At 69.5% G+C, this 57,671-nt stretch carries 52 protein-coding genes and 1 pseudogene (1 of these 53 running past the window's edge); 15 read left to right on the forward strand and 38 right to left on the reverse strand.

Going from position 1 to position 57,671, the window contains the following annotated elements:
• Nucleotides 1–120 precede the first annotated feature (120 nt).
• The 6 genes and pseudogenes from sufU to ACQR3U_RS00030 all read right to left on the reverse strand — a co-directional run.
• A pseudogene (sufU, locus tag ACQR3U_RS00005) lies at nucleotides 121–579 on the reverse strand (Fe-S cluster assembly sulfur transfer protein SufU); the annotation flags it as partial.
• Between the two features lie 4 nt (nucleotides 580–583).
• On the reverse strand, nucleotides 584–1,837 hold the full coding sequence (locus ACQR3U_RS00010) for a cysteine desulfurase (protein ID WP_016691728.1): 1,254 nt from the start codon (nucleotides 1,835–1,837) through the stop codon (nucleotides 584–586).
• A 4-nt stretch (nucleotides 1,838–1,841) separates the two neighbouring features.
• Nucleotides 1,842–2,630, reverse strand: a complete 789-nt coding sequence (gene sufC, locus ACQR3U_RS00015; protein WP_064060313.1) for a Fe-S cluster assembly ATPase SufC — start codon at nucleotides 2,628–2,630, stop codon at nucleotides 1,842–1,844.
• 51 nt (nucleotides 2,631–2,681) lie between these two features.
• Nucleotides 2,682–3,893 carry a Fe-S cluster assembly protein SufD gene (gene sufD, locus ACQR3U_RS00020; RefSeq protein ID WP_230809428.1) on the reverse strand — a complete coding sequence of 404 codons (1,212 nt, stop codon included), beginning with the start codon at nucleotides 3,891–3,893 and terminating at the stop codon, nucleotides 2,682–2,684.
• A complete protein-coding gene (gene sufB, locus ACQR3U_RS00025) occupies nucleotides 3,894–5,339 on the reverse strand; it encodes a Fe-S cluster assembly protein SufB (RefSeq protein WP_024100815.1) in 1,446 nt (481 codons plus the stop codon). It abuts the gene before it with no gap.
• A gap of 115 nt (nucleotides 5,340–5,454) precedes the next feature.
• Nucleotides 5,455–6,273, reverse strand: a complete 819-nt coding sequence (locus ACQR3U_RS00030) for a helix-turn-helix transcriptional regulator (protein ID WP_230809429.1) — start codon at nucleotides 6,271–6,273, stop codon at nucleotides 5,455–5,457.
• 73 nt (nucleotides 6,274–6,346) lie between these two features.
• Here ACQR3U_RS00030 and mptB point away from each other — a divergent pair, with 73 nt between their 5' ends.
• From mptB to ACQR3U_RS00050, 4 genes are all read left to right on the forward strand, one after another.
• Nucleotides 6,347–8,074, forward strand: coding sequence for a polyprenol phosphomannose-dependent alpha 1,6 mannosyltransferase MptB (gene mptB / locus ACQR3U_RS00035; protein ID WP_371850703.1), 1,728 nt, complete (start codon nucleotides 6,347–6,349; stop codon nucleotides 8,072–8,074).
• A gap of 11 nt (nucleotides 8,075–8,085) precedes the next feature.
• Nucleotides 8,086–9,030 (forward strand): ABC transporter ATP-binding protein, encoded by a 945-nt coding sequence (locus ACQR3U_RS00040; protein WP_064060309.1) that lies wholly within the window; start codon nucleotides 8,086–8,088, stop codon nucleotides 9,028–9,030.
• Nucleotides 9,027–9,824, forward strand: coding sequence for an ABC transporter permease (locus tag ACQR3U_RS00045; protein ID WP_006551497.1), 798 nt, complete (start codon nucleotides 9,027–9,029; stop codon nucleotides 9,822–9,824). Before ACQR3U_RS00040 ends, ACQR3U_RS00045 begins: the two co-directional genes overlap by 4 nt.
• Before the next feature lie 68 nt (nucleotides 9,825–9,892).
• Entirely contained in the window at nucleotides 9,893–10,858 is a 966-nt protein-coding gene (locus ACQR3U_RS00050) for a COX15/CtaA family protein (RefSeq protein WP_230809430.1), read from the forward strand.
• Between the two features lie 71 nt (nucleotides 10,859–10,929).
• Here ACQR3U_RS00050 and ACQR3U_RS00055 read toward each other — a convergent pair whose 3' ends face one another.
• Nucleotides 10,930–11,271 (reverse strand): hypothetical protein, encoded by a 342-nt coding sequence (locus tag ACQR3U_RS00055; protein WP_006551494.1) that lies wholly within the window; start codon nucleotides 11,269–11,271, stop codon nucleotides 10,930–10,932.
• A gap of 23 nt (nucleotides 11,272–11,294) precedes the next feature.
• Between ACQR3U_RS00055 and ACQR3U_RS00060 the strand changes: the two genes are divergently transcribed.
• On the forward strand, nucleotides 11,295–12,260 hold the full coding sequence (locus ACQR3U_RS00060) for a quinone oxidoreductase family protein (RefSeq protein WP_219130325.1): 966 nt from the start codon (nucleotides 11,295–11,297) through the stop codon (nucleotides 12,258–12,260).
• A 64-nt stretch (nucleotides 12,261–12,324) separates the two neighbouring features.
• On the opposite strand, the gene ACQR3U_RS00065 is transcribed toward ACQR3U_RS00060, so the two are convergent.
• Nucleotides 12,325–13,302: a heme o synthase gene (locus tag ACQR3U_RS00065; RefSeq protein ID WP_230809431.1), complete on the reverse strand. Its 978-nt coding sequence runs from the start codon at nucleotides 13,300–13,302 to the stop codon at nucleotides 12,325–12,327.
• Nucleotides 13,303–13,514: 212 nt separating this feature from the next.
• Between ACQR3U_RS00065 and tkt the strand changes: the two genes are divergently transcribed.
• From tkt to pgl, 5 genes are read left to right on the forward strand one after another with little or no spacing between them, the layout of a single operon-like run.
• Nucleotides 13,515–15,617: a transketolase gene (gene tkt / locus ACQR3U_RS00070; protein WP_230809432.1), complete on the forward strand. Its 2,103-nt coding sequence runs from the start codon at nucleotides 13,515–13,517 to the stop codon at nucleotides 15,615–15,617.
• 4 nt (nucleotides 15,618–15,621) lie between these two features.
• Complete coding sequence (gene tal / locus ACQR3U_RS00075) at nucleotides 15,622–16,767, forward strand: transaldolase (protein ID WP_230809433.1); 1,146 nt, start codon at nucleotides 15,622–15,624, stop codon at nucleotides 16,765–16,767.
• A gap of 2 nt (nucleotides 16,768–16,769) precedes the next feature.
• Nucleotides 16,770–18,311, forward strand: coding sequence for a glucose-6-phosphate dehydrogenase (zwf, locus tag ACQR3U_RS00080; RefSeq protein ID WP_006551489.1), 1,542 nt, complete (start codon nucleotides 16,770–16,772; stop codon nucleotides 18,309–18,311).
• On the forward strand, nucleotides 18,296–19,216 hold the full coding sequence (opcA, locus tag ACQR3U_RS00085) for a glucose-6-phosphate dehydrogenase assembly protein OpcA (protein ID WP_006551488.1): 921 nt from the start codon (nucleotides 18,296–18,298) through the stop codon (nucleotides 19,214–19,216). The genes zwf and opcA overlap by 16 nt, the downstream gene beginning before the upstream one ends.
• Nucleotides 19,209–19,970 carry a 6-phosphogluconolactonase gene (gene pgl / locus ACQR3U_RS00090; protein ID WP_019289290.1) on the forward strand — a complete coding sequence of 254 codons (762 nt, stop codon included), beginning with the start codon at nucleotides 19,209–19,211 and terminating at the stop codon, nucleotides 19,968–19,970. The genes opcA and pgl overlap by 8 nt, the downstream gene beginning before the upstream one ends.
• A gap of 370 nt (nucleotides 19,971–20,340) precedes the next feature.
• Here the strand turns inward: pgl and ACQR3U_RS00095 are convergent, their stop codons facing one another.
• Both ACQR3U_RS00095 and ACQR3U_RS00100 read right to left on the reverse strand, forming a co-directional pair.
• A complete protein-coding gene (locus tag ACQR3U_RS00095) occupies nucleotides 20,341–22,110 on the reverse strand; it encodes a GMC family oxidoreductase N-terminal domain-containing protein (RefSeq protein WP_230809434.1) in 1,770 nt (589 codons plus the stop codon).
• Complete coding sequence (locus ACQR3U_RS00100; protein ID WP_231780697.1) at nucleotides 22,111–22,899, reverse strand: hypothetical protein; 789 nt, start codon at nucleotides 22,897–22,899, stop codon at nucleotides 22,111–22,113.
• 88 nt (nucleotides 22,900–22,987) lie between these two features.
• Between ACQR3U_RS00100 and ACQR3U_RS00105 the strand changes: the two genes are divergently transcribed.
• The 3 genes from ACQR3U_RS00105 (at nucleotide 22,988) to ACQR3U_RS00115 (ending at nucleotide 24,371) form a co-directional block, all read left to right on the forward strand.
• Nucleotides 22,988–23,269 (forward strand): hypothetical protein, encoded by a 282-nt coding sequence (locus tag ACQR3U_RS00105; RefSeq protein ID WP_139192958.1) that lies wholly within the window; start codon nucleotides 22,988–22,990, stop codon nucleotides 23,267–23,269.
• 411 nt (nucleotides 23,270–23,680) lie between these two features.
• The gene (locus tag ACQR3U_RS00110; RefSeq protein ID WP_019289288.1) at nucleotides 23,681–24,169 is read left to right on the forward strand and encodes an SRPBCC domain-containing protein; all 489 of its coding nucleotides are present in this window, start codon (nucleotides 23,681–23,683) and stop codon (nucleotides 24,167–24,169) included.
• A gap of 52 nt (nucleotides 24,170–24,221) precedes the next feature.
• A complete protein-coding gene (locus ACQR3U_RS00115; RefSeq protein WP_080678450.1) occupies nucleotides 24,222–24,371 on the forward strand; it encodes a phospholipase effector Tle1 domain-containing protein in 150 nt (49 codons plus the stop codon).
• 250 nt (nucleotides 24,372–24,621) lie between these two features.
• Here the strand turns inward: ACQR3U_RS00115 and ACQR3U_RS00120 are convergent, their stop codons facing one another.
• The 17 genes from ACQR3U_RS00120 to rpe all read right to left on the reverse strand — a co-directional run bounded on the left by ACQR3U_RS00120 (nucleotide 24,622) and on the right by rpe (nucleotide 42,648).
• Entirely contained in the window at nucleotides 24,622–25,872 is a 1,251-nt protein-coding gene (locus ACQR3U_RS00120) for an RNA polymerase sigma factor (protein ID WP_230809436.1), read from the reverse strand.
• A 3-nt stretch (nucleotides 25,873–25,875) separates the two neighbouring features.
• On the reverse strand, nucleotides 25,876–26,214 hold the full coding sequence (locus ACQR3U_RS00125; RefSeq protein ID WP_019289286.1) for a YciI family protein: 339 nt from the start codon (nucleotides 26,212–26,214) through the stop codon (nucleotides 25,876–25,878).
• Between the two features lie 88 nt (nucleotides 26,215–26,302).
• Nucleotides 26,303–29,065, reverse strand: coding sequence for a phosphoenolpyruvate carboxylase (gene ppc, locus ACQR3U_RS00130; RefSeq protein WP_230809437.1), 2,763 nt, complete (start codon nucleotides 29,063–29,065; stop codon nucleotides 26,303–26,305).
• Nucleotides 29,066–29,129: 64 nt separating this feature from the next.
• Entirely contained in the window at nucleotides 29,130–29,363 is a 234-nt protein-coding gene (secG, locus tag ACQR3U_RS00135) for a preprotein translocase subunit SecG (RefSeq protein WP_006551479.1), read from the reverse strand.
• 161 nt (nucleotides 29,364–29,524) lie between these two features.
• The gene (gene tpiA / locus ACQR3U_RS00140; protein ID WP_230809438.1) at nucleotides 29,525–30,310 is read right to left on the reverse strand and encodes a triose-phosphate isomerase; all 786 of its coding nucleotides are present in this window, start codon (nucleotides 30,308–30,310) and stop codon (nucleotides 29,525–29,527) included.
• Nucleotides 30,311–30,315: 5 nt separating this feature from the next.
• Nucleotides 30,316–31,527 (reverse strand): phosphoglycerate kinase, encoded by a 1,212-nt coding sequence (locus tag ACQR3U_RS00145; protein ID WP_230809439.1) that lies wholly within the window; start codon nucleotides 31,525–31,527, stop codon nucleotides 30,316–30,318.
• 26 nt (nucleotides 31,528–31,553) lie between these two features.
• Nucleotides 31,554–32,570, reverse strand: coding sequence for a type I glyceraldehyde-3-phosphate dehydrogenase (gene gap, locus ACQR3U_RS00150; protein ID WP_230809440.1), 1,017 nt, complete (start codon nucleotides 32,568–32,570; stop codon nucleotides 31,554–31,556).
• 123 nt (nucleotides 32,571–32,693) lie between these two features.
• Nucleotides 32,694–33,677, reverse strand: a complete 984-nt coding sequence (gene whiA / locus ACQR3U_RS00155; RefSeq protein ID WP_006551475.1) for a DNA-binding protein WhiA — start codon at nucleotides 33,675–33,677, stop codon at nucleotides 32,694–32,696.
• Complete coding sequence (locus ACQR3U_RS00160) at nucleotides 33,668–34,735, reverse strand: gluconeogenesis factor YvcK family protein (RefSeq protein WP_033096618.1); 1,068 nt, start codon at nucleotides 34,733–34,735, stop codon at nucleotides 33,668–33,670. The genes whiA and ACQR3U_RS00160 overlap by 10 nt, the downstream gene beginning before the upstream one ends.
• The gene (gene rapZ / locus ACQR3U_RS00165) at nucleotides 34,732–35,646 is read right to left on the reverse strand and encodes an RNase adapter RapZ (protein WP_006551473.1); all 915 of its coding nucleotides are present in this window, start codon (nucleotides 35,644–35,646) and stop codon (nucleotides 34,732–34,734) included. The genes ACQR3U_RS00160 and rapZ overlap by 4 nt, the downstream gene beginning before the upstream one ends.
• 23 nt (nucleotides 35,647–35,669) lie before the next feature.
• Nucleotides 35,670–37,883: an excinuclease ABC subunit UvrC gene (gene uvrC, locus ACQR3U_RS00170; RefSeq protein WP_094980522.1), complete on the reverse strand. Its 2,214-nt coding sequence runs from the start codon at nucleotides 37,881–37,883 to the stop codon at nucleotides 35,670–35,672.
• A gap of 9 nt (nucleotides 37,884–37,892) precedes the next feature.
• Nucleotides 37,893–38,474 (reverse strand): PH domain-containing protein, encoded by a 582-nt coding sequence (locus ACQR3U_RS00175; RefSeq protein ID WP_428692112.1) that lies wholly within the window; start codon nucleotides 38,472–38,474, stop codon nucleotides 37,893–37,895.
• Complete coding sequence (gene ribH, locus ACQR3U_RS00180; RefSeq protein ID WP_230809442.1) at nucleotides 38,471–38,953, reverse strand: 6,7-dimethyl-8-ribityllumazine synthase; 483 nt, start codon at nucleotides 38,951–38,953, stop codon at nucleotides 38,471–38,473. Before ribH ends, ACQR3U_RS00175 begins: the two co-directional genes overlap by 4 nt.
• Nucleotides 38,953–40,203, reverse strand: a complete 1,251-nt coding sequence (locus tag ACQR3U_RS00185) for a bifunctional 3,4-dihydroxy-2-butanone-4-phosphate synthase/GTP cyclohydrolase II (RefSeq protein ID WP_006551469.1) — start codon at nucleotides 40,201–40,203, stop codon at nucleotides 38,953–38,955. The genes ribH and ACQR3U_RS00185 overlap by 1 nt, the downstream gene beginning before the upstream one ends.
• Nucleotides 40,204–40,277: 74 nt before the next feature.
• The gene (locus tag ACQR3U_RS00190; protein ID WP_024100797.1) at nucleotides 40,278–40,883 is read right to left on the reverse strand and encodes a riboflavin synthase; all 606 of its coding nucleotides are present in this window, start codon (nucleotides 40,881–40,883) and stop codon (nucleotides 40,278–40,280) included.
• Complete coding sequence (gene ribD / locus ACQR3U_RS00195) at nucleotides 40,868–41,968, reverse strand: bifunctional diaminohydroxyphosphoribosylaminopyrimidine deaminase/5-amino-6-(5-phosphoribosylamino)uracil reductase RibD (RefSeq protein ID WP_230809443.1); 1,101 nt, start codon at nucleotides 41,966–41,968, stop codon at nucleotides 40,868–40,870. Before ribD ends, ACQR3U_RS00190 begins: the two co-directional genes overlap by 16 nt.
• Nucleotides 41,965–42,648, reverse strand: coding sequence for a ribulose-phosphate 3-epimerase (gene rpe / locus ACQR3U_RS00200; protein WP_006551466.1), 684 nt, complete (start codon nucleotides 42,646–42,648; stop codon nucleotides 41,965–41,967). Before rpe ends, ribD begins: the two co-directional genes overlap by 4 nt.
• A 162-nt stretch (nucleotides 42,649–42,810) precedes the next feature.
• Between rpe and ACQR3U_RS00205 the strand changes: the two genes are divergently transcribed.
• Complete coding sequence (locus ACQR3U_RS00205) at nucleotides 42,811–43,368, forward strand: VOC family protein (RefSeq protein ID WP_006551465.1); 558 nt, start codon at nucleotides 42,811–42,813, stop codon at nucleotides 43,366–43,368.
• 31 nt (nucleotides 43,369–43,399) lie between these two features.
• On the opposite strand, the gene ACQR3U_RS00210 is transcribed toward ACQR3U_RS00205, so the two are convergent.
• The 9 genes from ACQR3U_RS00210 to ACQR3U_RS00250 form a co-directional block, all read right to left on the reverse strand.
• Complete coding sequence (locus tag ACQR3U_RS00210; protein WP_006551464.1) at nucleotides 43,400–44,329, reverse strand: 1-phosphofructokinase family hexose kinase; 930 nt, start codon at nucleotides 44,327–44,329, stop codon at nucleotides 43,400–43,402.
• A 45-nt stretch (nucleotides 44,330–44,374) separates the two neighbouring features.
• Entirely contained in the window at nucleotides 44,375–45,610 is a 1,236-nt protein-coding gene (locus tag ACQR3U_RS00215) for a glycerate kinase family protein (protein WP_230809444.1), read from the reverse strand.
• Nucleotides 45,611–45,672: 62 nt separating this feature from the next.
• Complete coding sequence (locus ACQR3U_RS00220; protein WP_230809445.1) at nucleotides 45,673–47,175, reverse strand: SLC13 family permease; 1,503 nt, start codon at nucleotides 47,173–47,175, stop codon at nucleotides 45,673–45,675.
• Nucleotides 47,172–47,834 (reverse strand): response regulator transcription factor, encoded by a 663-nt coding sequence (locus ACQR3U_RS00225; RefSeq protein ID WP_006551461.1) that lies wholly within the window; start codon nucleotides 47,832–47,834, stop codon nucleotides 47,172–47,174. Before ACQR3U_RS00225 ends, ACQR3U_RS00220 begins: the two co-directional genes overlap by 4 nt.
• Nucleotides 47,831–49,474: a sensor histidine kinase gene (locus ACQR3U_RS00230; RefSeq protein WP_230809446.1), complete on the reverse strand. Its 1,644-nt coding sequence runs from the start codon at nucleotides 49,472–49,474 to the stop codon at nucleotides 47,831–47,833. The genes ACQR3U_RS00225 and ACQR3U_RS00230 overlap by 4 nt, the downstream gene beginning before the upstream one ends.
• Nucleotides 49,464–49,868 (reverse strand): hypothetical protein, encoded by a 405-nt coding sequence (locus tag ACQR3U_RS00235; RefSeq protein WP_230809447.1) that lies wholly within the window; start codon nucleotides 49,866–49,868, stop codon nucleotides 49,464–49,466. Before ACQR3U_RS00235 ends, ACQR3U_RS00230 begins: the two co-directional genes overlap by 11 nt.
• Nucleotides 49,869–49,973: 105 nt before the next feature.
• The gene (locus ACQR3U_RS00240) at nucleotides 49,974–51,455 is read right to left on the reverse strand and encodes an RsmB/NOP family class I SAM-dependent RNA methyltransferase (RefSeq protein ID WP_006551458.1); all 1,482 of its coding nucleotides are present in this window, start codon (nucleotides 51,453–51,455) and stop codon (nucleotides 49,974–49,976) included.
• On the reverse strand, nucleotides 51,452–52,372 hold the full coding sequence (fmt, locus tag ACQR3U_RS00245) for a methionyl-tRNA formyltransferase (RefSeq protein WP_024100791.1): 921 nt from the start codon (nucleotides 52,370–52,372) through the stop codon (nucleotides 51,452–51,454). The genes ACQR3U_RS00240 and fmt overlap by 4 nt, the downstream gene beginning before the upstream one ends.
• A 210-nt stretch (nucleotides 52,373–52,582) precedes the next feature.
• Nucleotides 52,583–53,614, reverse strand: coding sequence for an esterase/lipase family protein (locus ACQR3U_RS00250; protein ID WP_006551456.1), 1,032 nt, complete (start codon nucleotides 53,612–53,614; stop codon nucleotides 52,583–52,585).
• Between the two features lie 384 nt (nucleotides 53,615–53,998).
• Between ACQR3U_RS00250 and ACQR3U_RS00255 the strand changes: the two genes are divergently transcribed.
• Nucleotides 53,999–54,505 (forward strand): hemerythrin domain-containing protein, encoded by a 507-nt coding sequence (locus ACQR3U_RS00255; RefSeq protein WP_230809448.1) that lies wholly within the window; start codon nucleotides 53,999–54,001, stop codon nucleotides 54,503–54,505.
• Nucleotides 54,506–54,542: 37 nt separating this feature from the next.
• On the opposite strand, the gene ACQR3U_RS00260 is transcribed toward ACQR3U_RS00255, so the two are convergent.
• Both ACQR3U_RS00260 and metK read right to left on the reverse strand, forming a co-directional pair.
• Nucleotides 54,543–56,561 carry a primosomal protein N' gene (locus ACQR3U_RS00260; protein WP_230809449.1) on the reverse strand — a complete coding sequence of 673 codons (2,019 nt, stop codon included), beginning with the start codon at nucleotides 56,559–56,561 and terminating at the stop codon, nucleotides 54,543–54,545.
• Nucleotides 56,562–56,578: 17 nt separating this feature from the next.
• Nucleotides 56,579–57,671: the 3' portion of a methionine adenosyltransferase gene (gene metK, locus ACQR3U_RS00265; protein WP_193903676.1), read on the reverse strand. It continues 122 nt past the right edge of the window; the window shows 1,093 of its 1,215 coding nt (coding positions 123–1,215); its start codon lies beyond the right edge, outside the window; the stop codon is at nucleotides 56,579–56,581.

Raw genomic sequence — 57,671 nt, forward strand, 5'->3', positions numbered from 1 at the left:
GTCGATGTTCTGTGGGCGTTGTTGCGTGACGGCCGAGAATTCAGCATCGACAACCCGGCTCCGGCCGCTGCTGTTGCTTGACACAGTCATTGAGAGTCCTCCGCTCGAAAGGGTGTGCGCGCCACTCGCCAGGTCGGCGGGGGCTGCGTCCACGGTCTGCGCGACCGCGTCCTTGAAGGCCATCCAGCCCAGCAACGCGCACTTCACGCGCGCCGGGTACTTCGCGACGCCGGCGAACGCGATGCCGTCGCCGATCAGGTCCTCGTCGCCTTCGACAGTGCCGCGACTGCCGACCATCTCGACGAACCCCTCGACGATCTTCAGTGCATCGCCGAGCGGAACGCCGATCACCTGGTCGGTGAGCACGGACGTCGACGCCTGGCTGATCGAGCAGCCCTGCCCGTCGTAGGAGACGTCGGCGACGGTGTCGCCGTCGATGTGCACGCGCAGGGTCACCTCGTCGCCGCAGGTCGGGTTGACGTGGTGCACTTCGGCGCCGAACGGTTCGCGCAGTCCGCGATTGTGCGGGTGCTTGTAGTGGTCCAGGATCACTTCCTGGTACATCTGCTCCATCCGCATCGGATCACGCCTCCCCGAAGAACTTCTGGGCGCGCCGGATCGCCGCGCCGAGTGCCTGCACCTCGTCCGGCGTGTTGTACACGGCGAACGATGCGCGGGCGGTCGCGGCCACCCCGAAGCGGCGGTGCAGCGGCCAGGCGCAGTGGTGTCCGACCCGGATCTCCACGCCCTCGTCGTCGAGGATCTGGCCGAGATCGTGCGCATGGATTCCGTCCACGACGAACGACACCGCCCCGCCCCGCTGTTCGGCGGTCGTGGGTCCGATGATGCGCACGCCGTCGATGCCGCCCAGCTCGGCGAGCGCAGCAGCGGTCAGCTCGTGTTCGTGTGCAGCGACGGCGTCCATCCCGATGTCCTGCAGGTAGCGCACGGCGGCACCGAGGCCGACGGCCTGCGAGACCATGGGCGAACCGGCCTCGAATCGCTGCGGCGGTGCGGCGAAGGTCGTGGCCTCCATCGTCACCGTCTCGATCATCGAGCCACCGGTGATGAACGGCGGCACGTCGGCGAGCAGGTCGCGGCGACCGTAGAGAACGCCGACGCCGGACGGACCGAACATCTTGTGTCCGGAGAACGCCGCGAAATCCACACCGAGAGCACGGAAGTCGACGGCCATGTGCGGCACCGACTGGCACGCGTCGAGCACGACGATCGCGCCGACCTCCTTCGCGCGCCGCACGATCTCCTCGACGGGAGCGACCGCACCGGTCACGTTCGACTGGTGCGTGAACGCCACGACCTTCACGGCGTCGGTCAGCGTCAGCGAATCGAGATCGATGCGACCGTCGTCGGTGACCCCGTACCAGCGCAGGGTGGCACCCGTGCGCCGCGCGAGTTCCTGCCACGGAACGAGATTCGCGTGGTGCTCGAGTTCGGTGACGACGATCTCGTCACCGGGTCCGAGCCGGTGCGGGAACCGGTCGTCGGCGAAGGCGTACGCGACGAGGTTGAGCGACTCGGTGGCGTTCTTGGTGAACACCACCTCGTCGACGTCGACCCCGACGAACGACGCGATGACAGCGCGGGCGTCCTCGTACGAGTCGGTCGCCTCCTCCGACAACGCATGCGCACCGCGGTGCACGGCCGCGTTCCGCGTCGCCAGGAACTCACGCTCGGCGTCGAGCACCTGTACCGGGCGCTGGGAGGTGGCCCCCGAGTCGAGGTAGACCAGGGGTTTGCCGTCGCGCACCGTGCGCGCGAGGATCGGGAAATCCGCCCTGATCCGGGCGATGTCCAAGGTCCGCACCGGCACCGTCATCCGATCACGCTCCTTGCGTTGCTGCCTGGGTGAAACGAACGTAGCCGTTGGTCTCGAGCTCGTCGGCGAGCTCGGGGCCGCCGGACTCGACGACGCGGCCACCCACGAAGACGTGCACGAACTGCGGCTTGATGTAGCGCAGGATGCGAGTGTAGTGGGTGATGAGCAGGACGCCGCCGTTCTCGTTCTCCTGGTAGCGGTTCACGCCCTCGGAGACGACGCGCAGCGCGTCCACGTCGAGGCCCGAGTCGGTCTCGTCGAGGATAGCGATCTTCGGCTTGAGCAGACCCAGCTGCAGGATCTCGTGGCGCTTCTTCTCGCCACCGGAGAAGCCCTCGTTGACACTGCGCTCGCCGAAGGCCTGATCGATGTCCAGCTCGGACATCGCCTGCTTGACCTCCTTGACCCAGTGGCGCAGCTTGGGAGCCTCGCCGCGCACGGCGGTCGCGGCGGTGCGGAGGAAGTTCGACATCGACACGCCGGGCACCTCGACCGGGTACTGCATCGCGAGGAACAGGCCGGCGCGGGCGCGCTCGTCGACGCTCATCTCGAGCACGTCCTCACCGTTGAGGGTGATGCTGCCCGAGGTGATCTCGTACTTGGGGTGGCCGGCGATCGCGTACGACAGGGTGGACTTGCCGGAGCCGTTGGGGCCCATGATGGCGTGCGTCTCACCCGAGCGGACCGTGAGATCGACGCCCTTGAGAATGTCGATGGGTTCAGCGTTCTCGTCGTTCTGAGCGACGCGGACGTGCAGGTCCTTGATCTCGAGGACGTTCGAAGGTGTGGACATCGAAATGCGTTTCCTTAGTGGAGAGGTATCGGGAGTACGGGGAGACGGCCGTCAGGCGCCGACGGCGGCGAGTTCCGCCTCGATGGCGGCCTCGAGCCGTTCGCGGACCTCGGCGACCGTGATGCGCTCGAGCAGCTCGTGGAAGAAGCCGCGGACGACGAGGCGACGCGCTTCCTCCTCGGAGATACCGCGAGCACGCAGGTAGAACAGCTGCTCGTCGTCGAAGCGGCCGGTCGCCGACGCGTGTCCGGCACCGACGATCTCACCGGTCTCGATCTCGAGGTTCGGCACGGAGTCGGCGCGCGCACCGTCGGTGAGCACCAGGTTGCGGTTGAGCTCGAAGGTGTCGGTGCCCTCGGCCTCGGCGCGGATGAGCACGTCGCCGATCCACACGGTGTGCGCGTCGGGCTTGCCGGAGGCCGGATCGCCCTGCAGCGCACCCTTGTACACGACGTTCGACTTGCAGTTCGGCTGCGAGTGGTCGACGAGCAGGCGCTGCTCGAAGTGCTGGCCGGCGTCGGCGAAGTACAGGCCGAGCAGTTCGGCGTCGCCGCCGGGGCCGTCGTACTTGGTGGTCGCCGACACGCGCACGAGATCGCCGCCGAGCGCCACGGTGAAGTGGCGAAGCACGGCATCGCGGCCGACGCGAGCGTGGTGCGCGGCGACGTGTACGGCGTCGTCGGCCCAGTCCTGCACCGCGACGACCTTCAGCTGTGCGCTGTCGTCGAGCACGAACTCGATGTTCTCGGCGTAGGTGCCGCTGCCGCGCTGGTCGATGACGAGCGTGAGGTTGGCGAACGCCTCGAGCCGGATCTGCACGTGACCGTAGGCGACGGCGCCCTCACCCGGTCCCGTGATCGTCACGGTGACGGGCTCGGCGACCTCGACCTCGCGGCCGACGGTGAGGACGGTCGCGGTCTCGAACGACGAGTACGCCTGTGCTGCGATCCGGTCGAACGGCACACCGGCCTGTCCGAGTCGCGCGTCGTCGCGCGCCACGGTCTCGACCTGCACGCCGTCGACCGGGGTGACCTCGATGGTCGCGGTGCCGGTCGCGGGAGCGGTGCCGTCGTGCAGACCGCGCAGGCGGCGCAGCGGGGTGAACCGCCACACCTCGTCGCGACCCGACGGAATCTCGAAGGCGTTCACATCGAAGGACGTGAAGACCTCACCCTTGTTGATTGCCGGCACCCGGTTCTCGGCACGCACGGCATCCTGCACGCCCGTCGCTGTAGCCGGCGTGTTCTTCGCTTCCGCAGTCATTTAGCCGACTGCCCCTTCCATCTGCAGTTCGATCAAGCGGTTGAGTTCGAGGGCGTACTCCATCGGTAGTTCCTTGGCGATGGGCTCGACGAATCCGCGCACCACCATGGCCATGGCCTCGTCCTCGTCGAGTCCGCGGCTCATCAGGTAGAACAGCTGGTCGTCGCTCACCTTCGAGACGGTCGCCTCGTGACCCATCGTGACGTCGTCCTCACGGATGTCGACGTACGGGTAGGTGTCGGAACGGCTGATCTGGTCGACGAGCAGCGCGTCGCACTTGACGGTCGACTTCGAGCCGTGGGCGCCCTTGTTGACCTGCACGAGGCCGCGGTAGGAAGCACGTCCACCGCCGCGCGCCACCGACTTCGACACGATGGTCGAGGAGGTGTGCGGAGCCAGGTGCAGCATCTTCGCGCCGGTGTCCTGGTGCTGCCCCTCGCCGGCGAAGGCCACGGAGAGCACTTCACCGCGAGCGTGCTCGCCCATCATCCACACTGCCGGGTACTTCATCGTCACCTTGGAACCGATGTTGCCGTCGATCCATTCCATCGAGCCGCCGGCCTCGACCTTGGTGCGCTTGGTCACCAGGTTGTAGACGTTGTTCGACCAGTTCTGGATGGTCGTGTAGCGGCAGTGGCCGCCCTTCTTGACGATGATCTCGACGACCGCGGAGTGCAGCGAGTCGGACTTGTAGATCGGGGCGGTGCAGCCCTCGACGTAGTGCACCGAGGCGCCCTCGTCGACGATGATCAGGGTCCGCTCGAACTGGCCCATGTTCTCCGTGTTGATGCGGAAGTAGGCCTGCAGCGGAATGTCGACGTGCACACCCGGCGGGACGTAGATGAACGAGCCACCCGACCACACCGCGGTGTTCAGGGCGGAGAACTTGTTGTCGCCGGCCGGGATGACCGTGCCGAAGTACTCCTTGAACAGCTCGGGGTGCTCGCGCAGGCCCGAGTCGGTGTCGAGGAAGATCACGCCCTGGCTCTCGAGGTCCTCGCGGATCTGGTGGTAGACCACCTCGGACTCGTACTGGGCGGCGACACCGGCGATGAGGCGCTGCTTCTCCGCCTCCGGGATGCCCAGCCTGTCGTAGGTGTTCTTGATGTCCTCGGGGAGCTCGTCCCAGCTCGCGGCCTGCTTCTCCGTCGAGCGCACGAAGTACTTGATGTTGTCGAAGTCGATTCCGTCGAGGTTCGAGCCCCACACCGGCATCGGCTTCTTGTCGAAGGTGCGCAGCGCCTTGAGGCGGATATCGAGCATCCACTCGGGCTCGTTCTTCTTGGCGGAGATGTCCCGCACGACCTCTTCGGACAGGCCGCGCTGCGCCGTGGCGCCCGCGGTGTCGGGGTCCGCCCAGCCGTATTCGTAGTGGCCGAGAGAATCGATCGTCTCTTCCTGCGTCAGCGGCGCGGTTCCGGACGTCTGATCCGATGCGACGGTCATGCGAGCTCCTTCCGGAGTCTGGTGGGCGTCGGCGCGGGCTGTGCGTCGACGGTCGACGGGTGGGTGGATGTCTTCCTGATGTGCCCTGGTTCGCGGAGCACTCGCGGTGGGATCGTCACGTAGGCGGCTCCGGACGGGGCGCGTCCGCTTTGGAGAGAACGGGCACGTGTGTCGTGCAGAAGGCGTCGCCGTTCGCGATCGTCGCCAGGCGTTGCACGTGGGTTCCGAGGATCCGCACGAAGGCCTCCTGCTCCGCCTCGCACAGTTCGGGGAACTGCTCCGCGACGTGCGAGACCGGGCAGTGGTGCTGGCAGATCTGCACGCCGGTGCCGACGCGGCGGGTCGAGGCGGCGAAACCGGAGGCGGTGAACGCTCCGGCGATCTCCTCGGCGACGCTCTCGACGTCGTCGAGGTTCTCGTCGGCGGGCGCGATGGTGCCGAGGATCGAGTCCACACGGCGGCGTGCGAAGTCCTCCACGGCAGCGTCGCCGCCGAGTTCGCGGAGGTGCCGCATGGCGGCGGTGGCGAGATCGTCGTAGGAGTGCCCGAGGCGGGCGCGTCCGACGGCGGTGAGCTGGAAGCGGCGGGCGGGGCGGCCACGACCGCGTCCTTGCCTGCGCGGCGGCGCGGCGGCCTGCGCCTCACCGGACTCGATGAGCGCGTCGAGATGGCGTCGCACGCCCGCGGCGCTGAGCCCCAGACGCTCGCCGATCTCCGGCGCGGTGATGGGACCTTCTTCGAGCAGCAGCTGCACGACGGCGGCGCGGGTCTGACCCTCCGGGATCTCGCGGCCCGTCGAAGCAGGATTCTTGCGGGTGTCCTCGACGCGCGACGCCTTCGCGGCAGGTGCGTGACCTGCGCGTTCTGCGGTGTCGGTGGTGTCGGACGGGTATTTCACAACACCAGTGTGACGGAATTCGGAAGCGCGGTCCACCAAGGGTGCCCTTTGTTACACCTCGTGACGGAGCCGTCGGAGAGCACCCTCGCCGTCCCGTTACGCTTCTGACGTGCCGTCGACTCCTCCCCTGTCCGCCCCGCACACGACGTCTCCGTCGCCGGGCCGATCCGGGGTCCGCGAACGGCTGCACGTATGGATCCGACGCGCTCTGGGCCTCGACGCCCCGGGACCACACGCCGATGTCTCGGTCGTCCTGCACGGCGACGAGATCGAAGGTCGCGGACTCGACGCGATCGAGAACGTCTACCTCCACCGCATCCGGCTGCTCGGCGCCACCGGTGCCGTCCTCATGGCAGTCGGGGCACTCGGCGCCGGCGCCCAGCCGGTCCTGCAGAACCCCGTGCAAGGCGTCCGCGCCCTCGGACTGGCGGCACGCATGCCGAGCGCCGCCCTCACGACGACCATGATCGGCACGGCGCTGGTGATCCTCGCCTGGTTGCTGCTCGGCCGGTTCGCGATCGGCCGGGGCGCACCGGACGGTCCCGTGCGCCGACTGTCCCGCTCGCAGCTCGACCGCACCTTGCTGCTGTGGATCCTTCCGCTGGTCGTCGCTCCGCCGATGTTCAGCAAGGACGTCTACTCGTATCTCGCGCAGAGCGAGATTGCCGCGCGCGGGCTCGATCCCTACGCGATCGGTCCGGCCGGCGCGCTGGGGGTCGACCACGTCCTGACCCGGACGGTGCCGAACATCTGGCGCGACACCTCGGCCCCCTACGGCCCGGCCTTCCTGTGGATCGGCGAGAAGATCACGTACCTCACGGGCGAGAACATCGTGGCCGGCATCTTCGTCCACCGGCTGCTCGCACTCGTGGGTGTGGCCCTGATCGTGTGGGCGCTGCCGCGGCTCGCCCGCCGGTGCGGCGTTGCGTCGGTGAGCGCGTTGTGGCTCGGTGCCGCGAACCCGCTGTTGCTCTTCCACCTGGTCGCGGGCATCCACAACGAGGCCCTGATGCTCGGGCTCATGCTCGCCGGTGTCGAGCTCGCGCTGCGGGCCGTCCACCCGGACGACGAGGCGGCCTCGCGCCTGCGTCTCGCGGGGTGGCTCGCGGCCGGCACCGCGCTGATCGCCCTGTCGTCGATGATCAAGGTGCCCTCGCTGCTCGCGCTCGGATTCGTCGGCATGGCCCTTGCCCGCAAGTGGGGTGGCGGCTTCCGCGCCGTGCTCGCCGCCGCCGCGATCCTCGGCATCGGGACCTGCGTCGTCATCGGCGCTGTGAGCTGGGGCAGCGGCCTGGGCTTCGGCTGGACGAAGACCCTGGGCACCGCCACGGAGGTCCGCAGCTGGATGTCGATCCCGACCCTGCTCGGCATGGGTACCGGCCTCGGCGGCGTGCTGCTCGGTCTCGGCGACCACACGACGGCCGTGCTGTCCATCACGCGCCCCATCGCAGCGCTGGTGGCCGCTTTCGTCACGATGCGCATGCTGCTCGCGGTGCTCATGGGACGGATCCATCCGGTCGGTGCGCTGGGGGTCTCGCTGGGCGCGATCGTGCTGCTCTTCCCGGTCGTGCAACCGTGGTACCTGCTGTGGGCGGTGATCCCGCTCGCGGCCTGGGCGACCCGTCCGGTCTTCCGGATCCCCACCATCGCGTTCTCGTCGGTTGTCGGCATGATCCTCATGCCCAACGGCAGCGAATACCAACCGTTCATCATCGTCCAGGCGTCGATCGCGACCATCGTCGTGGTCGGTCTGATCATCGTCGCCACACGCTCCCGGCTGCCGTGGCGGCTGCAGGAGCGCACACCACCGCGTCCGGCGGAAACCGCGGACGCCTAGGCTGGAACCCTGTGACCCCGAGTTCTCCCGCCGGTGCGGTACCGGCCGTGCGCCTGGACGGCGTCGTCAAGACCTACGGGGGCGTCACCGCCGTGAACGGTCTCGATCTGACCGTCGAACGCGCCCAGGTGCTCGCCCTCCTCGGCCCGAACGGCGCCGGTAAGACCACCACTGTGGAAATGTGCGAGGGGTTCGTCACTCCCGATGTGGGCACAGTCCGCGTCCTGGGGCTCGATCCCGTCGCCGATTCCGACGCCCTCCGACCCCGGATCGGCGTGATGCTGCAGGGTGGCGGCGCCTATCCCGGTTCGCGGGCCGGTGAGATGCTCGACCTGGTGGCGGCGTACTCGGCGGATCCCCTCGACCCCGACTGGCTGCTCCAGCGTCTCGGGCTCACCGACGCCCGCCGCACCCCCTACCGCCGATTGTCGGGCGGACAACAGCAACGCCTCGCGCTCGCATGCGCGCTGGTGGGGCGCCCCGAACTGGTGTTCCTCGACGAACCGACGGCGGGTCTCGACGCACAGGCCCGGCTGCTCGTCTGGGAACTGATCGACGCACTGCGCCGCGACGGTGTGAGCGTGCTGCTCACCACCCACCTCATGGACGAGGCGGAAGAGCTCGCCGACGAGATCGTCATCATCGATCACGGGCGGGTGGTCGCCGCAGGGACACCCGACGAAGTCACCCGCGACGGCGCCGAGGGCCAGCTGTGGCTGTCCGCGCCTTCGGGCCTCGACCTGAGTGCCCTGCAGTCCGCCCTGGCCGGCACCCACCGGATCCGGGAGGACAATCCCGGGCGGTATCTCGTCGAGGGCACGATCGAACCGTCCGTCGTCGCGGCGGTGGCGACCTGGTGCGCGAATCTGGGCGCACTGGCAACCGAGATCAGGGTGGATCAGCGCAGCCTCGAGGACGTCTTCCTCGAGTTGACCGGTCGGGAGTTGAGAGGGTGAGCGTGACCCACGATCGTCTGGCGAACAACCGGTTTGCGGAAGGGACCTTCACCCCGCGACCGCAGCCGAACTCGCCGTCGAAGATGCTCGCGGCGCAGACCGCCATGGAACTCAAGTTGCTGCTGCGCAACGGCGAGCAGCTCCTACTGACCATGTTCATTCCGATCACGCTGCTGATCGGCCTGTCGCTGCTACCGATCGGCGATCTCGGCGACTCGCGGGTCGACAGCGTGCTGCCAGCGGTGATGATGGTGGCCGTGATGTCGACGGCGTTCACCGGTCAGGCGATCGCCGTGGGCTTCGACCGCCGCTACGGCGCCCTCAAGCGGATCGGCGCGACCGCGCTGCCCAAGTGGGGAATCATCGCTGGCAAGAGCGCGGCGGTGGGCATCGTCGTCGTCCTGCAGGCCGTGTTGCTCGGTGCCATCGGGCTGGCCCTGGGCTGGCGCCCCTCCCCCGTCGACCTGCTCATCGGGGCGGTCGTCATCGCCTTGGGCACGGTGATGTTCGCGACACTGGGGCTGCTGCTCGGTGGAACCCTGCGCGCCGAGATCGTGCTCGCCCTCGCGAACATCGTGTGGTTCGTGCTGTTGGGCATCGGCAGCGTCGTGGTGCTCGGCGACGTGATCCCCGAAGCGGTGGTCCACCTGCTGCGGATCGTGCCGTCGGGGGCGTTGACGCTCGCGCTCGAGAACGCCACCTCGGGTGTGTTCGACTGGTTGTCGATCGTCTCGCTGCTCGTGTGGACGGTGATCGGCGGCACCGCCGCGGCGCGCTGGTTCCGCTTCACCTGAGTCGTGGGCGGCCCGATCGGGCACGACCCAACTACAGCGTGTAGTGGTTCACGCCGTACCATCGAACCGTGTTGTATCGCGGCTACCTGAGCCTTGTCGACCGTCTCCCCCTGCCGTCGCTGCGGACGCAGAAGATCCTCGCGTTCCTCACGATTCTCACCCAGGGCGGCATCGCAGTGACCGGCTCGGTCGTCCGCGTCACTGCCTCCGGACTGGGTTGCCCGACCTGGCCGCAGTGCTTCCCCGGGTCGCTGGTCCCGGTGGGTGTGTCGAGCGGGGTGAACACCCTGCACCAGGTGGTCGAGTTCGGCAACCGGCTGCTGACCTTCGTGGTCGTGGCCGTCGCAGCCGCGATCGTCCTGGCCGTCACCCGTGCGCGGCGCCGCAAGGAGGTCATCGCCTGGGCGTGGTTGATGCCGGCAGGCACCGTGCTGCAGGCGATCATCGGCGGCATCACCGTCCTGGCCGGTCTCGCCTGGTGGACGGTCGCGATCCACCTGCTCGCATCGATGCTCATGGTGTGGCTGGCGACAGTGCTCTACGCGAAGGTGAGCGAGCCGGACGACGGCACGGTGGTGCAGGTATTGCCCCAGCCGCTGCGCCGGCTCACCGCCTTGTCGGGTGTCGCGCTCGCCGTGGTCCTCGTGCTCGGCACGATGGTCACCGGCGCCGGCCCGCACGCCGGAGACAAGAGCGTCGACAGACCCGTCCCGCGCCTCGCGCTCGACATCACCAATCTCGTCCACCTGCACGCCGAAGCGCTCATCGGCTATCTCGCGCTGCTGATCGGCCTCACCTTCGCCGTCTACGCGGTCCATGCACCCCGAGCCGTCACGCTGCGTCTGAAGGTCGTCCTGGCCCTGGTGGTCGCACAGGCCGGCATCGGCCTCGTCCAGTTCTGGACGGACGTGCCTGCCGTGCTGGTCGTCTTCCACGTCGCCGGCGCCGGACTGTGCACGGCGGCGACCGCCGCGGTCTGGGCGGCCGGACGGACGCGCACGACCGCACCGGATCGCGAGCCCGTTCCGGCCTGACCGTTCGACGACGCGGCCCCTCCCCGGACTTCCGGGAAGGGGCCGCGTATCGTCGTACGGATGTCGGGCGGTCAGCGCTCGTTGCGGGCCTTGGGGAACTTCGTCTGACGTGCCACCCAACCGGCCATCTTCGCCCAGTGACCCTTCTGCGGGTTGGCGATGCTGGTGACCTCGCGGTCCCACTCGGAGACGGTGACGTCGGGGATCTCCTCGACGATGGCGCGCGCCGTCGGGAGGTCCTTCGCGACGCGGTCGCCGAGGGTGCCGTCGGCGGCGACCACGGTGATCCGGACGCCGGACAGACCGATCGGCTGCAGCACGGCCTTCCCGGAACCTCCGTGCTCGGCGACGAAGCTGCGGATGGACGAGACGATGTCGGCCGGTGCGGCCACGACCTGTGTTTCGACGCTCATGTCTGCAGAATACTGTGAGCGCTATGCACGCAATCGAAGTGGCACAGCACGGAGGCCCCGACGTCCTCGTCCCCGTCGAACGACCCGACCCCTCGCCCGGACCGGGTGAGCTGCTGGTTCGCACCGACGCGATCGGCGTCAACTTCATCGACACCTACTTCCGCACCGGCCTCTACGGCACGGAGCTGCCGTACATCCCGGGCTCGGAGGGCACGGGCACGGTCGTCGCCCTCGGCGAGGGTGTGCGGGACACGGCGGTAGGCGACCGAGTGTCGTGGTGCGAGGCACCCGGCTCGTACGCCGAACTGGTCCGCGTCCGCGAGCAGGTCGCCGTGCCGGTCCCGGACTCGGTGCCGGCCGAGCAGGCCGCCTCGGTCCTCCTGCAGGGCATGACCGCGCACTACCTGCTGAACTCCGTCCACCCGGCACAGCCCGGCGAGACGGTGCTCGTCCACGCAGGTGCCGGTGGTGTGGGGCTGATCCTGACGCAACTCGCCGTCGCGAAGGGCGTGCGGGTGATCACCACCGTGTCCTCCGACGAGAAGGAGGCCCTGTCGCGGGAGGCCGGCGCCGCGGACGTGCTGCGCTACGGCGACGACCTCGCCGAGAAGGTGCGCGAGCTCACCGACGGCGAGGGGGTGGCCGCAGCCTACGACGGTGTCGGTGCCGCGACCTTCGAGGCGTCGCTCGCGTCCGTCCGCGTGCGCGGCACGGTCGCGCTGTTCGGTGCCGCGAGCGGACCCGTCCCGCCCTTCGACCTGCAGCGGCTGAACCCGGCGGGTTCGCTGTTCGTCACGCGGCCGACCCTCGTGCACTACACCCGAGACCGCGAGGAGCTGCTGTGGCGGGCGGGCGACGTGCTCGCGGCGCTCGCCGACGGGTCGCTGAAGCTCCGCGTGGGAGCGAGCTATCCCCTCGCCGAGGCCGCCCGCGCCCACGCCGATCTCGAAGGACGCCGGACCACCGGATCGATCGTCCTGATCCCGTGATCTCCGGACCCGGCACGACGAACGCCCCGGCCGCTCGGCCGGGGCGTTCGTCGTGAAGCGTGGATCAGAAGTACGAGCCGATCGTCGGCAGTGCGAGCACGGAGTCGATCGCCAGGCCCAGGCACACCACCGCGAGGTAGTTGTTGGACTGGAGGAACAGCTTGAGCGGCTTGACCGACGCCCCGCCGCGCACACTGTTGAACAGCTGGTGCGCGACGATCAGGAACCAGGCGCCCGCGAGCAGCGCGACGGCCGCGTAGATCACACCGGCGGCCGGGACGATCACCAGCGTCGCGATCACGGTCGCCCAGGTGTAGAGCACGATCTGCTTCGTGACGTGCTGCTCGGTGGCGATGACCGGCAACATCGGCACGCCGGCTGCCTTGTAGTCCTCCTTGTAACGCATCGCGAGCGCCCAGGTGTGCGGCGGCGTCCAGAAGAAGATGACCAGGAACAACACGACGGGTTCCCAGCTCAGCGAACCCGTCACGGCGGCCCAGCCGACCATCACGGGCATACATCCGGCAGCCCCGCCCCAGACCACGTTCTGCCAGGTCCGGCGTTTGAGCACCATCGTGTACACGAGCACGTAGAACGCGATCGTCGCCACGACCAGCAGTCCGGCCAACAGGTTGGCGCGCCACCACAACCACGCGAAGGACGCGATGCCGAGCAGCATGCCGAAGACGAGGGCGTTGCGTGTCGGCACCGTCTGCCGGGCGAGCGGACGCAACGCCGTGCGTTTCATCACCTTGTCGATGTCGGCGTCGACGACGCAGTTGAGCGAGTTGGCGCTCGCCGCACCCATCCAGCCGCCGAACAGGGTGCTCAGGATGAGCACGATGTCGACGTTGCCGCGGTCGGCGAACAGCATCGCGGGAATGGTCGCGACCAGCAGGAGTTCGATCACCCGCGGCTTGGTCAACGCTATGTAGGCGAGGACGGTGCCGGAGATCCGGCCCCACGCGGTGTCGGGGCGCGGGGCGCTCGGCGCTTCGGGGGCGCCGAAGCCGTGTCCTCCCGGCCGTCGCCCTGCCCGCACACTGTCTCCTTGTCCCACGCGGATCCGCACCTTCGTTTCGCCCGTTCACGGCCGCCCGGTTCCGGACGCTCCTCTACTACGAACGATGGTAGACCGGACCGTTGCCCGGACCGAATCGACCCGTTCGGAGCAGCGCATTAGTCTGAAGTAGCGCGCGGGCCGACTTCCACCCGCCGGGACCCCGTACACCCATGTCAGGAGACTTCAAGCTCGTGTCGATCACAGACGAGATCCGCACCCTCACCCAGCCTGCGCATCCTGCCGACTGGACCGACCTGGACACCAAGGCCGTCGACACCGCGCGCGTGCTCGCCGCCGACGCCGTGCAGAAGGCCGGAAACGGGCATCCCGGTACCGCGATGAGCCTCGCTCCCCTCGCGTACACCCTTTTCCAGCGTGTGATGCGCCACGATCCGACCGACCCCGAGTGGGTCGGCCGCGACCGCTTCGTGCTCTCGTGCGGACATTCGAGCCTGACGCTGTACACCCAGCTGTACCTGTCCGGCTACGGACTCGAGCTCGCCGACCTCGAAGCGCTGCGCACGTGGGGTTCGCTCACCCCGGGCCACCCCGAGTACGGCCACACCGCCGGCGTCGAGATGACCACCGGCCCACTGGGTCAGGGTCTGGCCTCCGCCGTGGGCATGGCGATGGCCGCCCGCCGCGAGCGCGGTCTGTTCGATCCCGAGGCGCCCGCCGGCTCGAGCCCGTTCGACCACTACGTCTATGTGATCGCGTCCGACGGCGACATCGAGGAGGGCGTGACCTCCGAGGCGTCCTCGCTCGCCGGTGTCCAGCAGCTCGGCAACCTGATCGTCTTCTACGACGACAACAAGATCTCCATCGAGCACGACACCGCGATCGCTCTCGGTGAGGACGTCTCCAAGCGCTACGAGGCATACGGCTGGCACGTGCAGACCGTCGAGGGCGGCGAGAACGTCACCGCCCTGCTCGAGGCCGTCGAGACCGCGAAGGCGGTCACCGACCGTCCGTCCTTCATCTCCGTCCGCACGATCATCGGCTACCCGGCGCCGACGAAGATGAACAGCGGCGACGCGCACGGTGCCGCGCTCGGCGTCGACGAGGTCGCCGAGATCAAGAAGATCCTCGGCTTCGACCCCGAGAAGAACTTCGACGTCGACCCGGCCGTGATCGAGCACGCCCGGCAGGTCGTGACGCGCGGCACCGAGGCACGCGCCGCATGGCAGGCCGACTTCGACGCGTGGGCCGCCCGCGAGCCGCAGCGCAAGGAACTGTTCGACCGCCTGCACGCCGGTGAGTTCCCGGAGGGCTGGGTCGACGCACTGCCGACCTACGAGCCCACCGAGAGCGGTCCCGCGACCCGCTCGGCGTCCGGCAAGGCCCTCGCCGCGCTCGGACCGGTACTGCCCGAGCTGTGGGGCGGTTCCGCCGACCTCGCCGGCAGCAACAACACGACGATTCCCGGTTCCGACTCCTTCGGTCCCGAGTCGATCTCCACGAAGGACTGGAACGCGCAGCCCTACGGACGCACCCTGCACTTCGGCGTCCGCGAACACGCGATGGGATCGATCCTCAACGGCATCGCCCTGCACGGCCCGACCCGCCCCTACGGCGGCACCTTCCTCGTCTTCTCCGACTACATGCGGCCCGCGGTGCGTCTCGCGGCCCTCATGCAGACCCCGGCGATCTACGTGTGGACGCACGATTCGATCGGTCTCGGTGAGGACGGCCCGACGCACCAGCCGATCGAGCACCTCGCGGCGCTGCGCGCGATCCCGAATCTCGCCGTGATCCGCCCGGCCGACGCCAACGAGACGTCGTTCGCGTGGAAGGCCGCGCTGGAAAACCGCACCGGCCCGACCGCTCTGGCGCTGACCCGTCAGAACGTGCCGGTGCTCGAGGGCACGCGGGAGAAGGCCGCCGAGGGTGTCGCCCGCGGTGCCTACATCCTGGCCGAGGCCTCGTCGGGCACCCCGGAGGTCGTGATCCTCGCGACCGGTTCCGAGGTCCAGCTCGCCGTTGCCGCCCGCGAGACCCTCGAGGCCGACGGTGTGCCCACCCGCGTCGTCTCCGTGCCGGTGCTCGACCGGTTCCTCGAGCAGGACCAGGCCTACCGCGACGAGGTGCTGCCCCCGTCGGTGCGCGCCCGCGTGTCCGTCGAGGCCGGTCTCGCGATGCCGTGGTACCGCCTCATCGGCGACGCCGGTGAGCCGGTCTCGCTCGAGCACTACGGCGCCTCCGCCGATTACAAGACCCTGTACCGCGAGTTCGGCATCACTGCCGAGGCCGTCGTCGACGCCGCGCGTCGCTCGCTGACCCGAGTGAAGGGATGATCCGATGACCCAGCAGACCTCCACGCAGAACGCTGCGCTGGCCGAACTGTCCGCCCAGGGTGTCTCGGTGTGGCTGGACGACCTGTCCCGCGACCTCATCGACTCCGGCAAGCTCGCCGAGCTCGTCGCGACCCGCAGTGTCGTGGGTGTGACGACCAACCCGTCGATCTTCCAAGCCGCCCTGTCGAAGGGCCATGCCTACGACGCGCAGATCCGCGATCTCGCCGCCGCCGGTGCCGACGCCACCGAGGCGATCCGCACCGTCACCACCGACGACGTGCGCGCGGCCTGCGACGTCCTCGCGCCGGTGTTCGAGGCCACGGACGGCCTCGACGGACGGGTGTCGATCGAGGTCGACCCGCGTCTGGCGCACAAGACGGACGAGACCGTCCAGCAGGCCCTCGAGCTGTGGCGCGTCGTCGACCGCCCGAACCTGTTCATCAAGATCCCGGCGACGATGGCGGGTCTGCCGGCCATCGCCCGGGTGATCGGTGAGGGTGTCAGCGTCAACGTCACGCTGATCTTCTCGGTCGAGCGCTACGAGCGGGTCATCGAGGCCTACCTCGACGGCCTGACCGCGGCGAAGGCCTCCGGTCACGACCTGTCGAAGATCCGCTCGGTCGCGTCGTTCTTCGTCTCGCGTGTCGACACCGAGATCGACCCGCGCCTCGAGGAGATCGGCACCGACCGGGCGCTGGCTCTGCGTGGCAAGGCAGGTCTCGCCAACGCGCGGCTCGCGTACGGCGCGTACCAGCGCGCGTTCGAGGGCGGGACGCGGTTCGAGCAGCTCGCCGAGGCGGGTGCCGTTCCCCAGCGTGCGTTGTGGGCGTCGACGGGTGTGAAGAACCCCGATTACCCCGACACCCTCTACGTCACCGAGTTGGTCGCGCCGAACACCGTGAACACGATGCCGGAGAAGACCCTCGAGGCCGTCGCCGACCACGGTGAGGTCACGGGCGACACCGTCACCCGCAACATCGCCTCCTCCCAGCAGGTCTTCGACGCGCTGGCATCGGTCGGTGTGGATCTTCCCGACGTCTTCCGCAAGCTCGAGGATGAGGGTGTGGAGAAGTTCGTCGTGGCGTGGAAGGACCTGCTCGCGGCGACGGCGGAACAGCTCGCGGCTCACGCGCCGGGCGCGGAGGGCTGAACGTGCCCGAATCCGGTGCGGCGGAGTGGGTGAATCCGCTCCGGGACAACAGAGATCGCAGACTGCCCCGTATCGCCGGCCCGTGCGCGCTGGTGATCTTCGGCGTGACCGGCGATCTGGCCCGGCGCAAGTTGATGCCCGCCGTCTACGATCTCGCCAACCGCGGCCTTCTGCCGCCCGGATTCGCGCTCGTCGGTTTCGCCCGGAGGGATTGGGCCGACGAGGACTTCGGTCAGGTGGTCCACGACGCGGTGCGTGAGCATTCGCGTACCCCCTTTCGCGAGGAGGTCTGGCAGCGCCTCGCGGAGGGGATCCGCTTCGTGCAGGGCACCTTCGACGACGATGCGGCGTTCGCGGAGCTCGCGACGACCCTCGAGAAGCTCGACCGCGAACGCGGTACGGGTGGCAACCACGCGTTCTACCTGTCGGTTCCCCCGGACGCCTTCCCCGTGGTGTGCGGGCAGCTGTCGCGTTCGGGTCTGGCCGCGGAACGCGGCGGCTCGTGGAGCCGCGTCGTGATCGAGAAGCCGTTCGGGCACGACCTCGAGAGTGCGCGCGAGCTCAATTCGGTTGTCGGTGAGGTGTTCTCCGAGGAATCCGTCTTCCGCATCGATCACTATCTCGGCAAGGAGACGGTCCAGAACATCCTCGCGTTGCGTTTCGCGAACCAGATGTTCGAGCCGGTGTGGAACGCGCACTACGTCGACCACGTGCAGATCACGATGGCCGAGGACATCGGCCTCGGTGGTCGCGCCGGCTACTACGACGGCATCGGCGCGGCCCGCGACGTCATCCAGAACCATCTCCTGCAGCTGCTCGCCTTCACCGCGATGGAGGAACCGGTGAGCTTCGCGGCGTCGGAGCTGCACGCGGAGAAGATCAAGGTGCTGTCGGCGACCCGGCCGGCGGAGCCGTTCGACGAGACCACCGCGCGCGGCCAGTACGCATCCGGCTGGCAGGGCGGCGAGAAGGTCGTCGGACTGCTCGAGGAGAAGGGTTTCGCGGCGGATTCGACCACCGAGACGTACGCGGCCATCACCCTCGAGGTCGACACCCGCCGCTGGGCGGGTGTGCCCTTCTACCTGCGCACCGGCAAGCGCCTCGGCCGCCGCGTCACCGAGATCGCGGTGGTCTTCAAGCGGGCCCCGCACCTGCCGTTCGACAAGACCATGACCGAGGAGCTCGGTCAGAACGCGTTGGTGATCCGCGTGCAGCCCGACGAGGGCATCACGATGCGCTTCGGGTCGAAGGTGCCCGGCTCCGAGATGGAGGTCCGGGACGTGAACATGGACTTCAGTTACGGCCAGGCATTCACGGTCTCCTCCCCCGAGGCCTACGAGCGCCTGATCCTCGACGTGCTCCTCGGCGTCCCGTCACTGTTCCCGGTGGACGAGGAAGTCGAATTGTCCTGGAAGATCCTCGATCCGGTGCTCGAGCACTGGGCGGCGAACGGGCGACCGGAACCTTATGAGTCCGGCACCTGGGGTCCGCAATCGGCCGACGAGATGCTGCGGCGTACCGGCCGGGAATGGAGGCGTCCGTGAGGCTCCAGTTGCGCAACACCTCCGCGAATGCCATCAGTCGCAAGCTGGTGGAGCTGCGACGGTCGAGTGGAATGGTCACGCAGGGCCGTGTTCTCACGTTTATCGTGTGCGCCGGCGACGCGCGAGGCCTCGACGCCGCGATCACGGCCGCCACCGAGGCGTCGAAGGAACATCCCTGCCGCGTCATCGTCGTCGGTCGCGGACGACAGGACGGTCCGTCGCGGCTCGACGCGGAGATCCGGGTCGCCGGTGAAGCGGGTGCCTCCGAGGCATTGATCCTCGCCCTGCACGGCGAACTCGGTGAACATCAGGAATCGGTCGTGGTGCCTTTCCTCCTTCCGGACACCCCCGTCGTCGCGTGGTGGCCCAACCAGGCCCCCGCGGTCCCGGCCGAGGACCCGGTGGGTCGTCTCGCCGTCCGCCGCATCACCGACGTGACCAACTCCGACGACCCGCGTGCCGATCTCGCGACCCGCCTGTCCGGTTACCGGCCGGGCGACACGGATCTGGCCTGGGCCCGCATCACCTACTGGCGGGCGCTGCTGGTCTCGGCACTCGATCAGCCGCCCTACGAGCCAGTGCTCTCGGCACGCGTGTCGGGGCTGCGGACCGAACCGGCCGTCGATCTGATCGCGGGGTGGCTCGCGAGCCGTCTCGACTGCCCCGTCGAGCGATCCGTCGGCGAGCTGAGGGTGGAACTGCGCACGGCGTCGCAGACGATCGCCCTGGAACGCCCGCAGGAAGGTCGCGTGGCGACCCTCGAACGCACCCACAAGCCCGATTCGCTGATCAGCCTGGCGCGCCGGAACTCGGCCGAATGTCTCGCCGAGGAACTGCGTCGCCTCGATCCCGACGAAGTCTACGAAGCCGCGTTGTCGGCCCTGCCGAAGGTGGATTATGTCTGACACGGCCCGCACTCCGTCCGAGATCCGGCGTTTCGCCGACGCCGACGAGGTCGCCCGCGCCGCGGCGTCCGCCTTCGTCGATGCCGTCGTCGCCGCGCAGCGCGAGCGGGTGCAGGCCCACGTCGTGCTCACCGGCGGCGGTACCGGTATCGCGATGCTCGAGCACGTGCGTCGCGACCAGGGCGCCATCGACTGGTCGGCGGTGAACGTCTACTTCGGCGACGAGCGTTTCCTGCCGCCCGGCGATCCGGATCGCAACGAGGTGCAGGCCCGTGGGGCTCTGCTCGACCACGTGCCGATCGACCCGGCACGCATCCACACCATGCCGGCGCTCGGCGAGGACGGGTGCAGCACACCGGAGGACTCGGCCCAGCGGTACGCCGAACTCCTCGCGGCGCACTCCCCCGACGGCACCGTGCCGGTCTTCGACGTGCACCTGCTCGGCATGGGCGGTGAGGGACACATCAATTCGCTGTTCCCCCACACCGACGCGGTGCGCGAGTCGGAGCGTTTCGTGGTGGGTGTCGACGACTCCCCGAAGCCGCCGCCGGCCCGGGTGACGCTGACGCTGCCCGCCGTGCAGCGGGCGCGGCAGGTCTGGTTGCTGGTCACCGGTGCCGCCAAGGCGGAGGCCGTCGCGGCGGCCGTGGGCGGTGCCGCACCGGAGGACTTCCCGTCCGCGGGCGCCCACGGCACCGAACGCACCGTGTGGTTCCTCGATCCGGCTGCCGCAGAGCAACTCCCGGCGCAGTGACCGGGCGGAGCGTCGGGAGTCCGACGCCGTGATCGGCGATCCGGCCGTCATGCGCCCGCGCCGTCGAAGTCGGGATCGTCGGCGTCGTCCGTCTCCACACGGCGCCCCTCCGAAGTACCGGCGGTGTCGCCGTCGTCGACACCGGTTCGCACACACCGCATCCGATTCATCGATCGCGGCCCTGCCGTCGAGCGCAGCGCGCGCAGTGGTGATCGACCCGGGACACATCGCACCGTTCGTGGGTCCATGCCGGTGAGCTCCTCCCGTCGTGGACCGTTGTCGTCACGGCCCTCTGTCTCGTTCGACGCGCCGGGACGCCCGACGGTTCCACTCGGGACGAAATCGGCCGTTCCGATCCGGGAGCGAACGGTCAGATACCCCGTTCGATCACCGCGGCGGTGACGCGGTCGTCGATCGACGACACCGGGTTCTCCCGTGCCACCCAGGGATCGCCGCCGAAGTACTTCGCGAAGATCTTCTCCGCCGTGCGGGTGGCGATCGCCTGCGTCGTCAACGTCGGGTTCGGACCTCCGAGACTGTTGGCGAGCGCCGAGTTGTCGGCGACGAACAGCCTTCTCACCCACCGGGCCTCCGCATCGGCGTCGAGCACCGAATCCCGGTCGCTCACCCCCATCCTCATGCTCGACTGCGAGTGCAGGATCAGCGGCGGCCAGTCGCAGCGATGCACCCTCTTCGCGCCCGCCGCCCTCATCAACTCGACGGCCTTGCGGGTCGCGTAGTCACGATTGCGCCGGGTACGAGCCGAGCGCCTGCGATGCTGCACGGTCACCCGCGGCGCCAGACCGCCTTCGTCCGGATACAGGATCGGCGAGAGCGTCACGCGGTTGTCCGGTTCGACGTCGTCGTCCGAGATGACGAGCGCCGCGAGGACGCGGTCGGCGTCCGCCATCGTGTCGAGCAGGTCGCGTCCGACGAGCCGACCCACACTGTCCGCCCCCGCCGAATCGACGACACCTCCGGCACGTCCGTACCCGTGGATGCCGGAGTCGCTGAAGTTCAGCGCGTATGCGATCAACGCCGGGGGCAGGCCGACCTGCTCGATCCCGCCGTAGCCGGGCAGATCGACGCGCGCGTTGGATCCCGGTCCGCGCGTTTGCCCGGTGTACTCGTCGAAGACGCCGAAGACCGCGTCCATGTGGTGGTCGGTGAGGCCGCGGCCGACCCATCCGTTCGGATTGGGCAGCGTCGAGTTCAGCCACAATCTCGAGCTTTCGATGCACCCGGCCGCCAGCACCACCACCGGGGCGGTCGCCTCGTGCTCCTCCCCCGCTGTCGTGAACCGCACGCCGTGTGCCACGGTCTCCCCGTTCACTTCTTCGACGAGGATCTCGGAGACCACCGCATCGGCGATCAGGGTGACGGCACGCCCCTGGGGTGACCACGCGTCTGCGGTGAGCATCATCGGGACGTACGAGTTGTCGGTGGAGCGTTTGGCCTTGAGATTTCGCGGCGCCCCCAGCGGCAGGAAACAGCCCTGATAGCAGTGCCCGCACATCGTGCAGCCCCGCGCTTCGGGATGGTGCAGACGCGCGCGGTCGCGGGTGCGGCCGGCGGTGCCACCGGGTTGGAGGATCGCGTTCTGCTGGGCGCGGTGGGCGGGCCCGGTGGTGTCGAGCGAGGTCTGATGCGGCAGCCCCATGGCGGCTGCACCCCGCAGGAACAACTGCTCCTTGGCGCCCATCGGTGCGGTCTGCACGGGCAGCGTGGCCTCCACCCACTCGTAGTAGGGACGCAGCTCGTCGTATCCGAAGGGGAACAGGTGCGCCGTGTCGTACATGTCGCGGTCGGCGCCGTCGTATCCGGAGAACGCGCCGGGTGCCGCTCGGGGTGAGTTCCCGAAGAAGTGGAGCGTGGTGCCACCGACGCCGGACACCTGCCACACGAACGAGTTCTGGGGCAGATCACGTAGCCACGGGGGCCGCGAGCGGTCTCCGGGCCCGTGACGGAACAGCCCGGTGATCGGATTGTTGATGTCGTCCTCGAAGTGGGTCCACTCGTTCTCCGGGTCGGCGAAACGGGGTCCTGCTTCGAGAACGAGCACGTCGAGGCCGCGCGCTGCGAGTTCCTTGGCCACGACGGGTCCGCCACCCCCGGCGCCGATGACGATGACGTCGGTCATCTATCCCTCCACCTCGTCGATTTCGCCGTAGTAGCCCAGGAACTCGTCCCACCCGTCACTCGGCCCTGCATAGCGGCTCAACTCCCAGCCGACCGGCCGCCCCGTGAGCTCGCGCCGAGTACGGTTGTACGCGGAGACCTCCGAGAACGCCGCGAAGGCCGCCAGCGTGGGAATCGCGTTGACCACGAATTTCAGCACCAGACCTTCGAAACGCGGGTCGGTGTCGAGCCATTCGAAGACCTGCGCCTTCGCGGCATGACTCAGGTTCGCGAACGGCGCTGCGAACGGACCACTCACCGAACGCGGGTCGGCGGTGACACCGAAAGTGTTGAGCAGCACCGCGATCGCCGCGGCGCCGGGCAGGTTGCCCGCCTCGGGTCCGAGCAGCGGCATCGGCGAGGCCTGGTCCAGGGTTCGCTCGAGGGATTCCGCGGTGCCGGCGGTGACGCCGCCGGGCCGGTCGGTCCACACGCCCTGTTGGTGCGAGTACGGGTCGTTGCCGGGTGCGACGAACGCGAGCACCCCGTTGATCGTGTCGCGTACGGGCGGCGTCTCGTTCAGCGGACTCGCGTCGGCTTCGCTCGCGAGCACCCCTGCGGTGCCGATCAACGCCGCCATCGTCGCGGCCGTCCCGGCGAGAAAACGCCGCCTGTTCCAGTACCCGTGCTGCGGGTCGTCCACGTCGCCCCCTCGTCGTTGCCGTGGTGCAGCGTACGAGATGTCGTGGAACGATTGCGGAATGTCGTCCGGATCGTCCGGCGGGTCGCACGGACCGGTGGAGCGATCCACGGAAATCGGGTAGCTCGCTACCCGTGCCGTCCGCGCACGGGGCGTGCAGGATTCGAACACGGCCGATCGGTGCGACGGGGTGGGAATCATGTTGCAGAAGAAGAGGGAGAGCAACCGGTTCGCGTCCGTCCTGGAGACACTCCGAGGCCGGGACGATGCTCCTGCTGATCGTCCCGGCGACGAGCGTCGCGCCGACGTTCTTGCGCCGGCCTCGGACACGGCACCTGCCGGACTGCGCAATGCGACGCCTTCGCGATTGCACATCACCGACGCGGACGGCCGGACGCTCGCGTGCGCACCGCTCGAACGTCGCGTACCGACCGACCCGCAGCGGCAGTGGCCCTGGGAGGCGCTGATCCGCCACGGATAGGTCGTCCCCTCCGCGCCACAGCGGAGACACATCTCGGCGGCACCGAGGCTCGTTCCCGCCGCCGTCTGCACACTGTCACGTTGTGGTGCATGCTCGTGACCAGCGTGGCGGTGCCGGTGGCGGCTTTCGCCACTGGCTGGTGAGGATCGCGGAGGCTCCCGTCGTCGGTGAACCGGTATCTGTGAGGACCGAAGTGCCGGACAACGACCTCCACGACTGCCGCCATCCGAGTTCGAGGATCTCGTCCCTGTACCGACGGTTCACCCCGCCGTGCCGGATCGGGACGATCCTGTGAACGGATTCGAGCAGCGCACTACACAGCGGGAGGACCCATCGCGGTGAAACGGACCGCACCGGCAGCCGGATGCAGGACAATTTCGATAAGGCGAGCGCCCATCGAGAGGAGCCGTGATGAGCACGCCGAGGACGATCACAGGCGAAGTGAGCCCGGAGCGCGATTGCCCGAGCGACTCGTCGCTGGTGCGGTTGATCTACCACCGCAACTTCCTGCTCCCGATCGGTGAGGTCTGGGCGGCACTCACCGATTCGGAGAAGCTGGGCCGTTGGTACGGCACGTACATCGGCGACCCCGCTACGGGCCGTGTGCTCCTGACCATGACGGACGACCACGATTCGGCCACCACCTACGTCGACATCCTCCGGTGTTCTCCCCCCGAGGGATTCGCCGTCGACGTGGACGGGTGGCAGCTCGAGGTGGTGCTGCGTCAGGTCGGGAAGGTCACCACCCTCGAGTTCACACACCGGCACGTCCCGCGCTCGGAGGCCGGAGAGATCGGGCCGGGGTGGCAGTACTACCTCGACCGCCTCGACGCAGCACTGGCCGGCACCCGCCCGCCGTTGTGGGACGACTACCTCGACCTGGTCGACGAATACCGCTGACCGGCGCCTTTCGCTGCAGTGATCCGCCCGACGAGCACCACCGGAAATCTCCATCGACGAGTACCGCAGGCCGTACAAGGTGGACGAGGTCGCCAACGACCGGATCGAGGAGGTCTGGTTCACGGGCGTCCACTCCGACGTCGGCGGTGGATTCGAGGACTGCCGGAACAGACGAGCGCGACGGCGACGCCGACCCGGATGAGCCGCATCTGGTGGCTCATCGGGCGAGGAACTCGTGAGATCCTCGGCGGGGCACGATCGCCCGAAGGACTGAAGATCCACGAGAGCGTCGAGCTCCGGGAGGACGGTCTGGCGACCCGGCTACGGAATCCGCACTGGGTCGATCCGGAGTGGTACACGCCGATGCGCTACGACCTCGAGGTATCCGGCCATACGAACCGCCGGACCGCGCCGCTCCGCCCCCATCGGAGGTCTCGGCGCACCGGGGTCGGTCACAACTCCCGTGAACGCGACAGCTCCGCCGACCTCGCCCTGAGGTGGCGCCGCTCGGGTTCGGTACCGGCGAGCTCGAGCGCCCGCCGATACGCTTCGGCCGCTTCACCTTTCCGGCCGACCCGAGCCAGCAACTCGGCTCGTGCCACCACGTGCGGTCCGTAGTCGCGGATACTCGGCTCGTCGGCGAGTCCGTCGAGGAGTTCGAGTCCGGCCGCGGGCCCGTCGCGCATCGCGACCGCCACGGCGCGGTTCAGTGCGACGATCGGTGACGGGCTCAGGGCGGTCAGTACGTCGTAGAGGGCGATGATCTGCGGCCAGTCGGTGCTGTCGACGTCGCTCGCCTCGTCGTGCAACGCGGCTATCGCGGCCTGCACCCCGTACGGGCCGGGTGGTCGTCCGGTGAGTGCGGCGACCACCAGTGCGCTGCCCTCCTCGATCATCGCGCGGTCCCATCGGGTGCGGTCCTGCACGTCGAGCAGCATGACGGCGCCGGTCGGGTCGGTGCGTGCGTCCCGGCGGGCATGGACGAGCAGCATCAGCGCGAGCAACCCGCTCACCTCCCGTTCCGTCGGCATCAGACGGTGCAGGATGCGGGTGAGGCGGACCGCCTCCTCTGCGAGGGCGAGGCGTTGCAGATGTTCACCGCTGCTCGCGGCATAGCCCTCGGTGAAGATCGAGTACAGCGCCGCGAGCACCACCGGCAGGCGCTCCGGCAACTCGTCCGGTCCGGGTACCCGGAACGGGATGCGGGCACCGCGGATCTTCTTCTTGGCCCGCACGATCCGCTGGGCCATCGTCGGCGACGGGACGAGGAAGGCCCGCGCGACCTCGTTCGTCGTGAGACCACCGAGGCAGCGCAGGATCAGCGCGACGCGGTCGTCCGCCGCGAGGGCGGGGTGGGCGCACGTGAAGAACAGTTCGAGGCGGTCGTCCGTCAGTTCTCCGGCATCGGGCGGTTCGTACGACGCGCGACGTTCGGTGTCGACGGCGAGTTCCGCCAGTCGCGTCGCATACACGCGGTCGCGGCGCACCCGATCCAGCGCTCGGCGCCTGGCCGTGGTGAGCAGCCAAGCGCCCGGACGCTCGGGCACACCGTCGACCGGCCAGTGCACGAGCGCCGCCTCGAGTGCCTCCGATGCGACCTCCTCGGCGAGGTCGAGGTCGCCGAAGCGATGGACGAGCGCGGCGAGGAGCCGGCCGTGTTCCTCGCGGAACACCGACTCGACGGCCGAGGCCGGCTCCCCCATCGCTCAGTCCCCGAAGTCGGCGATCGGCCGCACGACGACCGTGCCGCCGTCCCGCGATCCGGGACAGCGTGCCGCCCAGTCGAGTGCCTCGTCGAGGCTGCCGACGTCGATGACGTCGTATCCGCCGAGCACCTCGCGGCTCTCGCCGAACGGTCCGTCGGTCACCGTGCGTCGTCCGTCCGCGTCGACCTGCACGGTCGTCGCGGTGACGAGATCCTGCAGGGCGTGCCCGGACACGAGGACACCCGCGTCGCGCATCGCCTTCTCGTAGTCCTGCCAGTCCTCGACGGTGCAGGTGGCCTCGTCGGTCGTGGATGCGTAGATCAACAGCATGTACTTCATGGCGGTCGCTCCCGTCTGTGTGGTGTTCGTCCTACACCATCACGACGAACGGACACCTGTCGGATCGACGCCCGACGAGAAATTTTTTCTAACCGCTGTTGCGCAACGCCGTGGCGAGACCGTTCATCGTGATCTGGATACCGCGCCGGACACGGTCGGTGTCCTCACCGGCACGGAACCGGCGCAGCAACTCGACCTGCAGGTGGTTGAGCGGTTCGAGATACGGGAACCGGTTGTGCAGCGACCGCTCGAGCGCCGGATTATCCGCGACGAGCGAGTCGTAGCCCGTGATCTGTCGGTAGGCGTCGACTGTACGGGCGTGCTCGTCGACGATGCTGCCGAACACCCGCTCGCGCAGTTCGGTGTCCTCGACGAGTTCGGAGTACCGGGCGGCCAGGCCGAGATCGGACTTGGCGAGCACCTGCGCCATGTTCGACAGCACCGAACGGAAGAACGGCCAGCGACGGTAGAGATCCTGCAGGGTCGCCAACCGGTCCGGATCACCGGCCACCCAGTCCTGCACAGCCGTTCCCGTGCCGTACCAGCCGGGGAGCATCACGCGGCTCTGGGTCCACGAGAGCACCCACGGGATGGCCCGCAGGTCACTGATCGCCTTCGTCTGCTTGCGGGAGGCGGGACGGCTGCCGATGTTGAGGGCACCGATCTCCGAGACCGGCGTCGCGGTGGTGAAGTACTCGACGAATCCCGGTGTCTCGTGCACGAGCCGGCTGTACGCGGCGCGAGCGAGGTCGGCAAGTTCGTCGAGGATGCGGTAGGCCTCCGGCGCGTCCTTCCCGAGGCCTTCCACATCGAGCAGGCTCGACTCGAGGGTCGCCGAGACGAGCGCCTCGAGGTTGCGGCGGGCGAGCACCGGTTCGCGGTACTTCGCGGCGATGACCTCGCCCTGCTCGGTCAGACGCAACGAGCCCTGGACCGCGCCGGGAGGCTGGGCCAGGATGGCGTCGTAACTCGGTCCGCCACCGCGACCGACGGTGCCGCCGCGACCGTGGAACAGGCGCAGCCGGATCCCGGCGGTGCGCGCCGCCTCGACGAGATCGAGTTCCGCGCGGTAGAGCGCCCAGTTGGCGGTGAGATAACCGCCGTCCTTGTTGGAATCGGAGTAGCCGAGCATGATCTCCTGCAGTCCGTCGTGTCCGTCGACGAGGCTGCGGAACTCGGGCACGGCGAGGGCGGCGGTCAGCGTGGCGGCACCGTCGCGCAGGTCGTCGATCGTCTCGAACAGCGGGATGACCTGCACCGTGCTGCGCGGATAGCCGCGGTCGAGGTCGAGCAGCCCGACCTCCTTGAGCAGGACCTCGACCTCGAGCAGGTCGGACACCGAGGTGCACATGCTGATGATGTAGTGCTCGATGGCGGCCGGTCCGATGCGACGGACCACGTCGGCGGCAGCACGCAGGATGCCCAGTTCCTTGGCTGTCTCGTCCGACAGGTGGGCGTCGGGGGTGGTGAGCGGGCGGCGGATCCGCAACTCCGCGGTGAGCAGCGCGACCTTGTCGTCCTCCGGCAGGTCGCGGTAGCGGTCGGTCACTCCCGCCCAGGAGAGCAGTTCGGCGACGACGTTCTCGTGGACCTCGGAATTCTGACGCAGGTCGAGTGGCGCGAGGTGGAAGCCGAAGACCTCGACGGCGCTGCGCAGGTGCGCGAGTCGATCGTCGGCGATCACGGTCGCTCCGCCGGCGCGCAGCGAGGCGTCGACGATGTTCAGGTCGGTGTGCAGGCGGGCCGGGGTGGCATAGGGCTCGCACGGGATACGCACCGTGTGGGGCAGATCCACGCCGGGCAGCAGCCTGTCCGCGGTGGCGGTGAGGCGAGCGCGGATACCGTGTACGGCGCGTCGGTACGGCTCGTCGCTGTGGGCGGGATTGTCGTCGCCCGAGTCGTCGGCGAGCTTCTTCAGGGCGCTGCTGATGGTCGCGGTGCGTTCGGACATCGACAGTTCGCGTTCGAGCGCGGCGAGTTCGGTGAGGTGATGTCGCAGCGCGGTCTCACAGGCGCGATTCGCGGCCGTGGTGACGACCTCGCCGTCGACGTTGGGGTTGCCGTCGCGGTCGCCGCCGATCCAGGTTCCCGGCCGGACCAGCGGTTCGGTGAGCACCGCCGCGTCGGGCCAGCGTCGCCGGAGTTCGCGTCGCACTTCGGCGTTGAGGGCGGGAACGACGTCGAACAGTGCGAGGTCGTAGTAGCGCAGACCGTTGTCGACCTCGTCGATGATCCTCAGGCGCGCGAGCCGGATGAGCGCGGTGTCCCAGAGGGTCAGGATGTGCCGGTACAGGGCGCGGTCGATTTCCTCGAGCGCGGCGGGTTCGTCGGTCCTCTCCCGGCGCCGCATGAGTTCGGTGACGGCGGTCTGGACGTCGAAGACGGTGCGTCGGCGGGTCTCGGTGGGATGAGCGGTGATGACGGGGGCGACGAGAGCCGACGCGAGCGCGTCGGTCACGGTGTCGGCATCGAGGCCCGGACCGGCGGCGTCGAGCTTGGCGTAGGTGGCGGCGAGGCTGCTGTCCTGCGGTGGGTCGCCTGCGCGCACGTGCAGGGCTCGACGTCGTTCGCGGTGCAGATCCTCGGCGAGATTGGCGAGCAGACCGAAATGGCTGAACGCCCGGGCGACGGGAATCAGGTCGTCGGTGGCGACGCCGGCGAAGCGTTCGGCGAGTTCGGTGCGGTCGATCTCGGAGCGCCGGATCCGGAAACTCTCCACCCGCGCCGATTCGACCAGGTCGAAGGTCTCGGGTCCTGCCTGCTCACGGATGACGTTGCCGAGGATGCCGCCGAGCAGGCGGATGTCCTCGCGGAGGGGTTCGGTAGCAGAGGCAGGCACGGTGTCCGTCATACGGCCAGTATCTGTGCCCGGCGGCCGGGGCGCGACCGCGGCAGCGTCCGTGCACGTGCGGGGATCAGCTGAACTTGATCTGCAGTCCGATGCCGAGGATCGAGATCACCCAGATGATGCCGGTGAAGACGGTGAGACGGTCGAGGTTCTTCTCCGCCACCGTCGAGCCCGAGAGATTGGACTGGACTCCGCCACCGAACAGGCTGGACAGACCACCGCCCTTACCGCGGTGCAGCAGCACCAGCAGGATGAGCAACAGGCTCGTGACGATCAGGAGGATGTCCAGGAACAGTTCCATGTCGGTGTTCGATGTCCTTCGGATGGTGGGCGACGTCGGCGTCAGCTTACCCGCTCGTCCTGTGGGGACGCTGCGGGTGTGCCGGGGACGCCGGGTGGGCGAAATGCGGGCGGGGTGCAGCATCTCGTCGAGATCCTGCACCCCGCCCGATGCCGGTCGCTCTAGAGGAGCGGACCGCCTGCGGCGATCGCCGACAGCTGAGCGAATTCGTCGGCATTGAGGGAGGCGCCTCCCACGAGGCCGCCGTCGACGTCGGTCTGAGCGATGAGCTCACCGACGTTCTTGGCGTTGACCGACCCGCCGTACAGGACTCGGACCGATGCCGCGACCTCGGGCGAGGCCAGTTCGGCGAGGGTACTGCGCACCGCGGCGCACACCTCCTGCGCGTCGGCCGCCGAAGCAACCTTGCCCGTGCCGATGGCCCAGACCGGCTCGTACGCGACGACGATCTTTGCGATCTCGTCGGCGGACAGGCCGGCGAGCGAGTTCTTCAACTGCTCGACGTTGTACTCGACGTGGTTGCCGGCTTCGCGGACGTCGAGTCCTTCACCGATGCACACGATCGGAGTGAGACCGTGCCGCAGCGCGGCCTTGGTCTTGTCGCGGACGATCTCGTCGGTCTCACCGTGCAGGGTGCGACGCTCGGAGTGCCCGACGATCACGTAGGTGCAGCCGAGCTTCGCGAGCATCGCGCCGGAGATCTCGCCGGTGTAGGCGCCGGAGTCGTGGACCGAGATGTCCTGGGCTCCGTAGGTGATGCCGAGCTTGTCGCCCTCGACGAGGGTCTGCACCGAGCGAATGCCGGTGAACGGCGGGATGACCGTCACGTCGACCTTCTCGAGGTACTTCTCGGGAAGGGTGAACGCGATCTTCTGCACCAGGGCGATGGCCTCGAGGTGGTTGAGGTTCATCTTCCAGTTGCCCGCGATGAGCGGTGTCCGTGCCATGACCGTCAGCCCTCCAGAACTGCGATGCCGGGCAGTTCCTTGCCCTCGAGGTACTCGAGGGAGGCGCCACCACCGGTGGAGATGTGGGAGAAGCGGTCCTCACCGAGTCCGAGCGACCGCACGGCCGCAGCGGAGTCGCCGCCACCGACGACGCTGAACGCGCCCTTGCCGGTGGCCTCGATGATCGCTTCCGCTACACCCTTCGTGCCCGCCGCGAAGTTCTCGAACTCGAACACGCCCATCGGGCCGTTCCAGAACACCGTCTTCGCCGAGCCGAGGAGCGAGGCGAAACGCCGCACGGACTCCGGTCCGATGTCGAGGCCCATCCATCCGTCGGGGATGGAGTCGGCCGCGACGGTCTGCGACTGTGCGTCGGCCGCGAACTTGTCGGCCACCACCACGTCCTGAGGGATGTGGATGACGTCGCCGAAGCGTTCGAGCAGTTGCTTGCAGGTGTCGATCATCGACTCCTCGAGCAGCGACGTGCCGACCGAGTAGCCCTGTGCCGCAAGGAAGGTGAAGCACATGCCGCCACCGATTACGAGCGTGTCGACCTTGGGTGCGAGCGCCTCGATGACCCCGAGCTTGTCGGAGACCTTCGAGCCGCCGAGCACCACGGCGTACGGACGCTCGGTGTCGGTGGTGAGCTTGGAGAGCACGTCGACCTCGGCCGCGACGAGACCACCCGCGTAGTGCGGGAGCAGCGTCGCGACGTCGTAGACCGACGCCTGCTTGCGGTGCACGACACCGAAGCCGTCGGAGACGAATGCGCCGTCGTCGCCGACGAGCTCGACGAGCTCACGGGCGAAGGCGAGCCGCTCGGCATCGTCCTTGCTGGTCTCGCGAGCGTCGAAGCGGACGTTCTCGAGCAGGAGGATGTCGCCGTCGGTCAGCCCTTCGGAACGCGCCAGCGCATCCTGGCCGACGACGTCGGAGGCGAGCTGGACGTTGCGGTCGAGCACCTCACCGAGTTTCGCTGCGACGGGCGCGAGCGAGTACTTCGGATCCGGCTCGCCCTTGGGGCGGCCGAGGTGCGCGGTCACGACGACCTTGGCCCCGGCCTCCGCGAGCGTGCGGATGGTGGGCGCGGACGCGAGGATGCGGCCGGCGTCGGTGATCGTGTCGCCGTCGAGCGGGACGTTGAGGTCGGAGCGCACGAGTACGCCCCGACCCTCCACACCTGCGTCGAGCAGATCCTCGAGGGTCTGAACTGCCACTGTTCAAATGTCCTGTTCTACGAGTTTCAAAGAGACTTGCCGACGAGACCGACGAGGTCGGCAAGACGATTCGAGTAGCCCCACTCGTTGTCGTACCACGAGACGACCTTGACCTGCTCGTCGATGACCTTGGTCAGAGGCGCGTCGAAGATCGACGAGTGCGGGTCGGTGACGATGTCCGAGGACACGATCGGATCGGTGTTGTACTTCAGGATGCCCTTCAGCGGACCCTCCGCGGCAGCCTTCAGTGCGGCGTTGACCTCATCGGCGGTGGTCTTCTTGGTGAGGGTCGCGGTGAGGTCGGTGACCGAGCCGGTCGGGACCGGGACGCGCAGCGCGTAGCCGTCGAGCTTGCCGAGCAGCTCGGGGAGCACGAGGCCGATGGCCTTGGCGGCGCCTGTGCCGGTGGGGACGATGTTCAGGGCGGCAGCGCGGGCGCGACGCAGATCCTTGTGCGGTCCATCCTGCAGGTTCTGGTCCTGGGTGTACGCGTGGATCGTGGTCATCAGGCCCTTCTCGATGCCGAACTCGTCGTTCAGCACCTTGGCGAGGGGGCCGAGGCAGTTCGTGGTGCACGAGGCGTTGGAGATGATGTTCTGCGTGCCGTCGTACTTGTCGTGGTTGACGCCCATGACGATGGTGATGTCCTCGTCGGTGGCAGGCGCCGAGATGATGACCTTCTTGGCGCCGGCGTCGATGTGCCCCTTCGCCTTGGCGGCGTTGGTGAAGATGCCGGTGGACTCGACGACGACGTCGACACCGAGGTCGCCCCACGGAAGAGCGGAGGGGCCCTCCTTGATCGAGAGGGCCTTGATCTTCCGATCGCCGACGACGATGTCGTCGCCCTCGACATGCACGTCCTTGTCGAGGCGCCCCAGGATCGAGTCGTACTTCAGGAGCGTCGCGAGGGTGTCGTTGTCGGTGAGGTCGTTGACGGCAACGATCTCGATGTCGGTGGTGCCGAGTGCCTTCTGTGCCTCGACCGCCCGGAAGAAGTTGCGCCCGATGCGTCCGAATCCGTTCACGCCTACGCGGACAGTCACAATGAAGCTCCTTTGCCCAGTATTCCGATGGTCGTACTTGTGTGACCTTCACCCTAGTGGGGTTCGGTCGTACTGTGGGGAGCCGCCCGGCCGTGGCGCGAACTCCCTTGCAAGCCTGCCCCGCTATGCCTCGTCCAGCAACTCAGCGGTGACGGCCGACTCCGTATCGGGGATCCCGAGTTCCTTCGCGCGACGATCCGCCATCGACAGCAGGCGGCGGATCCGTCCCGCGACGGCGTCCTTGGTCATCGGCGGATCGGCGAGCTGGCCGAGCTCCTCGAGGGACGCCTGACGGTGCTGCACGCGCAGCGCGCCGGCGGCAGCGAGGTGGTCGGGCACGTCGGCGCCGAGGATCGCCAGCGCCCGCTCGACCCGCGCGGCGGCCGCCACGGCGGCGCGTGCGGACCGGCGCAGATTGGCGTCGTCGAAGTTGGCGAGGCGGTTCGCGGTCGCCCGCACCTCCCGGCGCATGCGGCGTTCCTCCCAGACCAGCCGGGTGTCCTGCGCGCCCATGTGGGTGAGCAGCGCGCCGATGGCCTCGCCGTCGCGGATCACCACCCGGTCGGCGCCGCGCACCTCACGCGCCTTGGCAGTGACGCCGAGCCGGCGGGCGGCGCCGACGAGCGCGAGGGCGGCCTCCGGGCCGGGGCAGCTCACCTCGAGCGCCGAGGAACGGCCCGGTTCGGTGAGCGAGCCGTGGGCGAGAAACGCCCCGCGCCACGCCGCGGCGGAGTCGGAGACGCTGCCGCCGACCACCTGTGCCGGCAGTCCGCGCACCGGTCGTCCGCGACCGTCGAGCAGACCGGTGCGGCGGGCCAGCGCCTCACCGTCCTTCCCGACACGGACGATGTACCGGGAGCTCTTGCGCAGACCACCCGCGCCGAGCACCTGAATCTCCGCGGGATAGCTGTAGAGCTCGAAGATCTCGCGGCGGAGGCGACGTGCGATCGATCCGAGGTCGACCTCGGCCTCGACGACCACTCGCCCGGCGACGATGTGCAATCCCCCGGCGAAGCGCAGGAGGGCGGACACCTCGGCCTTGCGGTTGCTGATCCTGGTGACCGACAACCTGCTCAGCTCGTCCTTGACCTCCGCTGTCATTGCCACGAGACGCTCTCCCTCCCACCCCCGCGTGTGGCACGGACTCCACCGCGCGAGGACAGACATGTTTCCAGTGCCCCCGCCAACTTGGCGGGGTCGTGTCGATGCGTACCGGTCTCGGCGACGTCGACGAACGAGACGTCCGCTCCGAATCGGGCCGCGGACCGGCTCAGGTGCTCGCGCTCGCGTCCTTCCGGTACCGAGGCAGCATCCACGACGACCTGGTCGACACGGAAATCGGGGGCGTGCTGGGCGAGAACGTGCAGGTGGCGTTCCGCGGAGAAGCCTGCGGTCTCCCCCGGTTCCGCCGCGAGGTTGAGCACGAGGACCTTGAGCGCCGTCGTGTGGACCAGCGCCTCGTGCAGGTCCGGGACGAGCACGTGCGGGATGACGCTCGAGAACCAGGATCCCGGGCCGAGCACCACGAGATCGGCCTCGCACACCGCGTCGAGCGCAGGCGGGCAGGCCGGCGGATCGGCGGGAATCAGCCGGACCCGGCGCACCTTGCCCGGGGTGGTCGCCACCGCGACCTGCCCCCGGATGCAGCGGCTCACCCGCGGGTCGGATTCGAGTCCCGACACGTCGGCCTCGATGTCGAGCGGGATCGGCGACATGGGCAGCACACGGCCGCGCACGTCGAGGACGCGGGCGAGCATGTCGAGGGCGGTGACGGTGTCGCCCGCGACCTCGGCGAGCCCGGCGAGGATCAAGTTGCCGACCGAGTGCCCGGCGAGGGCGCCCGTGCCCCCGAAGCGGTGTTGGACGGTCTCGGTCCACACCCGGACCTCGTCGTCGCGGCCGGCGAGCGCTGCGAGCGCCATGCGCAGGTCGCCGGGTGGGACGACGCCGAGTTCGGCGCGCAGCCGTCCCGAGGACCCTCCGTCATCGGCGACGGTCACCACGGCGGTGACCCGGTCGGTGAGGCGCCGGACGGCACTGAGCGTCGCGTACAGGCCGTGTCCGCCACCGAGAGCAGTGATCGCGGGGCCGGGCACCGCCCCGGAGCTCGGAGCGCTCTCGGAGTACGGCGTGCTGTCGGAGTCGGGAGTCTCGGCGGCGTTCACTCGCGCCCCAGATCCCGGTGCACCACGTTCACCGTCAGATCCGGTGCCTGCTCGAGGCGTGCAGCGAGGGCCTCGGCCATCGCCACGCTCCGGTGTTTCCCTCCGGTGCAGCCCACTGCAATCGTCATGTAGCGCTTCCCCTCCCGACGGTAACCGGCGGTCGTCAGATCGAGCAGCCGGTGATAGGTGGCGAGATAGTCCTCGGCACCGTCGCGGGAGAGTACATAGTCGCGCACCGCCGCGTCCTGCCCGGTGTGCGGCCGCAATTCGGCGATCCAGTGGGGGTTCGGCAGGAACCGCACGTCGCACACGACGTCGGAGTCCATGGGCAGGCCGTACTTGAAGCCGAACGACTCCACGGTCACCCGGATGGTGTCGGATGTGGCGTCGCCGAAGGCCGCCTCGATCTTGCGACGCAGATCGGGCCCGGACAGCGCGGACGTGTCGATGACGAGGTCGGCCGCGGCCTTCACGGGAGCGAGCTGCTCGCGTTCGACGGCGATGCCGTCGGTGAGCGTGCGATCGGCCGTGTCGGACTGCAGCGGATGACTGCGGCGTACCTGCTCGAACCGCCGGACGAGCACCGAGTCGGCCGCTTCGAGGAACAGCACCCGGGTGTTGACCGGGCGGGCCGCCAGATCGGTGACGACGCGTTCGAGGTCGCCGGTGAACAACCGGCTGCGCACGTCCATCACCACTGCGAGACGTTGCAGCGGAGGTTCGGCCTGCACCGCGAGATCGATCATCGACAGCACCAACTGGGGCGGGAGGTTCTCCGCGACGTACCACCCGAGATCCTCGAGGGCGGTCGCCGCAGTACTCAGTCCGGCTCCGGACAGTCCGGTGACGACGATGACCTCGGCCTGCGCCGGCCGTTCACCGTCGACACCCTGTTCCGAACCGTCCGCCATCCCCGGGATCCGACCCACTTCGGTCACTGTTCCGACTCCGCTCGTACTCCCGACACGCCGACGGAGCCATCATCGCCTACGGGCGTGTCGCCCGCATCCGCGGCCGTCGGGTCACCCGCAGGTGCCGCAGCCGGATCGCTCGCATCCGCGACGGTCGGGGCGCCGGTGTCGTGCGGCGACTCGGCCGGAGCCGGTACGTCGCCCCGCAGCGCCTCGAGGACGGCTTTCGCCGTGGCCTGCCCGATCCCGGGCACCGCGGTGATCTCCTCGACGCTCGCCTCGCGTAGCCGCGCGACCGACCCGAAGTGGGTGACGAGCGCCTTGCGTCGGGTGTCACCGAGACCACGAACCCCGTCGAGAGCGGAGGCGGTCATGCGCTTGGACCGCTTGCTGCGGTGGTAGGTGATCGCGAAACGGTGTGCCTCGTCGCGGATACGCTGCAGCAGGTACAGCGACTCGCTGGTGCGCGGAAGGATCACCGGGTCCTCCTCCCCCGGCACCCACACCTCCTCGAGACGCTTCGCGAGCCCGACGACCGCGACATCCGTGATACCGAGTTCGTCGAGGACCTCGGCCGCGGCCGCGACCTGCGGCGCACCACCGTCGACGACGAACAGGTTCGGCGGGTAGGCGAACCTGCGCGGACGGCCCGTCGCCGGGTCCAGTGCTGCTTCGGGCGCGAGGTCCCCGCCGTCGCCACCCTCCGGAACGGATCCGTCCGAATCGGCCTGTCGGGCGAGGTCGCGGTTGTGGCGGAGGAAACGCCGGCGGGTGACCTCGGCGATCGAGGCGACGTCGTCGGAGTGCCCGTCGCCCGCGGCGTGCTTGATGGCGTAGTGCCGGTAGTCGGACTTGCGGGGCAGTCCGTCCTCGAAGACGACCAGCGATGCGACGACGTCGGTGCCCTGCACGTGGCTGATGTCGACACACTCGATACGCAGCGGCGCCGAGTCGAGGTCGAGGACGTCCTGGATACCCTGCAACGCCGCCGATCGGGCATTGAAGTCGCCCGCGCGCCGCAGCTTGTGCTGGGCAAGTGCTTCCTTGGCGTTGCGTTCGACCGTGTCGGCCAGTGCCTTCTTGTCGCCGCGCTGCGGGATGCGCAGACGCACGGGACCGCCGCGCAGACGCCCGAGCCAGCGGCTCATCTCGTCCGGGTCGGGCGGCAGGGCGGGGACGAGCACCTCGCGCGGCACGGCACTGGTGGCGTCCGCGTCGTCGGTGCCGAGCGCGGCCTCCTCGCCGTAGAACTGGGTGAGGAACTGTTCGACGAGCAGCGAGAGTTCTTCGGCGTCGTCGGTCCCCTCGGCGGCCTCGACGCCTTCGACGTCGCGGTCCTCGGGACGGTCGAGCACGTCGCCGGACTTCTCGACGACCCAGCCGCGTTGACCCCGCACGCGACCGCCGCGCACGTGAAAGACCTGGACGGCCACCTCGAGGTCGTCGCCGGCGAACGCCACGAGGTCGGCGTCGGTACCGTCGCCGAGCACGACGGCCTGCTTCTCGAGTGCCTTGCGCAGTGCCCCGAGATCGTCGCGCAGGCGGGCTGCGGTCTCGAAGTCGAGTTCCTCCGCGGCGTCCTGCATCCGCTTCTCGACATCGCGGACGAGTTTGTCGGTGCGACCGGCGAGGAAGTCGCAGAAGTCCTCGACGATGCGGCGGTGTTCGTCGGCGGAGACGCGTCCGACACACGGCGCGGAGCATTTGTCGATGTAGCCGAGCAGGCACGGGCGGCCGATCTGCGCGTGCCGCTTGAAGACCCCGGCCGAGCACGTGCGCGACGGGAACACCCGCAGCAACAGGTCGAGGGTCTCGCGGATCGCCCAGGCATGCGAGTAGGGACCGAAATAGCGCACGCCCTTGCGGCGCGGCCCCCGGTAGACGAACAGACGGGGGTATTCCTCGTTCAACGTGACCGCGAGCATCGGGTACGTCTTGTCGTCGCGGTAGCGGACGTTGAACCGCGGATCGAACTCCTTGATCCAGTTGTACTCGAGTTGGAGTGCCTCGACCTCGGTGCGCACCACCGTCCACTCGACCCGGCCCGCGGTGGTCACCATCTGACGGGTGCGCGGATGCAGCGAGGCGATGTCGGCGAAGTACGAGTTCAGGCGGGACCGGAGATTCTTCGCCTTGCCGACGTAGACGACCCGGCCGTGCGGGTCGCGGAACTTGTAGACCCCCGGCTCCGTGGGAATGGAACCGGGGGCTGGGCGATATGTCGAGGGGTCGGGCACAGGTCCAGGCTAGTCGTCGCCCCTGACGGCTCCGCCGTCGTCGTTGCGCCTGACGGCTCCGCCGTCGTCGTTGCGCCTGACGGCTCCGCCGTCGTCGTTGCGCCTGACGGCTCCGCCGTCGTCGTTGTCGCTGACGGCTCCGCCGGTGTAGCGGGACTCCAGTTCGCGGAAACGCTCGAGCGCGTCCACGGCGCGTTCCCCGTCGCGCGCCTGGATGGCGACGACGGGCACGTACTCGTCGAACGGCAGTTCGAGGCGGGCCCAGGGGGCGCCCTGGTCGAAGAACAGCCCGCGCACGTCGGTCCACGGGATGTGTCGTTCGGCGACCACGTTGCGGACGGAGACGCCGTCGGCACCCGCCCGCAGCCGTGGGCGGGTGAACAGCAGGACGCCTCCGGTGAGCACGACACCGATGGCGAGGATCGCGATCTGGTCGACGACCCGCAGGTGCACGCCGGTGTCGCCGCCCCCGCGGAGCACGAGCGCCGCGAAGATGTGGATGGCCATGACGACGACCGCCGCCACGACGACCCAGCGCCGCATCTTCTCCGGGCGTACCTCGAGATCCCAGCCGGTCTCGTTGCGGGTCAACGCGCCGCCTTCCGCAGCCGCCGCAGGGTCACGGCGGTGTCGAGCGCGGCCGCGCAGGCCTGGCCGCCCTTGTCTTCCGCGGAGCCGGGCAGACCGGCGCGGTCGCGGGCCTGCTGTTCGGTGTCGGTGGTGAGAACACCGTTGCCCACGGGGGTGCCCTCGTCGAGCGCGATCCGGGTGAGGCCGTAGGTCACGGCGTCGCACACGTACTCGAAGTGCGGTGTGCCGCCGCGGATCACCACGCCGAGCGCGACGACCGCGTCGTGGGTGCAGGCGAGCTGCTGCGCGACGACGGGAAGCTCGATCGCTCCGGCGACCCGCTCGAGGGTGACGTCGGTGACACCCGCCTGCTCGGCGACACGCTGTGCGCCTGCGATGAGGGCGTCGGAGATCTCGGTGTGCCAGCTGCCGGCGACGATCGCAAGGCTCAGCCCTGCGGCGTCGGCGAGCTGCAGGTCGGGCAGGCCTTCGCCGCTCATCAGGCGTCTCCCTCGTCGAACTCGTCGAGACCGATCAGGTCGTGGCCCATGCGATCGCGCTTCGTGCGCAGGTACGAGATGTTCTCGCGGTTCGCGCGCAACGGCATCGGGACACGTTCGGTGATCTGCAGGCCGTAGCCGTCGAGACCGACGCGCTTGGCCGGGTTGTTGGTCAGCAGCCGCATCGACGAGATACCGAGGTCGACGAGGATCTGAGCGCCGATGCCGTAGTCGCGGGCGTCGGCGGGCAGGCCGAGTTGCAGGTTGGCGTCGACGGTATCGGAGCCGGAGTCCTGCAGCTGGTAAGCCTGCAGCTTGTGCATCAGGCCGATGCCGCGTCCCTCGTGGCCACGCATGTAGAGCACGACGCCGCGGCCTTCCTCGGCCACCATCTCGAGGGCGGCGTCGAGCTGCGGACCGCAGTCGCAGCGCAGCGACCCGAAGACGTCGCCGGTCAGGCATTCGGAGTGCACACGCACGAGCACGTCGGAGCCGTCGCCGTCCGGGCCGGCGATGTCGCCGCGGACGAGCGCGACGTGTTCGACGTCGTCGTAGATGCTCTGGTAGCCGACGGCCGTGAAGTCGCCGTGCCGGGTGGGGATGCGGGCCTCGGCGACGCGCACGACGTGCTTCTCGTGCTTGCGGCGCCATGCGATGAGATCCGCGATCGAGATCAGGGCGAGTTCGTGTTCGTCGGCGAAGACCCGCAGTTCGTCGGTGCGCGCCATCTCGCCTTCGTCCTTCTGCGAGACGATCTCGCAGATGACGCCGGCCGGTCGCAGGTCGGCCATGCGCGCGAGGTCGACGGCGGCCTCGGTGTGCCCGGGCCGGCGCAGGACGCCGCCCTCCTTGGCGCGCAGCGGCACCACGTGACCGGGACGCGTGAAGTCCTGGGCGGTGGAGTTCGGGTCGGCGAGCAGCCGCATGGTGGCGGCGCGGTCGGACGCGGAGATACCTGTGCCGATGCCTTCCCTCGCGTCGACGGTGACCGTGTAGGCGGTGCCGTGCTTGTCCTGGTTGACGCTGTACATGGGAGGCAGACCGAGACGGTCGCAGTCCTCGCCGTCCAGGGGCACGCACAGGTACCCGGACGTGTAGCGGACCATGAACGCCACGAGTTCCGGCGTTGCCTTCTCCGCGGCGAAGATGAGGTCGCCCTCGTTTTCACGGTCTTCGTCGTCGACCACGACGACCGCCTTACCGGCGGCGATGTCGGCGACCGCGCGCTCGATGGTGTCGAACCTCGTCACTTCCCTGGACTCCAACTCTCGTATCCGGACGACTCGTGCTCCGCGTCCACTGTCGATCTCCACAGTACGACGCGTCAGCGCGCGTTCTGCAGGCGCTCCACGTACTTGGCGATCACGTCGACCTCGAGGTTGACGAGGGTGCCCGGCTCGGCGGTGCCGAGCGTCGTCAGCGACAGCGTGGTCGGAATGAGCGAGATCTCGAACCACTCCTGTCCGCGTTCCCCTCCGAGACCCGAGACCGTCAACGAGACACCGTCGACGGTGATCGATCCCTTTTCGACCACGTAGCGGGAGATTTCGGCCGGGAGCGAGATGCGCACCACAGTCCAGTTCTCCGAGGGTGTGCGGGAGACGACGGCTCCGGTGGCGTCGACGTGGCCCTGCACGAGGTGGCCGCCGAGGCGACTGTTCAGCGCGGCGGCGCGTTCGAGGTTGACGGAGCTGCCGAGCGTGAGCTGTCCGAGCGACGACCGGTTCAGCGTCTCCTGCATTACATCGGCGGTGAAGGACCCGCCGTCGAGGACGTCGACGACCGTCAGGCACACCCCGTTGACCGCGATCGAATCGCCGTGCTCGGCGTCGGAGGTGACCAGCGGTCCGCGCACGGTGAAGCGTGCCGAGTCGGCGAGGTCCTCCTTCGCGACGATCTCACCGAGTTCCTCGACTATGCCGGTGAACATGTTCCGCTCCTTAGCTCCCGATCCGCGACCGGGTCCGATTCGGTTGTCCCGGTCCGGGACGAGTGTCGGTTGTCCCGGTCCGGGACGAGTGTCAACAGAATGTCCGAGCCGACGGTCTCGACCCGTTCCCGGCGGAACCGTAGCGCGTCGGAGATCGTGCCCACCCCGGCGTCCTCGACGGCGGCCTCGCCGGCTCCGAGCACGACGGGCGCCAGGTATGCCTGGATGCGGTCGACGCAGCCCGCTGCGAGGAAGGCGCCCGCGAGCCGGGGGCCGCCTTCGAGCAGCACGTCGGGTCGGTCGCCGAGCGCGTCGAGCACCTCCCCGATGTCGTGGGTGCGCAACACCAGCGTCGGCGCCGCGTCATCGAGAACTCTTGCGGAGGTGGGGATCTCACGCATACCGATAACGACCCTCAGCGGCTGGTGCGGCGCGAGTTCGCCGTCGGGCAGACGGGCGGTCAACCACGGGTCGTCGGTGAGGACGGTGCCGGTTCCGACGATGATGGCGTCGAGCCGGCTGCGCTGGTCGTGCACGCGCGCACGCGACTCGGGACCGGAGATCCACTTGCTCGTGCCGTCGGCGGCCGCGCTGCGACCGTCCATCGACGCGGCGTACTTCCACGTCACGTGCGGCCGGCCGGTGTGTTGCCGGTGCAGCCATGCCCGCAGCGGGCCGCGGGCGACGGTCTCGGCACCGAGACCGGGATGCACCGTGATGCCCGCGGCGCGGAGGGTGTCGGCGCCGCCCCCGGCGACGGGATTCGGATCGGCGACGGAGTAGTACACCGTCGCGATCCCCGCCTCGATGAGGGCCTGCGCGCACGGGCCGGTGCGGCCGGTGTGGTTGCACGGTTCGAGGGTGACGACGGCGGTTCCGCCGCGCGCGCGTTCGCCCGCGGCCTCGAGTGCCCGGACCTCCGCGTGTGGACCGCCGGGTGGTGCGGTGGCCCCGACACCTGCCACCGCGCCGTCCGCGTCGAGGATCACCGCTCCGACAGGCGGGTTGGGGCTGGTCGTGCCCCGCACGGCCTCCGAGGCGTCGAGCGCGAACTGGAGGGCTTCGGCGATCTCGGGTGCGGTCACGGCGCGAGCGTCAGGTGCGGGGACGCAGCCCCGGCCTGCGCCCGCAGTTTGCGGACCGCCTCACCGGGATCGGCGGCGCCGTAGACGGCGGACCCGGCGACGAAGCAGTCCACACCGGCTTCCGCGGCGGCCTCGATGGTGTCGGTGTTGATGCCACCGTCGATCTCGACGAGCAGACGCAGTTCACCCGAGTCGACCAGGCGACGCACCTGACGGGCCTTGTCGAGGACGTCCGGGATGAAGGACTGACCACCGAAGCCCGGCTCGACACTCATCACGAGCAGCGTGTCGAACTCCTTCAGGATCCCGAGATAGGGCTCGATGGGGGTGCCGGGCTTGACGGACAGCCCGGCCTTGCCGCCGGCCGCGCGGATGTCGCGGGCCACGGCGACCGGGTCGTCGGTCGCCTCCGCGTGGAAGGTGACGTTGTGGGCACCGGCTTCGGCGTAGGGCGGAGCCCATCGACCGGGGTTCTCGATCATCAGGTGACAGTCGAGCGGGATGTCGGTCGCCTTCAACAGCGACTCGACGACCGGGAGACCGAGCGTCAGGTTCGGAACGAAATGGGCGTCCATGACGTCGACGTGGAGCCAGTCGGCACCGGCGACGGCCTGCGCCTCGTCGGCGAGACGAGCGAAATCCGCGGACAGGATGGACGGAGCGATCATCGGGTGGGCCACAACCGACGAGTCTAGTCGGCGCCCTCCACCGGGTCGGACCTGCGTCGCACGCGCCGCACGCAGCCGAACCCGGCCGGAATCTCCGATCTCGGGCGCATTGGTGCCACCAAGTGGCCGCAATACCCGGAAGGCTGGCAGTCACCTACGAACCCAAGGATCATCGTGACCGATCTCCATCACCGCGAATCCCTCCCTCCCCGTCCGGACGGATCGAACACCGTCGACACCTTCCTGATCTCCGACGGAGCAACCGAACTCGTCGACTTCCTCGTCGCCGTCTTCGAGGCCGAGGAGGTGCCCGAAGCGCGCACCCTCGACCACGACGGGCTCCTCCTCCACTCGGAGGTGCGGGTCGGCGACTCCGTGCTCGTGGTCGCCGACCGGAAACCGGACTGGCCCTTCACCCCCGCCTTCGTACGGGTCCACGTGCACGACGTCGATGCCGTCCTCGAACGCGCCACGCAGCACGGCGCGGCGATCGTCACACGGCCTACGGACTTCTTCGGCGATGTCCTCGCCCGGTTCTCGGATCCGTCCGGCAATCTCTGGTGGATCCAGCGGCACGATCCCGGCACCGACACATCCGCGTGGACGGACGATGCGGCAGCGGACGAGTCGGCGGACTGGTCGCACATCGCGAGTCCGGAACTCGGGTACATCCACTCGACACTCACCGAAGCCGTTCGTACCCTGCGGGATCCACGGTCTCGCGCGGTGTGACCGGCGGTCGCCGGACCGGCGCCGCGGGTCGTCAGACCAGGCGGGCGAGGGCGTCGAAACGATCGATGTCCTCGCGGTGGCAGACGTGGCTTCCGGCGGTGAGCAGTGCCGCGGTGCCGCAGGCGATCCCGAGAGCAAGCGCGTCCCGCAACGATCGTTCCTGCAGCAGTCCGACGACGAGTCCGGCGACCATGCTGTCGCCGGCGCCGACGGCGCTGCGCACCTTGGCCGCCAGGGCCGGCACCCGCACGGCCTCGTCGGCGGTCACCATGATCGCCCCGTCTGCGCCGAGCGAGACGACCACGATCTCCGTGACACCGGAGGTGACGAGTTCGCGCGCGGCCGCGATCTGCTCGTCGTCGGTGGCCAGCTCCCGCCCGGTCCACTCGCACAACTCGTCCAGGCTCGGTTTGACGAGGTAGACACCCGAATCGATGCTGGTCAGCGCATCGCCCGACGAGTCGAGGACGAACCGCGCGCCGGCCTCGTGCGCCGCCGCGGCGATGCGTCGGACGAAGGTGCCGGGTACACCGGGCGGGAAGCTGCCGCTCGCCACCACGTACTTCGCGCCTTCGGCGACCTTCTCGAGTGTCGCGAGGCAGCGTTCCTGCTCCTCGTCCGTCAGCTCGGGACCGGGTGTGACGAAACGGTATTCCTGACCGCTGCGACGGTCGATCGCCGTGAAGCACTCTCGGGTGGACCCGGTGATCGGGACGATGTGTTCCTCGACGTCGTCGTCGTCGAGCAGACCGCTCATCTGTTCACCTCGCGCACCACCGGCCGGATAGACGGCGGCGGCCGAGGCACCGAGCACGCGCGCGACCTTCGCGACGTTCACTCCTCCCCCGCCGGCGTCGTAGAACGGTTCGTCGCAGCGGAGCTTGCGGGTGGGCACCACCGCGTCGGTGAAGGTCGTGACGTCGAGTGCCGGGTTCATGGTCAGGGTGACGATCTCGGGCATGACCGGAACCCTATTCGGCCCCGGCCGGCCGCGCGCGGAACTGCATCACGCCGCCGCCCGGTGCTTGCGCTTCTTCGCCCGGCCCTTGCTGCGACTCGCCACGGCGGAGCCGAGCATCAGCAGACGCATGGACCGCGCGGCGGCGTCGACGAGCAGGTCGTGACCGTTGGCGACGGCGTCCTCGAGGCGCATCGGGACGGGGATGATCGACGCGATCGCGCCGATTCCGACGTCGTGGACGTCGCGCGCCCCCTCGCCGAGCGACCCGGCGATGGCGAGCACCGGCACCCCGGCGCGCTGGGCGCGGCGGGCGACCTCCGCGGGCACCTTGCCGCGCGGGGTCTGGACGTCGATGCTGCCCTCGGCGGTGATGATCAGATCGGCGCGCGCGATCAGGGAGTCTAGATCGATACCGGACAGGCCGCTGTCGAGCAGCACGTCGAACCGGGAGGCGATCCGGGCGCCGATGCCCGCGGCCAGACCGGCACCGAGGCCGCCTGAGGCGCCGGTGCCCGCCCCGAACCGCACATCCAGCCCGTGTGCCCGCCCGTCCCGTTCGAGCACCTTCGCCCAGCGCTCCAGAGCGGCGGACAGCTCCTCGACCTGCGCGGGTGTCGCGCCCTTCTGCGGGCCGAAGACCCGAGCGACACCGGTCGGCCCGCACAGGACGTTGTGGACGTTGCAGGCCAGGACGATCTCGGTGTCGGCGAGCGCCGGGTGCAGATCGTCGAGATCGAGACGCGCGGCGCGCGCGAGGTGCCGTCCCCCGTCGGGCAGTTCGTGGCTGTCGGCGTCGAGGATCCGGGCGCCGAGTGCTCGCAGTGCCCCGGCTCCGCCGTCGCTGGTGCCCGAGTCGCCGCAGCCGATGACGATGCGGCGGATGCCGTCGTCGAGTGCCGCGGCAACGAGTTCACCGACCCCGCGGGTGGTGGTGGCACCGGGATCACGGCGATCGGCGGGCACGAGACGAAGGCCGGCGGCCGAGGCCATCTCGACGACCGCCGTCCCGCGGGTGACACCACCGAGACGCGCCCAGCTCGCCCGCACCGGCTCGCCGACGGGACCGGTCACGGTGACCGGGACGAGCGTGCCGCCGGTGGCCTCGGCAAGGATCTCGGCGGTGCCCTCCCCACCGTCCGGAACAGGCACGAGGTCGACGGCGGCGCACGGCAGAGCCCGGCGGACTCCCGCACCGATCGCAGCGGCGACGCTGCGCGCATCGAGACTCTCCTTGAAACCGCTGGGTGCGACGAGCACGCGATGAGGAACCTTCAAAGCCATGACGACTCCGATCGTGAAACGGGACAGACCGTGGAACGGGACAACGGGGGAGGGAACAGGGATCAGACGAACAGCGACAGGCCGAGCAGCGGCCAGACGAACCACGCGAACAACAGGACCAGCGCGGCGAGGAGCGGGCCGAGCCGCGCTGCCAGGCGCAACAGGTCGGAGGTCGAGTAGGTGGATGTGCCGGGCACGTCCGCGAACAGCGTCACGGGCTTGGCCGACGACGGCAGGGTGTGGCAGAAGCCTGCGGCGGCCGTCGAGACGAAGGCCGCGGCGAGCGGATCGACACCTGCGCTCGGGGCGAGTGCCACCACGACGGGAACGAGAACGGCGGAACGGGCCGAGCGCGACTGGATGACCAGGTGCGCCGCAGCGGAGATCACGACCACGACGACCACGAACAACGGACCGGCACCCTCTCCGCGCGAGGTGAGCGGGCCGAAAGCCGTCGATGCGAGCCAGTCCGCCGCGCCGCTCGTCGTCAGCGCGGTACCGATCGACAGCGTTGCCGCCATGAACAGCAGCAGAGGCCACGGCACGGTCTTCAGCGCAGGCGCGAGACGCACGGAGCCGTACCGCGGGGAGGTCGCGACGAGCGCACCGAGCAGCGCCACCACCGCCGGGTGGATGCCGTGTACGGGTTCGGTGCACCACAGCACCATCACCACGACCAGCAGAAGGGCGGCGCGGGATTCGGCGACGGAGAGCGGCCCGCAGACCGGGGTGTCGGCCTGCGCGCCGATGTCGGCGGCGGTGACGGTGAGGCGTCCGCGCCGATCGTCGGTGGAGGTGAACAGCAGCAGCACCAGTTCGGCGGCGGCGTGCGACGAGACGATCGCCAGCGGCAGGCCGAGGATCATCCAGGTCGCGAAGTCGAATCCGGTGCCGGTCGCCGTGACGAGGATCTGCGAGGTGATCAGGTGCGCACCGGCGCCGAGCAGCGACGCCACCGCCGACAGCAGGATCACCGTGGGGAAGAGCAACGCGAGTGCCCGCACCAGTCGTGGCCGGTCTGCGAGGACCGTCGCGAGCGCGACGAACACCGGGAGCGCCAGTGCGGCGCGACCGGAGGTCGACGGGACCGCGAACGCGGTGACGATCAGCGCGGCCGTCACCAGGTGCACGAGCGCCCGCGGGCTGTGCGCCCCCGTCACCAGGAAGGCCGCGCCCCGCGTCGCCAAACCCGAGAACGCGACACCGGAGGCGATCACGAAAGCGGACAACAGGAGCCACACGACGTCGTCGCCGAGGGTCGCGAACAGTGCCTCCGCGTCGATGACCCCGACGACCGTGAGGGCCGCGGCAGCGCCGAGCGCCACATAGGTGTCGTCGATCCTCGTGAACACCCACAGCCAGACGGCCACGACGAACACGATCATGGTGACGGCGGCCGGAGGCGTCAGGTCGGGGTCGGTGCGCGTGAGATACACGAGGAGACCGACGGTGCCGGCGAGTATCCCGACCGCGACGATCCGGCCGGGCGTCGGGGCGGTGTGTCTGCGCGGCGGACGCTGCTGTGGCGCCACGGAGCTCGGCGGGACGGTGGCGTGGAAGGTCATCGCAACCGGTACCCCGCTCCGCGGATCGTCTCGACCCGGTCTCCCCCGATCTTGTTGCGCAGTGCGCGCACATAGACGTCGACGACGTTGGACGCGGGATCGAAGTCGTATCCCCACACGTGCCCGAGGATCTGTTCGCGGGAGAGCACCTGCCCGCGGTGACGCAGGAAGACCTCGAACAGGGCGAACTCGCGGCTGGTGAGATCGGCGCTCTCCCCTGCGATCTCGGCGCGTCGGGCCCGCAGGTCCAGAGCCATGTCGCCGTCGCGGATCACCGCTGCCGGATCGGCAGCCGAGCTGCTGTCGCCGATGCGCAACCGGATGCGGGCGAGCAGTTCGGCGAACTGGAACGGTTTGCTCACATAGTCGTTGGCACCGCCCTCGAGCCCCGCGACGGTATCGGTGACGCTGTCTCGCGCGGTCAGCACGATCACGGGGGTCCGCACACCTTCACCGCGCAACCTCTCGAGGACGGTGAAGCCGTCCATGCGGGGCAACCCGATGTCGAGGATCACCAGATCGAAGGCGCCACTGCGAGCGAGCATCAGGGCGGTCTCGCCGTCGGTGGCGTCGGTGGTGGTGTATCCCGCTGCGCGCAGCCCCTTCTCGAGGAAGGCGGTGATGCGGGTGTCGTCTTCGGCGATGAGGATTCTGCTCACTGCGATGCGGTCCTTCGAGTCTCGGCTGTACCGGGGGAACCGGCCGTGCCGGCCGTGCCGGTCGTGCCGGTCGTGCCGGTCGTGCCGGTCGTGCCGGTCGTGCCGGTCGTGCCGGTGGTTCCTGCGGGGTCTCGTAGGGGGAGGTCGATGCCGAAGGTCGCGCCGTGCCCGACCGCGCTCTCGACCCAAGCCGAGCCGTGGTGCGCGTCGGCGATGGCGCGGACGATGGCGAGTCCGAGACCTGCCCCGCCTCGTTCGGCGGCGGGTCCGTGCCGGTCACCGGGGACGGTGCGTCCGCGGCGGAAGCGTTCGAAGATGCGTGCCGCGTCGTCCGGAGCGACCCCGGGTCCGGTGTCCCGGACCCAGATCCGGAGGTGCTCGGTGCCGTTGTGCTCGACGAAGACGGATCCGAGCTGGATGACGTCCCCAGGGTGGGTGTGCGTGACAGCATTGGTCGCGTACTGCAGCACGGCCTGGGTGACGCGTTGGGCGTCGATGTCGGCCATGCCCTCGGCGATCTCCATGAGCTGCCAGTCGCGGGTGCCGAGCATCTGCGCCTTGGCCTCGACGTCGAGCATGAGGTCGGTGACGTCGACCGGTCGTCGCTGCACGAAGTCGGGGCGCTCGGCCTTGGCGAGGACGAGCAGGTCGGTGACGATCCGCGCCATCCGGTCGAGTTCGTCCTCGACGAGCCGGATCGTCTCCTCGCGCGTCGCGTCGTCGGCGTGACCGAGATCCATGAGTTCGAGGTGCCCGCGGATCACGGTGATCGGTGTCCGCAGTTCGTGGCCGGCGTCGTCGACGAACTGCTGCTGCGTGGTGTAGGCCTGTTCGAGGCGGTCGAGCATCGAGTTGAAGGTCTGTGCCAGTGCGGCGATGTCGTCGCGTCCGTGCACGGGCACCCGACTCGTCAGATCCTTCTCGCCGATGGCGGCGGCCACCTCGCGCACCTGGCGGATCGGGGCGAGGATCTGTCCCGCGACCAGCCAGCCGATGATCGCCGTGAGACCGAGGCCGCCGATCGCGACCAGTCCGATGGTGCGGGCGGTGTCGGCGACCTTCGCGCGCTGCTCGGCGGTGAACACGGCGACGATCAGCGCGCCCCGGTCGTCGCCGGAGGTGACGTCGGCGCGGGCCCAGCGCATCTGTCCACCGTCCACCTCGTGGACGCCCGAGCCGGTGGGGGCGTTGAGGATGCGCTCGAACATCACACCGTCCTCGGTGAGGTTCGCCGGCAGGTCGGGCCGGTCCACCGCGATACGGCGGTCGAAGAGCAGCGAACCGTCGACGACGCCGACGATCACCTCGCCCTCCGAGGTGTGCTGGCGGTTGAGATAGACCTCGAGCATCCGCTCCACGGAGGTGAACGGGAACGTCGTGGTGGGGTCGACGCCCTCGGCGGCGAATGCCCGGAGTTCGTCGATCTCCTGAGTGATGTCGGCATTCGCATCTCGGTCGACGTGGTTGAGGAGCAGCACCCGCGCGGTGACGACGACGGCGACGAGCGCGACGGCCGTGGTCAGCAGGATCCAGCTGAGGATGCGCCACCGGGCAGGGAGAGCGGATCCGCGACCGGGGTGAGGGATGCGGAGGTGACCGGCGCGCTCCGTCCCGGCCGGCTTCCCGGACTCAGTCGTCATCGTCGTCCCAGTCGTCGTCCCCACTGTCGTCGCCGTCGTCGTCCCAGTCGTCGTCCCACTCGACCTGAGGGGTCGGCAGGGGCTGACGCGCGACGTCGGACCAGCCCGGATCGGGAACCGGGGCCGGCACGACGGCAGGCGGGGATGTCTGCGTGCCGGGGACCGACGGTGCGGACGCCGACTCCTGCTCGGGTTCGGGTCGTACCTCGGGCGCCTCGGCCCCGGGGGACGGCGCCGCGGGCTCGGTCGTGGTCGGCACGACGGAGACGGTGACCGATGCATCACCGATCTCGGGGGAGCCCGCCGGTCGTGTCAGGGCCTGGCTCCCCCACGCGAGGGCCGCCGGGATCAGCAGCAGCGCTGCGATCACGAGCATGCGTTTCATCACCGACATGGAGAACAGCATCCTGCACCGGAGTGAATCGATCGTGAAGACCGGATGAGAAGACTTTCATCTTCCCCGGCGCCGGACACGACGATCCGTGTCCGGCGGTCGCGATCAGCGCTCGGGTTTACGCAGCGCAGCCATGAACATGGCGTCGGTGCCGTGGCGGTGCGGCCAGAGCTGGACTCCCGGCCCCTCCCCGACCTGCGGCACGCCGGGGACGAGTTCGCGGGTGTCGAGCTGTTCGACACCGTGGCGGCGCACCGCGTCGGACACGACGGCGACGGTCTCCGAGACGTGCGGTGAACACGTCGAGTAGAGCACCACACCACCGGGACGCAGCAGTCCGATCGCCGATGCGAGCAGTTCCTTCTGCAGCCGCACGAGTTCGGCGACGTCGCCGGGTTGCCGTCGCCACCGCGCCTCGGGACGCCGACGCAACGCGCCGAGACCCGTGCAGGGTGCGTCCACGAGGATCCGGTCGTAGCCCGGTTCGAGTCCGGGCTCGCGCCCGTCGGCGATGTGCACGGTCACCGGCAGGTCGCGGGCGGTCTTGCGGACGAGTTCCGCGCGGTGGTCGACCGGTTCGACCGCGTCGACGGCGAACCCGTCGATCGCGGCGATGGCGCCGAGCAGCGCCGCCTTTCCGCCCGGTCCCGCGCACAGGTCGAGCCAGCGGCCCCGGTCCTCGCCGACGAGGGGTGCGAGGGTGAGGGCACGTGCGACGAGCTGGCTGCCTTCGTCCTGGACTGCGGCCATGCCTTCCCGGACGGGTTCGAGGCGGCCGGGGTCGCCGTGCTCGAGGTGCACCGCATAGGGCGACCACGGTCCGAGCTCACCGCCGGTGACGAGCGCGAGTTCCTCCGCGGTGATAACCCCGGGCCGGGCGACGAGGTGGACGATCGGGCGCGCGTCGTCGGCGGCGAGGACGTCGGCGAGTTCGGAGGCATCCGATCCGAGCGCGTGGGCGAACGCTTGCGCGATCCACAGGGGGTGCGCGTACCGGAAGGCCAGGTGACCCACCGGGTCGCGGTCCGGGTCGGGGGCGAGCAGCGTGATCCACTCCTCCTCCGAACGCTCACCCACACGACGAAGCACCGCGTTGACGAAACCTGCTCGGCCCGATCCGAATTCAGCCCGGACGAGGTCGACGCTCGTGGCGACAGCGGCGTGCGGGGCGACGCGCGTGCGCAGCAACTGGTAGGCACCCAGACGCAGTACGTCGAGCAGCGCGCCGTCGATCTCGTCGACGGGACGGTTCGCGGCGTCGGCGATCACGGCGTCCAGCAGACCTCGCGCGCGGGCCGCGCCGTAGGTGAGCTCGGTGGCCAGGGCGGCGTCGCGCGCGTCGAGATGCCGCTCCCGGAGCAGCGACGGGAGAACGAGATTGGCGTAGGCGTCCCGTTCGCGCACGGCGCGCAGCACGTCCCGCGCGGCGACACGTGCGGGGTCGGCGGGAGGCTTCCACGGTCGGGGGGCGTGTTCGGACGCCGGATTGCGGTTCGGCTTCCCACCGCCGCTGCGTCCCCCGCGACCTGCGGGGTTCCGTCCTCCGGCATTGCGCTTGCCCCGCGGGGGCCTGCCGGATTCGCTCATCGCGCACGCACCTTCGGGTCGAGACGGGCGCCGCGCGCCCAGTCCGTGGCTGTCATCGCCTTCTTCCCGGGCGGTTGCACCGTCCCGAGCCGGACGGCAGTGGTAGCGGTACCGACGAGCACGCCGTCCTTGCGGATGTCGAGCTCACCGGGTTCGAGGGTCTCGTCGGTCACCGTCACGGGACCGATCTTCACGCGCAGGTCGCCGATCATCGTCCACGCACCCGGAGCGGGCGTGACGGCGCGAATTCGCCGGTCGACGACGTGTGCGGGGAGTGTCCACTGCACCTGGGCGGCCTCGACGGTGACCTTGGGCGCGTGCGAGACACCGTCGGCCGGCTGCGGTGCGGGCGTGAGGATGCCGTCTTCGAGGCCGTCGAGGGTGGATTCGAGCAGCGTCGCACCGACCTCGGCGAGGCGGCCGAGCAGGTCGCCGGCGGTGTCGGTGGGACGGATCGTCTCGGTGACGACGCCGTAGACCGGACCGGTGTCGAGGCCGGCCTCGAGCCGGAAGGTGCTCGCTCCGGTGATCTCGTCACCGGCAGCGATCGCCGCCTGCACGGGCGCCGCGCCGCGCCAGGCGGGCAGCAGCGAGAAATGGAGGTTCACCCATCCGTGCACAGGGATGTCCAGGACGTCCTGCGGGATCAGGGCGCCGTAGGCCACCACGGGGCAGCAGTCGGGTGCGAGTTCGGTCAGTCGCGCGACGAACTCGGGGTCGCGCGGCGAGCGCGGCGTGAGGACCTCGATGCCGTGTTCGTCGGCGATCTGCCCCACGGCGGATCGCACGACCTTCCGGCCGCGACCGGCGGTGGTGTCGGGGCGGGTTACCACCGCGACGACCTCGTGGCGTGACTCGATGAGGCGGAGCAGCGACGGGACGGCGGGTTCCGGTGTTCCCGCGAAGACCACGCGCATGTCAGAGCACCGCCGAGCAGGAGGTGGGGTGCGCTGCGTGTGGACTGTGCGGGGATGTCACGGATGCTGCTCCAGTTTTCGACGGCGATGACCTCTCACAGTCTAGGGAGTCGACGTCGTGCGACCTGCATCACCGCGCCGGGCGGTCACCTCGCGGAGGCCGGCACCGGAGAGCATGGAGCTCAGGCGTCGGAGCCCGAGCGCCCGCGCTCAGGTGTTGGACTGGAGGATCAGTTCGGGGATACCGGTGCCGAGCGCGACGGTGGTGCACTCCCCGATCGCGTACCGGTCGGGGTCGAGCGCGTGCCGCGCGAGCTGCAGCGAGAAGGGGTCGTAGACCATGTTGAAGTGGCCGGTCAGATCTTGCGGGCACAGCTCCTGGATCACGTGATTGACGGCGCCCTCACCATGGAGTGCGACATTGCCGGCGGGCTGGATGACCTCGTCGACCTCGCTACCGATGGTCGTGTAGCGCACGCCGGGCACGGTGTCGGTGGGTGTGTTGAGTTCGGTGAGCAGTTCCGACCCCTGAAGCTGCTGCACGAGGGCGACGGAGAACTCGCCCTCGACGATGTCGGTCGCTCCGGGCAGCGCGGCGACGGCGGCCCCGATGCCGTAGAAAGTGCCTCCGTAGCTCGGCGACGCGATCCCCACCCACCGGTCGACGACCTCGCCACCCCCGAGTTCGTTGATGTAATAGCGGGCCACCGTGGCTCCCTGTGAGTAGCCGACGACGTCGACCTCCTCCGCACCGGTGGCGTCGAGGACCTCGGTGACGAACTCACCGAACTGTGCTGCGGAGACGCGGATGTCGCCCGTGCCGTAGTCCTCGGCACCGTCGGCGAACCCGTAGTTCAGGGCGAATACGCACCAGCCTGACGCGGCGAGCAGCGGCGAGAGCGCAGCGAAGTCGGAGTAGGCGTTGGAATCGGTGCCGTGCGCGAGCACCACCGGATGAGGGCGCTCCTCGGACGGCACGCACGCGAAGTCGTTGCTACCGGCGGGGGCGACATCGGGGTTGTTCTCGGCGTATTCGGCCGCTTCGGCGTGCCCGGTGGCCACCGGTCCCGCCGGGACGGGCACGCTGCTGTACGACCCTTCCCCGAGACCGAGGATCGGTCCGTCGTCGGACGGGAGCGGCTGCGCCGCCGCTGCGCCCACAGTCAGTGCCGCTGCACCCACAGTCAGCATCGCGACGACACACGCTCCGACGACACCACCGACACTCCGCCCGGCACCCATTCGTCCGCCCTCTCCTCCTGCGCCTCCCCGGCACCTACGGAAGTAGATCGGTCACAATCACCGGCTCCGTTCCTGTGACAAATAATATCCCCGGCAACGCGTGTCGCTGTCGTCCGTATGTACGGCAGCAGCCGGCGGGTCTTGCTCTCGGTCCATGCCGGATCGACACTGGGAACAGCCTCCGTCGACGGACACTCGGCCGATCCCGACGGATCCGCCGATACCCGAATCATGGGAATCGCGCACTCCGCCCTCCGCCGCGACCTCCTCCGCATGAGGTCGCCACCTCGACGAAGACATGGCAGCAGACCCACCGAGTGGCTCTCGCCCACCACGTGTTGTGGATGATGGATTTCCTTCACCATCACCACTGGTCCGAGGACCGTGGGCTCTATCCCCGTGGTGCAGTGCAATCCCGACGCGGCACCGCTCGTGGAGAGGATGAACGCCGACCACCGCACCATCGAGCCTGCGATCGCCCCAGTCGAGGAGGCGGCACGCGATCTCCGCGCCGACCGCCCCGGCTCCGGCGAAGCACTCGGTGCAGCACTGTCCCGCTTGTCCGAGGTTCTGCTCCCCCATCTCGAACGTGAGGAGCGGGAGATGATGACACTGGTCCCGACCAGCATCACCGACGCGCAGTGGCGCGCGTGGGACCAGGAGTTCAGTATCGAGCCGAAGGGGATGCAGCAGCTCGGCAAGGAAGGGAACTGGCTCATCGACGGTCTCGACGACTCCTCGCGCGATCACGTCGTGCACCTCGTGCCGCCCGTACCGCGTTTCGTCCTGCTGCGCATCCTGGACATTCGACATCGCCACGACTTCGCGGCGCTGTGGAAGGGTACGGACGCCGCATCCATTCCGTCGCAACCGATTCCGAAAGCGGCCTAGGCCGGCAGCGGAGATCCGCGCCCCCTCCGCGGCCGGGTCAGCCGATACGCGGCGGATCCACCTGAACCCGCAGCGGACCGTCCGCGCGACGCGCCGTGCGGGTGGCCTGGGCGTCGCGCAGGGCGCGACCGAGTGCGCGACCGCGCTCGCGTGCGACCCGCACGATCATCCGGTGCACGTCCTCCGGTTCGGGTCCTTCGGATCCGAACGGCAGTCGTTGCCCCGGCGGGAGCGGCACGGGCCCGAGCACCTCGGCTCCCTCGGGCAGGTGTGTGGCCTCGAGCAGTTCGGCGACCGCCGCGGACGACCCGTCGATCGCGGCCATGTGGACCGCGGGCGGGAAACCGACCTCGGCTCGTTCGGAGACCTCGGACTGGGCGTGTCCCACGGGATCCCAACGCACGAGCGCCTGCACGGTGGGGATCCCGGAATCGGCGACGACCACGACCTGTCCCCCGTCGGCGAACGACCGTACGAGCGCCGATGCGGTGAGCCAGCGGCGCATCGTCTCCTCGGTGGCGCGCAGATCGGCACGGCCGAGCAGGGCCCACCCGTCCAGGAGCAGCGCCGCCCCGTAACCGCCCTCGGCGACGGGTTCGGCGCCCACGGTGGAGACGACGAGCGACGCCGAACCGGGCACGGTGTGCTTGACGTCGTTGCCGCCGGAGGTCACGACCGGCACGCCCGGAAAGGCGCGGCCCAGTTCTTCGGCGGTGCGGGCCGCCCCGACCACCACGGCCCGCAACGAGCGCGCGCCGCACGCGTGGCAGCGGTGACGCGCATCGGCGACACCGCACCAGCGGCATGCCGGGATCGCGGCACCGTCGGGACCGGCCGCCGTGGGCAGTGCGAGCGGGCCGTTGCAGTGCCGGCAGCGGGCGGGTGCCCGGCACTTTCCGCACGCGAGCGCGGGCACGTATCCGCGCCGCGGTACCTGCACGAGCACCGGGCGGTCGACCGCGAGAGCGGATCGGGCGGCGGCGAACGCGATCGCAGGCAGTCGCGCGGCACGCGCGGCCGGATCCCGTGCGAGTGCGTGGTCGCTGTCGGCGAGGGCCGTGACCTTCGGCGCGCACGCCCGTACGACGTCGCGGGGTGCCACGAGATCGTGTGCCCAGCCGGCCTCGACGAGCGCCTGGGTCTCCGCGGTGCGGGCGTGCCCGGCGATCACGATGGCGGCACCGACCGCGTGGGCGCGCAGAGCAGCCACTTCGCGGGCGTGCGGATACGGGGACCGTGGTTCGCAGTGCAGGTCGTCGCCGTCGTCCCACACCACGAGGAGCCCGAGATCGGGGGTCGGGGCGAAGACGGCGGCCCGGGTCCCGACGACGATGCGCGCGGATCCGCGCAGCGCCGCAAGCCAGCGTCGATACCGTTCGGCCGGTCCGAGGCCGGCGGCGAGGCCGACGACGTGATCGGCCCCGACGACGTCTGCACACGCCTTCACGAGACGGTCGAGGTCACGCTGGTCGGGAACGACGAGCACGGCCGCCTTCCCCGAGGCGAGGGTCAGTGCGGCGAGTTCGGCGAGCCGTCGGGGCCAATCCTCACCGGGCAGCGCCTGCCAGGACGCGCGCGGGGCGCGGCCGCCGCCGAGCGCTTCGAGGAAGTTCTCGCCGTGCCGGTACCGGCCCCACGCGGCAGGATCGATCTCCGGAACAGGCGGAGGTTCCGGTGGGCGCGACGCCTCGGCTTCGACACGTGCGTGTCGCGGAGGTACCGCCAGACGCAGCACGTCGGCCCGGGTCCCGGCATAGCGGGTCGCGACTTCCTCTGCCAGAGCAGCGATCTCGGGCGTGAGGACCTGCTCGGACGAGACGACGCGGTCGAGTCGGCCGAGCTTGCCGGTGTGATCGCTCGTCGCGGCGCGTGCGAGCAGGAAACCGTCGACGAGACGTCCGGCGAAGCGGACGCGGACGCGGACGCCCGGACGGGCGTCCGCGTCCAGGTCGCGCGGGATCAGGTAGTCGAACTCCCGGTCGAGGTGCGGAACCGGTAGCAGCGGGAGAACCCGCGCAACCGGATCGACCTCGGCGGCGTCGAAATCAGCAGCCACCCGGGCCCGATCGGAATCTACAGACCGGCGGCCGCGCGCAGCTTGTCGGCGCGGTCGGTGTTCTCCCACGGCAGGTCGATGTCGGTACGGCCGAAGTGGCCGTACGCAGCGGTCTGCGCGTAGATCGGGCGCAGCAGGTCGAGGTCACGGATGATCGCTCCCGGGCGCAGGTCGAAGACCTCGCCGATGGCCTGCTGGATGCGGGCCGGGTCGGTCTTCTCGGTGCCGAAGGTCTCGACGAACAGACCCACCGGAGCAGCCTTGCCGATCGCGTAGGCGACCTGCACCTCGATGCGGTCGGCGAGACCGGCGGCGACGGCGGTCTTGGCGACCCAGCGCATCGCGTAGGCGGCCGAACGGTCGACCTTCGACGCATCCTTGCCGGAGAACGCGCCACCACCGTGGCGGGCCATGCCGCCGTAGGTGTCGACGATGATCTTGCGGCCGGTGAGGCCGGCGTCGCCCATCGGACCGCCGAGGACGAACGATCCGGACGGGTTGACCAGCAGACGCACATCGGCCGTGTCGAGATCGGCCAGGTTCGGGTCGGCGAGCACCGCGTCGACGACGTGGGTGCGCAGATCCGGCGTGAGCAGGTTGTTCAGATCGATGTCGGCGGCGTGCTGCGTCGAGATGACGATCGTGTCGAGCCGGACGGGCTTGTCGCCGTCGTACTCGATGGTGACCTGGGTCTTGCCGTCGGGACGCAGGTACGGCAGAACCCCCGACTTGCGGACCTCGGTGAGCCGGCGCGACAGGCGATGTGCGAGAGAGATCGGCAGCGGCATGAGTTCGGGCGTATCGGAGCAGGCGTAGCCGAACATCAGGCCCTGGTCGCCGGCGCCCTGGCGGGCGACCTCGTCGTCGGTGAGCACACCGCTGCGCGCCTCGTGCGAGACGTCGACGCCGCCGGCGATCTCGGGCGACTGCGCGCCGATCGCGATGTTGACACCGCAGGAGTTGCCGTCGAAGCCCTTCGACGACGAGTCGTAGCCGATCTCGAGCACCCGATCGCGGACGATCTTGGGGATGTCGGCGTATGCCGAGGTGGTGACCTCACCGACCACGTGCACCTGGCCCGTGGTGACGAGGGTTTCCACCGCTACCCGG

Origin of the sequence: Rhodococcus sp. IEGM1339 (assembly GCF_050321925.1) — a bacterium.
GTDB lineage: Bacteria > Actinomycetota > Actinomycetes > Mycobacteriales > Mycobacteriaceae > Rhodococcus > Rhodococcus pyridinivorans.

Coding starts and splice junctions, on each gene's coding strand:
- ACQR3U_RS00010 (WP_016691728.1), bottom strand. CDS start 1,837: ATGACGGTGCCGGTGCGGACCTTGGACATCGCCCGGATCAGGGCGGAT.
- sufC (WP_064060313.1), bottom strand. CDS start 2,630: ATGTCCACACCTTCGAACGTCCTCGAGATCAAGGACCTGCACGTCCGC.
- sufD (WP_230809428.1), bottom strand. CDS start 3,893: ATGACTGCGGAAGCGAAGAACACGCCGGCTACAGCGACGGGCGTGCAG.
- sufB (WP_024100815.1), bottom strand. CDS start 5,339: ATGACCGTCGCATCGGATCAGACGTCCGGAACCGCGCCGCTGACGCAG.
- ACQR3U_RS00055 (WP_006551494.1), bottom strand. CDS start 11,271: ATGAGCGTCGAAACACAGGTCGTGGCCGCACCGGCCGACATCGTCTCG.
- ACQR3U_RS00060 (WP_219130325.1), top strand. CDS start 11,295: ATGCACGCAATCGAAGTGGCACAGCACGGAGGCCCCGACGTCCTCGTC.
- tal (WP_230809433.1), top strand. CDS start 15,622: ATGACCCAGCAGACCTCCACGCAGAACGCTGCGCTGGCCGAACTGTCC.
- opcA (WP_006551488.1), top strand. CDS start 18,296: ATGGAGGCGTCCGTGAGGCTCCAGTTGCGCAACACCTCCGCGAATGCC.
- pgl (WP_019289290.1), top strand. CDS start 19,209: ATGTCTGACACGGCCCGCACTCCGTCCGAGATCCGGCGTTTCGCCGAC.
- ACQR3U_RS00095 (WP_230809434.1), bottom strand. CDS start 22,110: ATGACCGACGTCATCGTCATCGGCGCCGGGGGTGGCGGACCCGTCGTG.
- ACQR3U_RS00105 (WP_139192958.1), top strand. CDS start 22,988: ATGTTGCAGAAGAAGAGGGAGAGCAACCGGTTCGCGTCCGTCCTGGAG.
- ACQR3U_RS00110 (WP_019289288.1), top strand. CDS start 23,681: ATGAGCACGCCGAGGACGATCACAGGCGAAGTGAGCCCGGAGCGCGAT.
- ACQR3U_RS00120 (WP_230809436.1), bottom strand. CDS start 25,872: ATGGGGGAGCCGGCCTCGGCCGTCGAGTCGGTGTTCCGCGAGGAACAC.
- ACQR3U_RS00125 (WP_019289286.1), bottom strand. CDS start 26,214: ATGAAGTACATGCTGTTGATCTACGCATCCACGACCGACGAGGCCACC.
- ppc (WP_230809437.1), bottom strand. CDS start 29,065: ATGACGGACACCGTGCCTGCCTCTGCTACCGAACCCCTCCGCGAGGAC.
- secG (WP_006551479.1), bottom strand. CDS start 29,363: ATGGAACTGTTCCTGGACATCCTCCTGATCGTCACGAGCCTGTTGCTC.
- tpiA (WP_230809438.1), bottom strand. CDS start 30,310: ATGGCACGGACACCGCTCATCGCGGGCAACTGGAAGATGAACCTCAAC.
- rapZ (WP_006551473.1), bottom strand. CDS start 35,646: ATGGCGGACGGTTCGGAACAGGGTGTCGACGGTGAACGGCCGGCGCAG.
- ribH (WP_230809442.1), bottom strand. CDS start 38,953: ATGAGCGGCGAAGGCCTGCCCGACCTGCAGCTCGCCGACGCCGCAGGG.
- ACQR3U_RS00190 (WP_024100797.1), bottom strand. CDS start 40,883: ATGTTCACCGGCATAGTCGAGGAACTCGGTGAGATCGTCGCGAAGGAG.
- ACQR3U_RS00210 (WP_006551464.1), bottom strand. CDS start 44,329: ATGCCCGAGATCGTCACCCTGACCATGAACCCGGCACTCGACGTCACG.
- ACQR3U_RS00215 (WP_230809444.1), bottom strand. CDS start 45,610: ATGGCTTTGAAGGTTCCTCATCGCGTGCTCGTCGCACCCAGCGGTTTC.
- ACQR3U_RS00220 (WP_230809445.1), bottom strand. CDS start 47,175: ATGACCTTCCACGCCACCGTCCCGCCGAGCTCCGTGGCGCCACAGCAG.
- ACQR3U_RS00230 (WP_230809446.1), bottom strand. CDS start 49,474: ATGACGACTGAGTCCGGGAAGCCGGCCGGGACGGAGCGCGCCGGTCAC.
- ACQR3U_RS00235 (WP_230809447.1), bottom strand. CDS start 49,868: ATGTCGGTGATGAAACGCATGCTCGTGATCGCAGCGCTGCTGCTGATC.
- ACQR3U_RS00240 (WP_006551458.1), bottom strand. CDS start 51,455: ATGAGCGAATCCGGCAGGCCCCCGCGGGGCAAGCGCAATGCCGGAGGA.
- fmt (WP_024100791.1), bottom strand. CDS start 52,372: ATGCGCGTGGTCTTCGCGGGAACACCGGAACCCGCCGTCCCGTCGCTG.
- ACQR3U_RS00250 (WP_006551456.1), bottom strand. CDS start 53,614: ATGGGTGCCGGGCGGAGTGTCGGTGGTGTCGTCGGAGCGTGTGTCGTC.